The sequence below is a fragment of the Mesorhizobium sp. M1396 genome (genome assembly GCF_040317725.1).
Classification (GTDB): Bacteria; Pseudomonadota; Alphaproteobacteria; order Rhizobiales; family Rhizobiaceae; genus Mesorhizobium.
The window spans coordinates 1-56,467 of sequence record NZ_JAMYLA010000035.1; the positions used below are offsets into that span (position 1 = coordinate 1).

Annotated in this window: 56 protein-coding genes (1 of these 56 cut by a window edge); 34 read left to right on the plus strand and 22 right to left on the minus strand. The window is 63.5% G+C overall.

Annotation, left to right across the window (positions count from 1 at the left end; translation table 11 throughout):
* Nucleotides 1-15: 15 nt before the first annotated feature.
* Both NKH02_RS21930 and NKH02_RS21935 read right to left on the minus strand, forming a co-directional pair.
* Nucleotides 16-768, minus strand: coding sequence for a siderophore-interacting protein (locus tag NKH02_RS21930; RefSeq protein ID WP_352881389.1), 753 nt, complete (start codon nt 766-768; stop codon nt 16-18).
* A 1-nt stretch (nt 769) separates the two neighbouring features.
* Nucleotides 770-1,864, minus strand: coding sequence for a TonB-dependent receptor domain-containing protein (locus NKH02_RS21935; RefSeq protein ID WP_352881392.1), 1,095 nt, complete (start codon nt 1,862-1,864; stop codon nt 770-772).
* Between NKH02_RS21935 and NKH02_RS21940 the strand changes: the two genes are divergently transcribed.
* The gene (locus tag NKH02_RS21940) at nt 1,830-2,297 is read left to right on the plus strand and encodes an ABC transporter substrate-binding protein (RefSeq protein WP_352881483.1); all 468 of its coding nucleotides are present in this window, start codon (nt 1,830-1,832) and stop codon (nt 2,295-2,297) included. The two genes, NKH02_RS21935 and NKH02_RS21940, sit on opposite strands and share 35 nt — an antisense overlap.
* A gap of 20 nt (nt 2,298-2,317) precedes the next feature.
* Here NKH02_RS21940 and NKH02_RS21945 read toward each other — a convergent pair whose 3' ends face one another.
* The gene (locus tag NKH02_RS21945) at nt 2,318-3,346 is read right to left on the minus strand and encodes a LacI family DNA-binding transcriptional regulator (RefSeq protein ID WP_352873302.1); all 1,029 of its coding nucleotides are present in this window, start codon (nt 3,344-3,346) and stop codon (nt 2,318-2,320) included.
* 335 nt (nt 3,347-3,681) lie between these two features.
* On the opposite strand from NKH02_RS21945, the gene NKH02_RS21950 reads away from it, so the two are divergent.
* The 11 genes from NKH02_RS21950 to NKH02_RS22000 all read left to right on the plus strand — a co-directional run bounded on the left by NKH02_RS21950 (nt 3,682) and on the right by NKH02_RS22000 (nt 15,176).
* Nucleotides 3,682-5,295, plus strand: a complete 1,614-nt coding sequence (locus NKH02_RS21950) for an extracellular solute-binding protein (protein WP_352881394.1) — start codon at nt 3,682-3,684, stop codon at nt 5,293-5,295.
* A gap of 81 nt (nt 5,296-5,376) precedes the next feature.
* Nucleotides 5,377-6,237: a carbohydrate ABC transporter permease gene (locus NKH02_RS21955; RefSeq protein WP_183450686.1), complete on the plus strand. Its 861-nt coding sequence runs from the start codon at nt 5,377-5,379 to the stop codon at nt 6,235-6,237.
* Nucleotides 6,234-7,193, plus strand: a complete 960-nt coding sequence (locus tag NKH02_RS21960; RefSeq protein WP_352881397.1) for a carbohydrate ABC transporter permease — start codon at nt 6,234-6,236, stop codon at nt 7,191-7,193. Before NKH02_RS21955 ends, NKH02_RS21960 begins: the two co-directional genes overlap by 4 nt.
* Nucleotides 7,190-8,284, plus strand: coding sequence for an ABC transporter ATP-binding protein (locus NKH02_RS21965; RefSeq protein ID WP_352881399.1), 1,095 nt, complete (start codon nt 7,190-7,192; stop codon nt 8,282-8,284). Before NKH02_RS21960 ends, NKH02_RS21965 begins: the two co-directional genes overlap by 4 nt.
* 202 nt (nt 8,285-8,486) lie before the next feature.
* Nucleotides 8,487-9,563, plus strand: a complete 1,077-nt coding sequence (locus NKH02_RS21970) for an ABC transporter ATP-binding protein (protein WP_352881402.1) — start codon at nt 8,487-8,489, stop codon at nt 9,561-9,563.
* Nucleotides 9,564-9,598: 35 nt separating this feature from the next.
* A complete protein-coding gene (locus NKH02_RS21975; RefSeq protein WP_352881405.1) occupies nt 9,599-10,687 on the plus strand; it encodes a Gfo/Idh/MocA family protein in 1,089 nt (362 codons plus the stop codon).
* A 34-nt stretch (nt 10,688-10,721) separates the two neighbouring features.
* Nucleotides 10,722-11,636, plus strand: coding sequence for a sugar phosphate isomerase/epimerase family protein (locus NKH02_RS21980; protein WP_352881408.1), 915 nt, complete (start codon nt 10,722-10,724; stop codon nt 11,634-11,636).
* 57 nt (nt 11,637-11,693) lie between these two features.
* Nucleotides 11,694-12,875 (plus strand): aldose 1-epimerase family protein, encoded by a 1,182-nt coding sequence (locus NKH02_RS21985; protein ID WP_352881410.1) that lies wholly within the window; start codon nt 11,694-11,696, stop codon nt 12,873-12,875.
* A 49-nt stretch (nt 12,876-12,924) separates the two neighbouring features.
* Complete coding sequence (locus NKH02_RS21990; RefSeq protein WP_352881411.1) at nt 12,925-14,007, plus strand: fatty acid desaturase family protein; 1,083 nt, start codon at nt 12,925-12,927, stop codon at nt 14,005-14,007.
* Nucleotides 14,008-14,024: 17 nt separating this feature from the next.
* A complete protein-coding gene (locus NKH02_RS21995) occupies nt 14,025-14,339 on the plus strand; it encodes a MocE family 2Fe-2S type ferredoxin (protein WP_352873288.1) in 315 nt (104 codons plus the stop codon).
* A gap of 36 nt (nt 14,340-14,375) precedes the next feature.
* The gene (locus NKH02_RS22000; protein WP_352659027.1) at nt 14,376-15,176 is read left to right on the plus strand and encodes a 3-methyl-2-oxobutanoate hydroxymethyltransferase; all 801 of its coding nucleotides are present in this window, start codon (nt 14,376-14,378) and stop codon (nt 15,174-15,176) included.
* On the opposite strand, the gene NKH02_RS22005 is transcribed toward NKH02_RS22000, so the two are convergent.
* The gene (locus tag NKH02_RS22005; protein WP_352881414.1) at nt 15,141-16,658 is read right to left on the minus strand and encodes an HAL/PAL/TAL family ammonia-lyase; all 1,518 of its coding nucleotides are present in this window, start codon (nt 16,656-16,658) and stop codon (nt 15,141-15,143) included. The two genes, NKH02_RS22000 and NKH02_RS22005, sit on opposite strands and share 36 nt — an antisense overlap.
* Entirely contained in the window at nt 16,655-17,656 is a 1,002-nt protein-coding gene (locus NKH02_RS22010) for an ornithine cyclodeaminase family protein (RefSeq protein WP_352881417.1), read from the minus strand. Before NKH02_RS22010 ends, NKH02_RS22005 begins: the two co-directional genes overlap by 4 nt.
* A gap of 122 nt (nt 17,657-17,778) precedes the next feature.
* Between NKH02_RS22010 and NKH02_RS22015 the strand changes: the two genes are divergently transcribed.
* From NKH02_RS22015 to NKH02_RS22055, 9 genes are all read left to right on the plus strand, one after another.
* Nucleotides 17,779-19,212 carry a DHA2 family efflux MFS transporter permease subunit gene (locus NKH02_RS22015; RefSeq protein WP_352881419.1) on the plus strand — a complete coding sequence of 478 codons (1,434 nt, stop codon included), beginning with the start codon at nt 17,779-17,781 and terminating at the stop codon, nt 19,210-19,212.
* A gap of 270 nt (nt 19,213-19,482) precedes the next feature.
* The gene (locus tag NKH02_RS22020) at nt 19,483-20,469 is read left to right on the plus strand and encodes an ABC transporter permease (RefSeq protein ID WP_352881422.1); all 987 of its coding nucleotides are present in this window, start codon (nt 19,483-19,485) and stop codon (nt 20,467-20,469) included.
* A 63-nt stretch (nt 20,470-20,532) separates the two neighbouring features.
* Nucleotides 20,533-21,558 carry a sugar ABC transporter substrate-binding protein gene (locus NKH02_RS22025; protein WP_352881425.1) on the plus strand — a complete coding sequence of 342 codons (1,026 nt, stop codon included), beginning with the start codon at nt 20,533-20,535 and terminating at the stop codon, nt 21,556-21,558.
* 300 nt (nt 21,559-21,858) lie between these two features.
* The gene (locus NKH02_RS22030; RefSeq protein ID WP_352873281.1) at nt 21,859-23,982 is read left to right on the plus strand and encodes an ABC transporter permease; all 2,124 of its coding nucleotides are present in this window, start codon (nt 21,859-21,861) and stop codon (nt 23,980-23,982) included.
* The gene (locus NKH02_RS22035) at nt 23,979-25,034 is read left to right on the plus strand and encodes an SMP-30/gluconolactonase/LRE family protein (protein WP_352873280.1); all 1,056 of its coding nucleotides are present in this window, start codon (nt 23,979-23,981) and stop codon (nt 25,032-25,034) included. The genes NKH02_RS22030 and NKH02_RS22035 overlap by 4 nt, the downstream gene beginning before the upstream one ends.
* Nucleotides 25,034-26,530 carry a sugar ABC transporter ATP-binding protein gene (locus tag NKH02_RS22040; protein WP_352881427.1) on the plus strand — a complete coding sequence of 499 codons (1,497 nt, stop codon included), beginning with the start codon at nt 25,034-25,036 and terminating at the stop codon, nt 26,528-26,530. The genes NKH02_RS22035 and NKH02_RS22040 overlap by 1 nt, the downstream gene beginning before the upstream one ends.
* A 350-nt stretch (nt 26,531-26,880) precedes the next feature.
* Nucleotides 26,881-27,288 carry a carboxymuconolactone decarboxylase family protein gene (locus tag NKH02_RS22045; protein WP_352881430.1) on the plus strand — a complete coding sequence of 136 codons (408 nt, stop codon included), beginning with the start codon at nt 26,881-26,883 and terminating at the stop codon, nt 27,286-27,288.
* 31 nt (nt 27,289-27,319) lie between these two features.
* Complete coding sequence (locus NKH02_RS22050; protein WP_352865597.1) at nt 27,320-27,535, plus strand: hypothetical protein; 216 nt, start codon at nt 27,320-27,322, stop codon at nt 27,533-27,535.
* A complete protein-coding gene (locus NKH02_RS22055) occupies nt 27,532-27,849 on the plus strand; it encodes a GNAT family N-acetyltransferase (protein WP_352865595.1) in 318 nt (105 codons plus the stop codon). The genes NKH02_RS22050 and NKH02_RS22055 overlap by 4 nt, the downstream gene beginning before the upstream one ends.
* A gap of 4 nt (nt 27,850-27,853) precedes the next feature.
* Here NKH02_RS22055 and NKH02_RS22060 read toward each other — a convergent pair whose 3' ends face one another.
* The 12 genes from NKH02_RS22060 to NKH02_RS22115 all read right to left on the minus strand — a co-directional run bounded on the left by NKH02_RS22060 (nt 27,854) and on the right by NKH02_RS22115 (nt 38,932).
* Nucleotides 27,854-28,741, minus strand: coding sequence for an amidohydrolase family protein (locus tag NKH02_RS22060; protein WP_352881433.1), 888 nt, complete (start codon nt 28,739-28,741; stop codon nt 27,854-27,856).
* Nucleotides 28,741-29,922 (minus strand): vWA domain-containing protein, encoded by a 1,182-nt coding sequence (locus NKH02_RS22065; RefSeq protein ID WP_352881434.1) that lies wholly within the window; start codon nt 29,920-29,922, stop codon nt 28,741-28,743. Before NKH02_RS22065 ends, NKH02_RS22060 begins: the two co-directional genes overlap by 1 nt.
* A gap of 83 nt (nt 29,923-30,005) precedes the next feature.
* Nucleotides 30,006-30,887: an AAA family ATPase gene (locus NKH02_RS22070; RefSeq protein WP_352881437.1), complete on the minus strand. Its 882-nt coding sequence runs from the start codon at nt 30,885-30,887 to the stop codon at nt 30,006-30,008.
* Between the two features lie 8 nt (nt 30,888-30,895).
* Nucleotides 30,896-31,900: a xanthine dehydrogenase family protein molybdopterin-binding subunit gene (locus NKH02_RS22075; protein ID WP_352881439.1), complete on the minus strand. Its 1,005-nt coding sequence runs from the start codon at nt 31,898-31,900 to the stop codon at nt 30,896-30,898.
* Nucleotide 31,901: 1 nt separating this feature from the next.
* On the minus strand, nt 31,902-33,269 hold the full coding sequence (locus NKH02_RS22080) for a xanthine dehydrogenase family protein molybdopterin-binding subunit (RefSeq protein WP_352881442.1): 1,368 nt from the start codon (nt 33,267-33,269) through the stop codon (nt 31,902-31,904).
* A gap of 126 nt (nt 33,270-33,395) precedes the next feature.
* On the minus strand, nt 33,396-33,878 hold the full coding sequence (locus NKH02_RS22085) for a (2Fe-2S)-binding protein (RefSeq protein ID WP_352881444.1): 483 nt from the start codon (nt 33,876-33,878) through the stop codon (nt 33,396-33,398).
* A gap of 61 nt (nt 33,879-33,939) precedes the next feature.
* A complete protein-coding gene (locus tag NKH02_RS22090) occupies nt 33,940-34,734 on the minus strand; it encodes an FAD binding domain-containing protein (protein WP_352881447.1) in 795 nt (264 codons plus the stop codon).
* A gap of 13 nt (nt 34,735-34,747) precedes the next feature.
* On the minus strand, nt 34,748-35,191 hold the full coding sequence (locus NKH02_RS22095) for an SRPBCC family protein (protein ID WP_352881449.1): 444 nt from the start codon (nt 35,189-35,191) through the stop codon (nt 34,748-34,750).
* 118 nt (nt 35,192-35,309) lie between these two features.
* Nucleotides 35,310-36,137 (minus strand): helix-turn-helix domain-containing protein, encoded by an 828-nt coding sequence (locus NKH02_RS22100; protein WP_352881451.1) that lies wholly within the window; start codon nt 36,135-36,137, stop codon nt 35,310-35,312.
* A 181-nt stretch (nt 36,138-36,318) separates the two neighbouring features.
* Complete coding sequence (locus NKH02_RS22105; RefSeq protein WP_352881452.1) at nt 36,319-37,086, minus strand: SDR family oxidoreductase; 768 nt, start codon at nt 37,084-37,086, stop codon at nt 36,319-36,321.
* A 66-nt stretch (nt 37,087-37,152) separates the two neighbouring features.
* The gene (locus tag NKH02_RS22110; RefSeq protein WP_352865604.1) at nt 37,153-38,151 is read right to left on the minus strand and encodes an ABC transporter permease; all 999 of its coding nucleotides are present in this window, start codon (nt 38,149-38,151) and stop codon (nt 37,153-37,155) included.
* A gap of 40 nt (nt 38,152-38,191) precedes the next feature.
* The gene (locus tag NKH02_RS22115) at nt 38,192-38,932 is read right to left on the minus strand and encodes an ATP-binding cassette domain-containing protein (protein ID WP_352881455.1); all 741 of its coding nucleotides are present in this window, start codon (nt 38,930-38,932) and stop codon (nt 38,192-38,194) included.
* Between the two features lie 493 nt (nt 38,933-39,425).
* Here NKH02_RS22115 and NKH02_RS22120 point away from each other — a divergent pair, with 493 nt between their 5' ends.
* Nucleotides 39,426-40,415 (plus strand): sugar-binding protein, encoded by a 990-nt coding sequence (locus NKH02_RS22120; protein ID WP_352865576.1) that lies wholly within the window; start codon nt 39,426-39,428, stop codon nt 40,413-40,415.
* A 181-nt stretch (nt 40,416-40,596) separates the two neighbouring features.
* Nucleotides 40,597-41,376 (plus strand): FadR/GntR family transcriptional regulator, encoded by a 780-nt coding sequence (locus NKH02_RS22125; protein WP_352865575.1) that lies wholly within the window; start codon nt 40,597-40,599, stop codon nt 41,374-41,376.
* Here NKH02_RS22125 and NKH02_RS22130 read toward each other — a convergent pair.
* Nucleotides 41,365-42,333 carry an NAD(P)-dependent oxidoreductase gene (locus NKH02_RS22130; protein WP_352881458.1) on the minus strand — a complete coding sequence of 323 codons (969 nt, stop codon included), beginning with the start codon at nt 42,331-42,333 and terminating at the stop codon, nt 41,365-41,367. The two genes, NKH02_RS22125 and NKH02_RS22130, sit on opposite strands and share 12 nt — an antisense overlap.
* Before the next feature lie 118 nt (nt 42,334-42,451).
* Here NKH02_RS22130 and NKH02_RS22135 point away from each other — a divergent pair, with 118 nt between their 5' ends.
* Nucleotides 42,452-43,348 (plus strand): NAD-dependent epimerase/dehydratase family protein, encoded by an 897-nt coding sequence (locus NKH02_RS22135; protein WP_352865570.1) that lies wholly within the window; start codon nt 42,452-42,454, stop codon nt 43,346-43,348.
* A gap of 102 nt (nt 43,349-43,450) precedes the next feature.
* The gene (locus NKH02_RS22140; RefSeq protein ID WP_352865568.1) at nt 43,451-44,227 is read left to right on the plus strand and encodes a FadR/GntR family transcriptional regulator; all 777 of its coding nucleotides are present in this window, start codon (nt 43,451-43,453) and stop codon (nt 44,225-44,227) included.
* Nucleotides 44,228-44,242: 15 nt separating this feature from the next.
* On the opposite strand, the gene NKH02_RS22145 is transcribed toward NKH02_RS22140, so the two are convergent.
* A complete protein-coding gene (locus NKH02_RS22145) occupies nt 44,243-44,533 on the minus strand; it encodes a DUF3175 domain-containing protein (protein WP_352865567.1) in 291 nt (96 codons plus the stop codon).
* A 176-nt stretch (nt 44,534-44,709) separates the two neighbouring features.
* On the opposite strand from NKH02_RS22145, the gene NKH02_RS22150 reads away from it, so the two are divergent.
* From NKH02_RS22150 to NKH02_RS22180, 7 genes are all read left to right on the plus strand, one after another.
* Complete coding sequence (locus NKH02_RS22150) at nt 44,710-45,939, plus strand: MFS transporter (protein ID WP_352865564.1); 1,230 nt, start codon at nt 44,710-44,712, stop codon at nt 45,937-45,939.
* Nucleotides 45,940-46,097: 158 nt separating this feature from the next.
* A complete protein-coding gene (gene gntR, locus NKH02_RS22155; protein ID WP_352865563.1) occupies nt 46,098-47,126 on the plus strand; it encodes an HTH-type transcriptional regulator GntR in 1,029 nt (342 codons plus the stop codon).
* Between the two features lie 304 nt (nt 47,127-47,430).
* The gene (locus tag NKH02_RS22160; protein WP_352865561.1) at nt 47,431-48,558 is read left to right on the plus strand and encodes a sugar ABC transporter substrate-binding protein; all 1,128 of its coding nucleotides are present in this window, start codon (nt 47,431-47,433) and stop codon (nt 48,556-48,558) included.
* An 80-nt stretch (nt 48,559-48,638) separates the two neighbouring features.
* Entirely contained in the window at nt 48,639-50,186 is a 1,548-nt protein-coding gene (locus NKH02_RS22165) for a sugar ABC transporter ATP-binding protein (RefSeq protein WP_352865560.1), read from the plus strand.
* Nucleotides 50,183-51,163 (plus strand): ABC transporter permease, encoded by a 981-nt coding sequence (locus tag NKH02_RS22170; RefSeq protein ID WP_352881461.1) that lies wholly within the window; start codon nt 50,183-50,185, stop codon nt 51,161-51,163. The genes NKH02_RS22165 and NKH02_RS22170 overlap by 4 nt, the downstream gene beginning before the upstream one ends.
* Nucleotides 51,160-52,146 (plus strand): ABC transporter permease, encoded by a 987-nt coding sequence (locus NKH02_RS22175; RefSeq protein WP_352865556.1) that lies wholly within the window; start codon nt 51,160-51,162, stop codon nt 52,144-52,146. The genes NKH02_RS22170 and NKH02_RS22175 overlap by 4 nt, the downstream gene beginning before the upstream one ends.
* A 2-nt stretch (nt 52,147-52,148) precedes the next feature.
* On the plus strand, nt 52,149-52,697 hold the full coding sequence (locus NKH02_RS22180; protein ID WP_352865555.1) for a gluconokinase: 549 nt from the start codon (nt 52,149-52,151) through the stop codon (nt 52,695-52,697).
* On the opposite strand, the gene NKH02_RS22185 is transcribed toward NKH02_RS22180, so the two are convergent.
* The 3 genes from NKH02_RS22185 to NKH02_RS22195 form a co-directional block, all read right to left on the minus strand.
* Nucleotides 52,692-53,846, minus strand: coding sequence for a hypothetical protein (locus tag NKH02_RS22185; RefSeq protein WP_352865552.1), 1,155 nt, complete (start codon nt 53,844-53,846; stop codon nt 52,692-52,694). The genes NKH02_RS22180 and NKH02_RS22185 overlap by 6 nt on opposite strands.
* Before the next feature lie 82 nt (nt 53,847-53,928).
* Nucleotides 53,929-54,378: an RrF2 family transcriptional regulator gene (locus NKH02_RS22190; RefSeq protein ID WP_136622569.1), complete on the minus strand. Its 450-nt coding sequence runs from the start codon at nt 54,376-54,378 to the stop codon at nt 53,929-53,931.
* A 256-nt stretch (nt 54,379-54,634) separates the two neighbouring features.
* Nucleotides 54,635-55,621, minus strand: a complete 987-nt coding sequence (locus NKH02_RS22195) for a sulfate ABC transporter substrate-binding protein (protein WP_352865550.1) — start codon at nt 55,619-55,621, stop codon at nt 54,635-54,637.
* Nucleotides 55,622-55,853: 232 nt separating this feature from the next.
* Here NKH02_RS22195 and NKH02_RS22200 point away from each other — a divergent pair, with 232 nt between their 5' ends.
* Together NKH02_RS22200 and NKH02_RS22205 are read left to right on the plus strand one after the other, a co-directional pair.
* Complete coding sequence (locus NKH02_RS22200) at nt 55,854-56,126, plus strand: antitoxin (RefSeq protein ID WP_352865548.1); 273 nt, start codon at nt 55,854-55,856, stop codon at nt 56,124-56,126.
* Nucleotides 56,127-56,467: the 5' portion of a type II toxin-antitoxin system VapC family toxin gene (locus NKH02_RS22205; RefSeq protein ID WP_352865545.1), read on the plus strand. The gene runs 58 nt beyond the window's last position; the window shows 341 of its 399 coding nt (coding positions 1-341); it begins with the start codon at nt 56,127-56,129; its stop codon lies off the right edge, out of view.

Genomic DNA, 56,467 nt, shown 5'->3' on the forward strand with positions numbered 1-56,467 from the left:
CCGCGCCGCGCCGCGCTATGCCCCCTCGCGGTGCGGGGCGCGACGCCGAGTGGGTCCCCCCCCCCAGGGGCGGGGGGGCGCGGGGCGCCCCCCCGGGCGCGGCCCCCCCCCCCCCCCGCCCCCGGCCGCCCCCCCCCGGGCGCCCCCGACACTCTCACCGGGATGGACGAGGAAGTCGACATCGATGGTGCCCTTGGTCACGTCGAGCGCGCGGATGGTGTAGACGCGTGCCACCGGTCGCCGGTCGTCGGCTGGCCAGGCCGGCAGGCCATTGCCGCCGAGCACCGGCCACAGCGGATCGGGCACCTCCCTGGTCGGGAACAGTATGCGGATATGCATGCCGCCGAATTTGGCGAAGCGGGAAAGGTCCTCGCCGGCGAGGCGAATGCGGCGCATATGAGCGGTAAGGTCGCGAACATCCGTCACCGTCATCTCGCGGAACTGAGCGAGGCTGGTTTCGCCCGAGAGATCGCCGGTCCAGACGATCTCGGGGTTTTCCTCCCTGGCATAGACCTGGACCGCCGTCGCGAGCAGGTCCTGGATGCGGGCCAGCCCGTCGCTGTCGGCGGCATTGGCCCGCATCACCCGCCGCTCCACGTCGATGGAGGCACGGCCAAAGGCGAAACGGAAATCGATGCGCCGCCCATGATGCGAAGCATCGGCCTCGAAACTCTGCAGCCTGTCGCTGATGCGTTCCATGTAGTCGGGGAGGTGCCGCAGGTCGAGCCGCGCTTCGCAGACCAGTTCGCGCACCGATGCTTCGCTCATTCTAGCCTCCGATCCTGCCGGTGAAGGCCACCTTCAAAGTGCGGCCCTTGCCCTGTTCCGTTGCCGCCGAGGTCGACCATGCGCTTTGCGGGTCGGTGTAGGCGGTGTTGAAGACGTTATCGACGCCGAAATCGAGCTTCAGGTTGTCGTTGACGCGCCAGTTGGCGAAGACGTTGACCAGTTCGAAACCATCGTCGACGACCGGCATGGCGTTGGGATTGGTACGGCTGGTGCGGGTGATCTTGCCGACGCTGAGATATTGCGCACCGACGGTGAGCTGGTCCTCCAGCATGCGGAAGCCGATGGTGGCCGAGAAACGGTCGAGCGGCGTGTTGCTCAGCGCCTGGCCGGAATAGACGCCGCTGACGACCTTGGCGTCGATCAACGCCCCGGCAAGATTCACAAAACCCCAATTGTAGTCATAGACCATCTCGACCTCGACGCCCTTCAGGCGCGCGTCGCCGATGTTGATCGCCGTGCGCGGCAGGACCGTCAGGTCGACGTCGATGTAATCCTCGACGTCGGTGTGGAAGACGTTGACCTTGGCACGCAGCCGGTCGCCCGCGGTCAGCACGTCGTCATATTTCACGTTGATGCCGGCCTCCCAGTTCTTCGCCGTCTCGGGCTGCAGCAGAAGATTGGGTCGATAGCTATCGCCGCCGCCATGCGCGCCGCCGCCGCGGAAGACATCCTGCAGGCCCGGCGCCCGGTAGCCTTCGGAATAGGTGCCATAGAGCTGGAAGCCTTCGAACGGTGTAACGCCGACGGTGAGACGCGGCGACCAGCGGTCGCCTGAGATCGAGGCTTCCTGCGGAGGCACGGTGCGGGTCTCGCCATCCAGCTGGTAGCCGTCGTAGCGCATGGCGGCGATCACCTGCAGCCAGTTCTCGTAGTCGCCCTGCCACTGCAGGAAACCGCCGTAGCCCTGCTGCTCGCCGGCACCGAAATGAGCGGCCTCGGATGACGCTTCGAGATAGTAATAGTCGAGCCCGTAGGTCAGCGAGTGGGCGATCATCCCGCAGGACAACAGCCCACAAGGCATCGAGCGCAAGATCACGCTGATCGCCGCCGCCCTTGGGCTCGAGGACAAGGGCAAGGTGGTTTCCGCCGAGGTGCTCACTGCCTTTCAGGCGGCGGCCGATCTGGCGTCGAAGATTCCGCCGGGGCGGCGTAAGAAGGTGATGTTCTTCCATGGTCTCGTGAAGTTGAGTGCCGCCGGCGCCGGCACCTCGGCCGACGCCATCATCCGCTATGCCGGCGGCCTCAACCCGATGGACGTCGTGCAGGGCTACAAGGCGGCGTCGGAGGAAAAACTGATCGAGATGGCGCCGGATGTGATCGTGATGATGAGTGACGGCAAGGGCGGACCCACGCCCGAGCAGGTGTTCGCCAACCGGGCGCTGGCGGCAACGCCGGCGTCGGTCAACAAGGCGCTGATCGTGCTCGACGGCGCCTATATGATCGGCTTCGGCCCGCGGACATCAGATGCTATCCGCGACCTGGCGAAGGCGCTTTATCCAGAAGGATAAGCGTTGACCAAGCTTGCTGCTCAGATCTCCGGGATGTTCTCCTTGAAGATCACCTGCAGCCTTGGCTGGTGCAGTTCATAGGGCAGCCCCCGGACCGCATGGGTCAGGGTGTTGAGCGCTTCTCGGGCCTCGACACGCGGGTTCTGGTCGATGACCGCGTCGAGCGTGCCGTCGAGCAGGAGGTCCTTGGTGCCGTCCGTCACCTCGTGGCCGAGGAAGACCATGGACTGGGCGCGGCCGCGCTCCTTGAGCGCCCGGGCGATGCCGGTGTTGCCGGCGCCGACATTGTAGATCGCGGCAAGGTCGGGGTGCCGCTCCAGCAGGGCGGACGCTTCTGAATAGGCCTTCTCGCGGTCGTCGAGCATTTCGCGCATCTCGACGATCTGCAGATTGGGCGATTCCTCCGTCAGGATATGGCGGAAGCCCATCTCGCGTTCCTCATGGCCGCGATAGGACAGCGAGCCGGCGAACAGCGCCACCTTGCCCGGACGACCGGATCCCATGAAGCGGTTGAGCAGATAGCCGGCCAGCCGCCCGGCGGCGCGGTTGTCGATGCCGATATAGGCGACCCTGGGCACATGCAGGATGTCGGAGGCGATGGTCACCACCTTGATGTCGTTGGCCGACAGCGAGCGGATCGCCTCGCGCACCGTCGGATGGTCGAGCGCGATGACGCCGACGCCTTGCGTCCGGCCGCGCAGATCCTGCAGCAGGCGGGCGAGACGATCCGGATTGAACCCTTCGATGGTGGCAATGTGAACGTCGAGGTCTGGCCGTGACCGCGCCTGCGCCTCGATCTGGCGGTGCAGCATCTTGATGAAGGAATTGGTACCGGCGGGCAGCGCGAAATCAAGCCGGATGATGTCGCCGGGCAAAGGCCGCGGCGGCGCCCCATTCGGGCTTTCGGCGATATAGCCGAGGCGCTGCGCCATTTCGAGCACGATTTCTCGCGTGCGCGCCCGTACGCCGGGGCGGTTGTTGAGCACTCGGTCGACCGTGGCGGCCGAGACACCGGCTTCCCGGGCTATGTCAGTCAGGGTGGACCGCAACGTCTTTCATCTCCTGCATGCGTCAGGTCGGCTGGCGACGGCTTTCGTGCCGTCCGCGATTCTGATGGGAAATGATGTATCCGCCCTTGGCCGATGTGCAAGCCGCCGGGCTAAATCAAATCGCCCGGCAGGGCTTCGCAGACCCGGGAAGAGGCGTTTTCCCTCAGATCGAGGCATCAGGAGTGAGGTATGGATCCCGGGTTTGCGCATTTCCTCGCCCTTTTGCAATGTTGTGATGTCTTTTGACTATTTATGATGTTGACAGCCTTCCCATGCTGCCGTCAATATCCCTCATAGGGTCGTGGAGGAAACGTGGCCCTAAGGGAGGAGTTTCAATGTCCAATTTGATCCGCATCTCGCGGCGTCGCTTGCTTGCGTCCGGAGGAAAGGCCGCCGTGATCATGGCCGCCACTGGCATTGCGCCGCAATTCATTCGTCCCGGCCGCGCCTACGCGGCCGACGCGCTGGCGCCAGGCATGATCGGCGGCCCGACGGGCTTCGATGGGGCCGAGCGCTATCAGTACGGCGCCGACACGCCGGAAGGACGCGCCATCGAGGCGGCCAAGGCGCTAAAGGGTGCCGGCAAGGCGCCGGCCAAGATCGTACTCGGCCTGTCCGACGGCTCGATCGGCCAGCTCACGCAGCCGTTCCCGGCCGGCGCGCCATCGATCAAGGATCTGTGGGAGAAGGAGACCGGCATTCCGATCGAAATCGTCGGCCTGCCGAACGGCCAGGAATTCACCAAGACGATGCAGGACATCTCCACCAAGGGTGGGGCCTACGACATCTATTCGACCGAATGGAACCGCCTCGGCGACCTCGCCGAGACCGGCGGCATCGCCAAGCTCGACGACTTCGTCGCGCAGTACAAGCCCGAGTGGGACGATCCCACGAACGGGTATGTCAACGGCGCCAAGGGCGTGTCGCTGCTCAACAAATATCGCGGCTCGAACTATGGCGTGTCGCTGGACGGCGACTTCCAGACCTGGGTCTACCGCAGCGACCTGTTCGGCGACGAAGCCGAGAAGAAGGCGTTCAAGGACAAATACGGCTACGATCTGACGCCGCCGAAGACTTGGAAGCAGCATGGCGACATCGCCGCCTTCTTCCAGCGTCCGGACAAGGGTCTGTTCGGCTCGACCGACCTGCGCAACCAGGGCTGGGGCTATACCAACTGGTATCAGCGCTATGTCTCGATGGCCTCGCCCAACCAGTTCCTGTTTGGCGATGACGGCAAGCCAATGATCAATTCCGAGCAAGGCGTTGCCGCTACCAACGAATATGTCGCTTCGCTCGCGCATCATTCGCCGGATGCGATCTCCTGGGGTTGGCCGGAGCAATACGGTAATTTCGCCAAGGGCGGTGCGGCGATGACCTGTGCCTTCTCCAATCTGCCGAAATTCCTCGACAATGCCGGCAACAAGGACTCGGCTGTCACGGGCAAGATCGGCTCAATGCTGCCGCCCGGCCGCGAGATCGACGGCAAGCTGATCAGCCGTTCCGTGCTGTGGTTCTCGCTGACCGGCATGGTCTCGTCGCAGTCGAAGAACCAGGAGGTTGCCTATCTCCTGCTGCAATGGCTGGGTTCCGCCCGCATCTACGCGTGGATGAGCGCCAACCCCGGTGGTTACCTGGACCCGTTCCGGCTTTCGGATTTCTCCGATCCGCTGGTGCGCCAGACATACCATGCCTACCACATGGACGTGGTGCGCGAGACGGTAGCCCGCACCGTGCCGACCATCAACTATCCCGGCGCGACAGCCTTCCACAATGCGCTGGACGAGAACCTCATGGCGGCGCTGACCAAGGCCAAGACATCAGAGCAGGCGATGGCCGACACCGAGGCCGAATGGAAGAAGATCGCCCGCCGCACCGGCGAGGACAAATTGCTCGAAGCCATCAAGACCAACAAGGAGGCCTGGCCGACAGTTCTCGATCCGATCGTCTGATCCGTCTCCCTGGATCACATCGAAGGAGGGGAGGAGCTTGCTTCTCCCCTCCGCCCACAACGCCACCAGCAAAGCCGCCAGATGAAGCGTTCCATTCCCTTCGAGATATTCCGCTACGCCGCGATCCTCGCGGCCATGGCGGTGACGCTGGTGCCGATCCTGTGGATGGTGTCGATGGCGTTCAAGCCGATCGCCGAATGGTCGGCGACCGGTGCCGACCTGACATGGTGGCCGAAGAACCCGACGCTCAGCAATTTCCGTTTCGTCTTCGGCGAGTCGACCAACAATCTGATCGTCGCGCTCGACCGCACCGCGCTGAAACCTATCCTCTCGTCTCTGCTGTCGGCGGTTTTCGGCACGGTGATCGCCATGTCGGCGGGCACTGCCGCGGCTTACGGACTGTCGCGTTTCGGCTCCGGCCAGAACCTGCCGCTGGCACTGATCCAGCTCAGGCTGTTTCCGCCGATGGCGGTGATGATCCCGGTGATGATCATGTGGGCCTTCCTGAACTTCACCGACAGCTGGTGGGGCCTGGCGCTGATCTACGGCATCGTCACCTTGCCCTTCGCCTTCTGGCTGATGAAGACGTTCTTCGACGACATGCCGCGCGAGATCGAGGAGGCGGCCCTGGTCGAAGGCTGTTCGCGGCTGCGCGTCTTTACCCGCATCACGCTGCCGATGATGCGCGCGCCGCTGGCCAGTGCGGCACTCTTCGTCTTCATCCTCAACTGGTCGGACTATCTGATCGCGCTGCTTCTGACGACGCGCGAATGGGTGACGATCCCGGTCTACATGGCCTCGCTGTCGTCCTCGATGACCGGGCAGCTCTATGGCGCCAAGGCAGCGCTCGGCCTGATCGCCGCCGTGCCGCCGGTGATCATGGGCATCGCCATCCAGCGCCATCTGGTGCGCGGGCTGACATTCGGGGCGCTCAAGCAATGAGCGCGGTGACTGCCATGATTTCAAAGGACGAGATGAAAACCGTCGCAGCAAGGCCGGTTTCGCGCGACGAGGGCGTAAGGCTGGGTTTCCGGCTGACGCTGCCGGCGCAGATCCTGGTGCTGTTCATCTCGGCCTTCCCGTTGCTGATGCAACTTTACATCAGCGTCACCGACTGGTCGCCGCTGTCGGGCCTCGGCTGGTGGAACGCCTGGTCGATGTGGAACAGTTTTGCCAACTACACCGATCTTGCCGCCGATCCACGCTTCTGGAGCGCGCTGAAGCGCACGGCCATCGTCATGATCGTCTGCGTGCCGGCGGAGTTCCTGCTCGGGCTGGCGCTGGCGACGCTGTTTGCCGACGATTTTCCGGGCAAGCGGGTGTTCTATTCGATCCTGCTGATGCCGATGATGGTGGTGCCGGCGGTGGCCGGCTACATGTTCTTCATGCTGTTCCAGTCGGGCGGCCCGGTGAACGACATATTGTCAGCGCTCACCGGCTCGACTGTCACCATCGCCTGGCTGTCGGATCCGACGCTGGCGCTGATTGCCGTCATGGTCGCCGACATCTGGCAGTGGACGCCGCTGATGTTCCTCATCCTGCTCGCCGGCCTGGTCGGCGTGCCGGAGGACCAGATCAAGGCGGCGACGCTGCTCGGCGCCAATCCGTGGCAGCGTTTCGTCACCATCGTGCTGCCGAAGATGAAGACGATCATCATCATCGCGCTGGCGATCAGGGTGATCGAGAACTTCAAGATCTTCGATACGCTCTACATCATGACCGGCGGCGGTCCCGGCGTCGCCACCGAGACCATCTCCGTCTATATCTACAAGCTCACCACGCAGGATTTGATCTGGGGCTATGTGGCGGCGATCGCGCTGGCCATATTGGTCGTGCTCTCGATCGTCGCGGTGTTCGCCATGAAGCGCATGGCGCGGGCACGCGAGGTACTGGCATGAGCGCGATCCACCTGCAGAACCTGGTCAAGAAATTCGGCGACTTCACCGCGCTGAAGACCATGGACCTGGCAATATCAGACGGCGAGTTCATGGCGCTGCTCGGGCCGTCGGGCTGCGGCAAGTCGACGACGATGAACATGATCGCCGGCATGGAGGAACCGACCGGCGGCAAGATCCTGTTCGGTGAGCGCGACATGGCCGGCGTGCCGATGGGGCGGCGCGGCGTTGGCTTCGTGTTCCAGAACTACGCCATCTTCACCCATATGACGGTGCGCCAGAACCTTGGCTACGGTCCAAAAATGGGAGGGGCTGCCAAAGCCGAGATCGACCGCCGTGTCGGCGCCATCGCCGAAATGCTGCAGCTGACGCCGCTGCTCGACCGTAAGGCCGACCGGCTGTCGGTCAACATATTGCAGCGGGTGGCGATCGGCCGCTCGGCGATCATGGAGCCGGCGATCTTCCTGCTCGACGAGCCGCTGTCCAATGTCGACGCCGCTTTCCGGGCTGTCATGCGCACCGAACTGAAGCAGCTGCAGCGCCAGTTTCGCCAGACCATGGTCTATGTCACCCACGACCAGCTAGAGGCGATGACCATGGCCGACCGCATCGCGGTCATGGATCATGGCGTGCTGCAGCAGGTCGGCACGCCGCTTGAGGTCTACAACGATCCGGCCAATGTCTTCGTCGCCCGCTTCATCGGCGCGCCGGGCATGAACCTGCTCAAGGGCAGGCCGGCGGAGAGCGACCGTGGGCTGGTCGTCGATCTCGGACCGGTGGGCATCACCCCGCCGCTGCCGAGTGATCTGGCGGCGGCCGTTCGTGGTGCGCGCGGCGAGGTGCTTTACGGATTCCGGCCGGAACAGGCGACGCTGGTGCAGAATGGTCAGGGCCTCGCCATGCCGGTGACCTTCGTCGAGCGGATCGGTGCGCGCACGATCGTTCATCTCGGGCAGGGCGAGGCTGCCGTGAAAACGGTGTTCGACAATGATGTCGGACTGGCGATCGGCGACACCGCCATCGTCGCACCCACCGTGTCGTCGGTGCGTGTCTTCGACGCTGGCACTGGCCGCGCGATCAAGGCGGGGGGCTGAGATGTTCGCCCAGTCATATTTCGCAGGCCGGCGCTGCCCCTCACCCTTACCCTCTCCCCGTGAAGAACGGGGAGAGGGGGTCGCCGGCGTTGCGGCCATCTCCCTTCTCCCCGTCATTATACGGGGAGAAGGTGCCGGCAGGCGGATGAGGGGCAGCGCCAAGGCCGACAGTCTGTTCTCAACCAGCGGAGCGGACTGAACCATGGCCGATATCGTCTTCCGCAATGTGACCAAGCGCTACGGCGGCACACTCGCCGTCGACGACGCCTCGTTCACCGTCAACGACAATGAGTTTTTCTGCTTCTTTGGGCCGCCACTGTCGGGAAAGTCGACCATCCTGCGCCTGGTGCTTGGGCTTGAGACCCCTGATACCGGAGAGATCCTGATCGGCGGCAGACCGGTCAACGAGGTGTCGCCGGCCGAGCGCAACGTGGCGATGGTGTTTCAGAACCTGGCGCTGTTTCCGCATATGAGCGCGCTCGACAATGTCCGCTTCCCCCTGGTCGAACGCCGGGTCGCCGAGGTCGACATCAAAAGGCGGGTCGCCGACGTCGCGGCGAAGCTGCATATCGGCCACATCCTGCACAAGCCGCCGGGCCAGCTTTCGGGAGGCGAGCGGCAGCGCGTGGCGATCGCGCGTGCCCTGGTGCGCGATCCCAACGCCTATCTGATGGACGATCCGATCTCGGCGCTCGACGCCAGGCTACGCGAAGAAACGCGCGTCGAGTTGAAGCGCATCCAGCGCGAGCTCGGCAAGACGCTAATCTATGTCACGCACGACCAGGAAGAGGCGATGTCGGTCGCCGATCGCATCGCTATGCTGGAGGACGGCAGGATCAGGCAGATCGGTGCACCAGCCGAACTCTATGACCGTCCGGCCAGCACCTATGTGGCGCGGCTGCTCGGCTCGCCGATGATGAACATCCTTCGATCGGTGCGCGGCGAGGGCGGTGTCGAGGCGGCCGAAGGCACGATCCGCATTGCCGACAAGGCGGCGCCCGCGGACGCCGTCGAGATCGGACTGCGGCCGGAAGACATCAAGGTCGGACCGTGGCCCGTTGATGGAAAAGGGGATGGGGGCCCGGGCCGCCCAGCGCGGGTGTTCGAGGTCGAGCCGCTTGGCGGCTACACCGTGCTGACGCTCGCTGCCGGGCAGGCGCGGCTAAAGGCATTGCTGCGCGGCCAGCCTGACATCCGGCCCGACGCCATGGTGGCGATATCCTGTGAGGCGGCCAGGGTGCATTATTTCGGACAGAGCGGGGGAGCGCTGGCACGATGACGGCGGCCGCAAGGAAAGAGCTTCGGGAGGATCAGATGGCAAACAAGGGCTTCGAGCCGGACGTGAAGGTCCGCACGGAGGAATTCAAGATCGGCTGCGTCGGCGCTGGCATGATCATGGCCGAGTGTCATCTCGCTGCCTACAAGGAAGCTGGCTTCCCGGTGGTGGCGATCGCCTCGCGCACCCGGGCCAGCGCCGAGAAGGTGGCGGCGCGCTGGGCCATCCCGACCGTGCACGACACGCCGGAGCAGCTGATCGAGGATACGAATGTCGAGATCATCGACCTTGCCTTTCCGCCCGACCAGCAGCCGGCGCTGATCCGTCACGCACTGAAGCAGAAGCACATCAAGGCGATCCTGGCGCAGAAGCCATTGGCGCTGTCGGTCGAGGAAGCGGTCAAGCTGCGCGACGAGGCGGCCAAGGCCGGCAAGATCCTCTCGGTCAACCAAAACATGCGCTACGACCAGTCGATGCGGGTCTTGAAGCAGATCATCGACAGCGGCGCGCTGGGCGACATCGTCTTCGCGCAGATCGACATGCACGCCATCCCGCACTGGCAGAGCTTCCTGGAAGAATATGACCGGCTGACGCTCGCCAATATGAGCGTGCACCATCTCGACGTGTTGCGCTTCCTGTTCGGCGACCCGGATGAAATCACCACGCTGACGCGCAAGGATCCGCGCACGAAATTCGACCATTCCGACGGCATCACCGTGTCGACGCTGCGCTTCCCGTCCGGCGTGCTCGCCGTGTCGCTGGAGGATGTCTGGTCCGGCCCGCGCCAGGATGGCTACAAGGACGACCAGCACATCAACTGGCGCGTCGACGGCACCAAGGGGGTCGCCAAGGGCACCATCGGCTGGCCGACAGGTGCGGCCTCGACGCTGACCTATGCTTCCACCGAGACGACCGGCGGCGAGTGGGTCAGCCCGAGCTGGGACACGATGTGGTTCCCGCATGCCTTTATCGGCGTGATGGAACAGCTCCAGCACGCGGTGAAGACCGGCACGCCGCCGGCGCTGTCGGTCGCCGACAACGTCAAGACCATGGCGCTGGTCGAGGCGGGCTACCGCTCGATCGACGAGGGCCGCACGGTCAAGCTGTCCGAAATCTCGACAAACTGAATCACTGAGTCGCTTAAAGGGAGGAATTCACACCATGATGCAGGCAGGTATTTTCACGGGCTATTTCCCGTACGGCCTCGAAGAGACGGCGAAGAAGATCCGCGGGCTCGGTTTCAACACGGTGCAGCTCGACCTGCATTTCAAGGATGTCGACCTGTCGGCCGGGCAGATCACCAAGGACAAGGCCAAGACCGTGCGCGACGTTTTCCGCGACCACAATCTGCCGGTCTGCTGCGTGTCGGGCTACACCAACATCATCCATCCGGACAAGGCCGAGCGCGACAGGCGCGTCGGCTACCTCAAGGAGATCATCCGCAACGCCCGCCATTTCGGCAGCCCGTACGTGATCTCGGAGACCGGCACCTACAACACCGAATCCGACTGGGTGCATCACCCCAAGAACAAGACCGAGGAAGGGTTCGAGGAATGCCGCAAGGTGGTCGCTGATCTTGCCCAGACGGCCTATGACCACGGCGCGGTGTTCCTGCTCGAGACCTATGTCAACAACGTCGTCGGCTCGGTCGAGGAGACGGTGAAGATGTTCGCGCAGGTCGATCATCCCGGCCTTGGACTCTTGATGGATCCGACGAATTATTTCGAGACGCACAACATCGACCGCATGGACCAGATCCTGAACCAGGTGTTCGACACGCTGACCGACAAGATCAGAATAGCGCACGCCAAGGACGTCAAGCGCTCGGGCGGCGACAAGTCCGAGAAGCACGCCGATATCGGCGACGAGGACGCACTGGAGAGCCATACGTTCCGCGGCGTCGGCGAGATCGAGCTGCCGGCACCCGGCCTCGGCTCGCTGAACTACGATCTCTACCTTCAGCGGCTGGCGCAGAAGCATCCGAACATCCCGGTGATCATCGAGCATCTCTCGGAAGACGACGTGCCGCGCGCCAAGAAGTTCCTCGACGGGAAGTTCCGCGCCAACGGTCTTTGATGGTCATTAGCGCAGCCGATTGATGGGACGACAGTGCAGTGAAGAAGCGGCCGTGACATGGTAGAACTCTACGGCAAGACGCTTTCGCGCCGTCAGGTATCGGAACGTTCGGGCATGCTGTCGCAGTTCGCCGGCGTGCGGCTGATGACGCTTGGCGACGGGGTGGAACGCGGCATCCGCATGCTGGAGTTCCGCACCGGTTCGGGCCTGCGCTTCACGGCGCTGGTCGACCGGGCGCTCGATATCGCCGATTGCGACTTCAAGGGCCAGGCGATCGGCTGGCATTCGCCGAGCGGCTTTCGCAACCCCGGCCTGCACGATTACGAGGGGGAAGGCGGACTGGCCTGGGCGCGCTCCTTTTCCGGCCTGCTCGTCACCTGCGGCCTCGACCATATATTGGGCCGGGAAGAAGTGCCGGTCGATACCTACAACTATCCGGGCAGGAAGACCGTGGTGCATTCGCTGCACGGCCGCGTCGGCACCATTCCGGCGCGGCTGACCGGGTATGGCGAGGCCTGGGATGGCGACCGCTGCGTGCTGTGGGCCGAAGGGATCGTCCAGCAATCGGCGGTGTTCGGCGAGGATCTGCATTTATTGCGGCGCATCGAGGCCGATGTCGGCGGCAACGAGATCCGGCTGTCGGACCGCGTCGTCAATCACGGCTTCAACCGTACGCCGCATATGTATTTCTACCATGTCAATGTCAGCCACCCCTTGCTCGACGAGGGCGCGCGCTATCTGGCGCCGATCCGGGACGTCGTCTGGGCAGGCCATGATGGCGAGCTCTACGAGGCGCAGAAGGTCGGCTACCGCACGGTGCCGGCGCCGCGACTGGGTTTCAGCGAGCAGGTCTGGCAGCACGAGATGGCGGCGGACGCCAATGGCGAGGTGCCAGTGGCTGTTGTCAACGACCGTCTCGGACTTGGCTTCGAGGTGGTGACCCGCAAGGACCAGCTGCCTTGCGCCTATCAATGGCAGAATTTCCAGGCAGGGCAGTATGCGCTCGGCATAGAGCCCTCGACACACCATGTGCTCGGCAATCTCGCGGCGCGCGAGCGCGGCGAGATGATCTGGCTGGAGCATGGCGAAAGTCGTTCCTATGACGCGGTGTTCCGGGTGCTCGACGGCGCCGGCGCGATTGCCGCGGCTGAAGCGAAGATCGCGTCGATCGCCAGGCAGCCGCAACAGGATTATCCTGTGCCGTCGGGCAATTTTCCGAGACTGGCGGGCAGGGCATGATGCGAAACGAATGCTCCGGCTGGCGGGCCGGAAATCGGAGGTCGATGTGATGGGAAGAAAGCGCGACTACAGCCTGGTCGGCGAAAGCACACGCATCGCGATCGAGACCGGGCTGGCCTCGGCCGAATGGTATCACACCGATGTGCCGCGCAAGGCGATGAAGGAGCTGATGCAACGCTCGGACGGACCGGCGATCCGCGACACGATCATCTGGATCACTGCCATACTGGGCTCCGCCGCCGGGATCATCTGGTTCTGGAGCACGTGGTGGGTGGTGCCGTTCCTGCTCGTCTATGGCGTGCTTTACGGCTCCTCCAGCGACTCGCGCTGGCACGAATGCGGCCACGGCACCGCCTTCCGCACCCGCTGGATGAACGATGTCGTCTACCAGATCGCCAGCTTCATGCTGATGCGCAATCCGGTGACCTGGCGCTGGAGCCATGCCCGCCACCACACCGACACCATCATCGTCGGCCGCGACGCCGAGATCGCGGTGATGCGTCCGCCGGACCTGCTGCGCGCCGCACTTGCCTTCACCGGCGTTCTCGATTTCCGTTATTCGCTGCCGACACTGGTGCGCAATGCGTTCGGCAGCATCTCGCCCGACGAAAAGAGTTTTATCCCCGAGATGGAGCTGCGCAAGGTGGTCACCGCCGCGCGCTGGCATGTCGCCATCTATGTCGCGACGATCGCGCTGGCGTTCTATTTGTGGTCGTTCCTGCCGCTGGTGCTGATCGGCCTGCCGCGCCTCTACGGCAGCTGGCACATGGTGCTGACCGGCCTGCTGCAGCATATCGGCCTGGCCGACAATGTCACCGACCACCGGCTGAACACGCGCACCGTCTACATGAACCCGATCAGCCGCTTCATCTACTGGAACATGAATTATCACGTCGAACATCATATGTTCCCGATGGTGCCCTATCATGCGCTGCCGAAACTGCACGAACTGATCAAGCACGATCTGCCCGAGCCCAATCCATCGATGTGGCATGCCTATCGCGAGGTCTGGCCGGTGCTTATCAGGCAGCTCCGGTACGAGGACTATTTCCTCAAGCGTGAATTGCCGCCGACGGCGCGACCGTACCGGGAGGAGTTCCACGCGCTGACCGTTCCGGCGGCAGCGGAATAGAGTCGCAGGAGACAGAGATGGCCGACTGGGTGGAAGCGTGTGGGGTCAATGATGTCGAGGAAGAGGACGTCATCCGCTTCGATCATGGCGGCCGCACCTTCGCCATCTATCGCAGTCCCGATGACGAGTACTTCGCCACCGACGGCTACTGCACGCATGAGAAGGCACATCTGGCCGACGGGCTGGTGATGGACGACATCATCGAATGCCCAAAGCACAATGGCCGCTTCAACTACAAGACAGGTGTCGCCAAGGGCGCGCCGGTGTGCGTCAATCTCAAGACCTATCCAGTGCGGATCGAAGCTGGCAAGGTCATGATCGAGATCGGCTGACCTGCCGCAGCATACAACAAGAGGGGAACCCTTTCGATGAGCCGAAAAAGACCGACCGTCGCGGACCTGCGCGCCATGAAGGGCAAGCGCCAGCTGACCATGCTGCGCGTGCTGACGATGGACGAGGCCGAGGCGGCCGAGCGGGCAGGGGTCGACATCGTTTCGGTGCCGCCCGAACTGGTGCTCAACCCGCAATACCGCGACGCGGCGCCCAGTCTGTTCACCATGCCGGGAGACAATTTCTACGAGATCGGCACGTCAGACGATTTCCTGCGCTGGGCCTTCCGGCTCTACAAGGCCGGGGCCGACGCGGTCTATTGCAGCGCCGGCTACGCCACCATCAAGCGGATGGCCGACGATGCGATCCCGGTCATCGGCCATGTCGGCCTGATCCCGTCGCGCGCCACCTGGACCGGCGGCTTCAAAGCCGTCGGCAAGACGGCCGACACCGCCATGGAGATCTTCGCGGCGGTCAAGCAGTTGGAGGCCGCCGGCGCCATCGGCGCGGAAATCGAGGTGGTGCCGGTCGAGGTGGCGAAAGCGATCTCGGAGCGCACGTCGCTGATCATGCTGTCGATGGGGGCGGGCACAGGCTGCGACGCGCAATATCTGTTCGCCGATGACATTCTTGGCCAGAACCGTGGCCACATGCCGCGCCATTCCAAGGTCTATCGCAATTTCGCCGCCGAATACGATCGGTTGCAAGCAGAGCGCATCGCCGCGTTCTCGGAATATGTCGCCGACGTCAACAGCCTTGCCTATCCCGAGGACAGGCATGTCGTGCATATGGATCCGGGCGAACTACGCCTGTTCCTGGACAAGGTCGGTCGGGCTTAAGGCCGCTTGCCAATTTCCACCCGCGAGCATCGCGTAGAGCCCTTCGGCGTCGATGCCGAGCGGCCGGTCCTCCTTCAAGCCAGGGACCAGCGCGCGTATTGCCTTGTGAATTGCAGCGGTGCGTGGCGCCAGGGTCAGCCCTTCACGCAGGTCGACGGCCTGCGCGGCGGCCATCAATTCAAAGGCGATCAGCCGCCGCCACAGGTCGATCATCCCAGCGCATTTCGCGATCGCCAGCGGCGTCTGCGTGGCATGATCCTCGACGCCTTCCGACACGGGCAGGAAGTCGAGCATCACCGGATTGGCCTTGTGGCGGATGGCGGCAAGGATCGATGCCACTACCTTCTGCAGCGGCACGAAGCCGGCCGAGGCGCCGCCGACCGGCGACAGATATTTCGGCAGGCCGTTGCGGCCCGAACCGGTGAGCTGGATGAAGCGGGCGGCACTCGCGGCGGCACATTGAGCGATTGCCAGGCTGAGGGTCTCGAAGGCCAGCGAAAGTGCGGCGGTGTGGAAATTGCCGGTCGACAGCACCAGCCCGTCGTCACCCAGCACCAGAGGATTGTCGGCGGCGGCGTTGAGCTCGATCTCGACGGCATGTCTCGCCTGACCGATCGCATCGATCAGCGCTCCGTGGATCGACGGCATGCAGCGTATCGACAGCGGGTCCTGCAAAGTGGCCGGCGCCTGCGGCTCGTCACGGGCGAGCAGATCGTGCAGCACTTTGGCTGCTTCCTGCTGGCCGGCCGCCGGGCGCGCCAAATGCACGCGCGGATCGAGGATGGTTCGGTTGGCACCAAAACCCTCCATGGTCAGCGCGCCGGCCTGCTGCTGCTGGGCAAGGGCGGACAGTGCATCCGTCACCGCAAGTGCGCCGCTGCCGGCTGAGACCGCCGAAGCATTGATCAGCGACAGGCCGTCCTTCGGCGCCAGGCTGACGGGGGCGAGACGGGCCATCATCAGCGCCTTGACCGCCGGCATGCGGCGACCCTGATAGTCTGCCTCGCCTTCGCCGGTGAGCATGCGGGCGAGTGCCGTCATCAGCACCAGATCGCCGGCGCCGATCGAGCCGAGCGACGGCATGACAGGATGGACGCCGGCATTGAGCGCGTCGACCAAGGCGACGAAGACGTAAGGCGAAAGGCCAGAGCCTCCGACTGACAACATGGCTGCGCGGGCGGCCATGGTTGCGCGAACGGCTTCGACCGGCAGCGCTTCGCCGACCGCGCCGCTGCGCCCCTCCAGCAATTGCCGCTGGAAGGCGTTGGCGTCGCCCTCGACCGCGGTGCCGAGATTGGCGCCGAGGCCGGTGTTCAGGCCATAGATCTGCTGGCCGGACGCGGCGGCCTGGTCGAGCACTTTTCGCGCCTTCTCCAGCCTGCCGATGACATCAGGTCCGATTTCCACCTTGCGCCCATCGCGGGCGACCGCGGCGACATCGCCAACGCCGACGCCGGCTCCGGTAAGGTGAAGCGCGCTCATGCGAAGCGCAGCCTCTGGCCGATGCCCTGCGCCCGCGCCTTGGCCAGCATCGCCTTGCCCAGTGCAATGTCTGACAGCGACAGGCCGCGATGCCAGAACAGGATCGTTTCTTCGTCATTCTCACGCCCGACCTTGAGACCGGCGGCGATCTGGCCGAGCTCGGCATGCAGCGTCTTCTCGCTCAGCCGCCCGGTCTCGACATGGGCGCGTAGCGAGCCGAACTTGCCGCCCTTGCACTGGCCCCAGTCGTCGACGACCATCTTCCGCATGATGTCCGTCAGCGACAGCTCGACAGCACTCATCGTGCCATAGGGCACGACCAGCGCGCCGGGCTTGATCCATTCGGTCTTCAACAATGGTTGTGGCTCCGGTAGCCGCGAGGCTTCGACGACGATGTCGGCGCCCTCGATGCAGCTCTTCCAGTCGGCCACCGCCGTCACCGTCTTGCCGAGGTCGGCGGACAGTTTGGCGGCAAAACCGTCGCGGCTTTCCGGGCGGCGCGAATGGACGCGGATCTCGTCGAAGTCGAAGAGGTGGTCGAGCAGGCGCACATTCCAGTAGGCGGTGCCGCGCGCGCCGATATGGGCCAGCACCTTGGAATTCTTGCGCGCCAGATGCTTGGCCCCGATTGCGGTGACGGCGCCGGTGCGCATGTCGGTGATGACGGTGGCGTCGAGGATGGCGCGCGGCGTGCCGGTGCGCGGATCGAACAGATTGAGGATGCCGAATTCGGAAGGCAGCCCGTGCAGGTAATTGTCGACATAGTCGCCGACGATTTTCACGCCCGCCGTGTCGAGCGGCGCGACGTAGCCGCGCAAGACGTTGAAATGGCCGTGGAAGGACGGGTCCGGCTCGAGATGAACGCGCGGCTCGATCACCGTCTGGCCCTTGCCTTGCGCCACCAGGCCAGCCTCGACGGCGGCAATGATTTCACCATCGGTCATGGCAAGGGCATCGATGTCGAGGGCATTGAGGTAGTCGATGTAGATGGGCTTCATTTTACGCGCACACTTTCCTCGGCCACCCCGCTCATCCCCATAGCAGGCGGCGGCGCGACACGAAAGTTTGTTGCGCCGTCTCTGGACGCGGCCAGTCAAATGCTGTTCAAACCGGTTCCGTCATGACTGCCATTCCCGAGACTGAAGCCTTACCCGAAACGGCCACCAATGCGCGGCGCGTGGCGCTGATCGTCGCCATCGCCTTCTTCATGCAGTTGCTGGATTCGACGATCATCTCGACCTCGCTGCCGCAGATGGGCGAGTCGTTCGGCGTGCCGGCGGTGGCGATGAGCATCGGCATCACCGTATACATGCTGACCATGGCGGTGTTCGTGCCGCTGTCGGGCTGGCTCGCCGACCGGTTCGGCGCCCGCAACATCTTCCTGCTGGCGATCGTCCTGTTCACACTGGCCTCGCTTGCCTGCGGCTTCTCTGAAAATCTGACCCAATTCGTCGCCGCACGTATCGTGCAAGGGCTTGGCAGCGCGCTGATGACGCCGGTCGGACGCATTCTCGTGCTGCGCAACGCGTCGAAGTCGGAGCTGCTCAACGCCACGGCACTGATCACCTGGCCGGCGCTGTTTGCGCCAGTGGTCGGGCCGGTGCTCGGCGGCTTCATCACCACCTACCTGTCCTGGCACTGGAATTTCTTCATCAACATCCCGCTCGGCGTGGTCGGGCTGGCGCTGGTCGCGCGTTTCATTCCGGGCGACCGCGAGGCCGACCCCAAACCGCTGGACTGGCCTGGCTTCGTGCTCACGTCGGCCGGGCTCGCTTTGCTGCTCTACGGCCTCGAGCGCATCGCGCATCCGGAGGATGGCGTCCTGCCGACGGTGCTGCTGATCGTAGCCGGCATCGTCATAGGTTGGCTGGCGGTGCGGCATCTCAGGCGTGCGCCGCATCCGCTGCTCGATCTCTCGTCGTTCAGGGTGCTGACCTTCGCCATCTCGACGCTGGCCGCGGGCACCATTTTCCGGGTGGCGATCAACGCCACGCCGTTCCTGTTGCCGCTGCTGTTCCAGGTCGGCTTTGGCCTCAGCCCCGTCGATGCCGGCATGATGATCCTTGCCTATTTCCTCGGCAATCTCGGCATGAAGACTGTGACGACGCCGACGCTGCGCCGCTTCGGCTTTCGTTCGGTGCTGGTCGTCAACGGCCTGATCGCCTCGGCGGCGATCATGGCTTGCGCGGCGGTCTCGCTTCAGACGCCGCAAGCGCTTGTGGTGGCGCTGATGCTGATCGCCGGCCTGTCTCGCTCGATGCAGTTCACCGCGCTCAACACACTGGCCTTCGCCGATATCGATGCGGCGCAGCGCAGTTCGGCAGCAACGCTGTCCTCGATGCTGCAGCAAGTGGCGATGCTATTCGGCGTCGCGGTGGCGGCGGCGATCCTCAATCTGTCGCAGATCGTCCGGGATCGGCCCGCTCTCGACCTCGTGGATTTTCGAATCGCCTTCCTGGCGATCGGCGCCATCGGACTGGTGGCGGCGTTGCGTTTTCTCGCGCTGCCGCCGGGTGCGGGCGCCGAGGTTTCCGGCCACGCGCCGGGAAATTAAGATCGATTTTTCCGCCTGATGCGGAGATAAATTCCGTCTTGTCCTTTCGCCTTGGTGCAGCGCTTTCGCGAGCGACCGCAATGGCGCAACCAATTGCCAAAAGTGCAGGCTTTTCCGGGCATTGCGCCAGCTTCGGCAATCGATGCGTCCACTCGGTGAATATCGCTGCCGGCCAGGGTTCTGAACGCGGATTCATTTGACGAACCGGCGCTGAGCCGATTAGCTTTCTTCCCAGGAATGGCGGCACCTGCCATCGGGGCAAACGCAGACATGAACACGATCGGCTGGCCGAATGTCAGGAGCCTGAATCAGGAAGGTATTGTCTTTGCCATCGCGGTGGTGCTGTTCGTCGCCGCGGCAATAGGCCTGCCAGGCTTCATCGACCCCAACAACCTCGTCGCCATCGTCCGCTCCGTGTCGGTGCTCGGCATATTGGCGCTCGGCATGGCCGTCGTCATCATCGGCCGCGGCATCGACCTCTCGGCGGTGGCGATCATGGCGATGTCGGTCGCCTGGTATCTGCAACTGCTGAATTCGGGGACGCCGGACGGGCTGGCCTTCGCCTATGTGATGGCCGGCGTGCTGGCCATCGGTCTGCTCAACGGCTTTCTCGTTGCCTATGCCGATGTGCCGGCGATTTTCGTGACGCTGGCGACGGGCTCCTTCGTCTTCGGCTATGTGCGCTCGCAGCTGATCACACAGGACGCCGTGCCGGTGCCGCAGGGCCACTGGGTCGAGTTGCTGGGCGGCCTGCGCTTCCTCGATATTCCGATCGAGGTGTTCGTCTTCGCGGGCCTGGCGTTCCTGTTCTTCCTGTTCCTGCGCTACACCAAATGGGGCCGCTACATCTATTTCGCCGGCGACAATCCGGTGGCCGCCCGCAACATCGGCATTCCGGTGCGGCCGATGCTGGTGCTGCGCTATGTGCTTTCCGCCTTCGTCGCGCTGATCGCCGGCCTGCTGACGGCGGCCAGCCTGCATTCGATCAACACCCGCGTCGTCAATTCGACGCTGCTCTATGACATCGTGCTGGTGGCGGTGATCGGCGGCATCGGCCTGTCCGGCGGGCGCGGCGGGGTGCGCAATGTGCTGGTCGGTGCGGCGCTGATCGGCATCCTGCTCAACGCCATGACCATCATCGACATTCCGCTGCTCTACCAGAACCTGATCAAGGCGGCGATCCTGCTGGGGGCAATCATCGTCGACGGCATCATCAATCCACGTGACGAGCAGACCGCCCAGCAGGGTGACATCTAGGGGTACCCGGTCCGATCCATCCCGATCGGCCGGCAATGAAAATCGAAAACGAGAGGATCTGACATGAAATTCATCAGGACATTGATGGCCGCCGCCACGGCACTCGCCGTCACCGCCTTCGTGGCGCCAACCTTCGCCGCCGACGATCCCGGCCCGGCCGCCTATGCGCAGGTACTCAAGGGCAAGCGTGTCATGCTGGTGCCGCTGGCGATGGGCTTCGATCTTGCGCAGGGTTGGGCGCACTATCTGAAGACCGAAGTCGAGGCCTGGGGCGGCGTGTTGGAGACGCGCGACCCGAACTGGGTCGTCGATGCCGGCGCGCAGGCGATCACCGACGCCATCTCGTCGGACACCAGGCCTGATGTGCTGATCATCCATGCACCGGACCTAAACTCCTACTCCAAGCTGATGAAGAAGGCGCAGGCCGCCGGCACCTACGTCATCCTGGTCGACAATCCCGCCAACTTCCCGGCCGACGCCTTTATCGGCAGCGACTGGGACCGGCTTGGCCAGCTCGAGGCCGAAGCGGCGATCAAGGGCTGCGGCGAAACCTCGTCGAAGAAGATCGGCCTCGTGCAGGGCGACCAGGCGAATTCGTCGAGCCTCTATCAGTATGCCGGCATCATGAAGGTGCTGGACAAGCATCCCGACTTCAAGGTCGTGGCGAAGCCCGACTCCAACTGGGACGCAACGACCTCGCGCAACGTGACGACGACGATGCTGCAGCAGAACCCGGACATTTGCTCGATCATCGATTTCTGGGACGGTGACGCCACCGGCGCTTCCGCCGCGATCCGCGACGCCAAGCTCGACGGCAAGGTGTTCCTGGTCACCACCGGCGGTGGCGAGAAGACGGCCGATTGCGACAAGCTGCAGGACGGCACGTATGGCGCCGTGGTGATGACCGATCTTGCCCGCCAGTCGGGCGACATGAACGCCATCATCAAGTTCCTGCTGCAGAGCGGGCAGCCGGCCGGTACCTCGCACACCTACATCTACACGCTGGAGAAGGCGACGACCAAGGCCGACCTCAAGCCCGACAGCTGCTGGGATCTGAAGGCGCTGCAGGCCGAGGCGGCGGCGAAGTAGGATCTGCGCGATTGATATCAACGAGGTGGCCGGGATGTCTCCACGAGGTAATTCTCGACGTTGGCGCCGCCCCTCATCCGCCTGCCGGCACCTTCTCCCCGTATAGTGACGGGGAGAAGGGAGCTACCCACGTATTGAAGCGCCTGTCGCGACGGTCGGGAAGTAAGCTCCAACGCTGGCGACCCCTCTCCTCGTTCTTCACGGGGAGAGGGTAAGGGTGAGGGGCAGCGCCGACGTGAAGTGATTGCCTTTGGATCGGCCGGCCACCCCTTCTTCTTTCTCATGGAATAGCAGCAGCCGATGTCCTTTCGCGAACGCCTCCAGTCCTGGCGCTACAATCTCGTGCCCGACCATGTCGTCGGCGAGATCCTGACCAAACGCTGGACCGACAACGCCATTCCGTTCCTGGCGCTGGTGGCGACGCTGGCAACCTTCGGCTCGATCATTCCCGGCTTCTTCAAGCTGACCGCGCTGCAGGAATCGACCCGGCAGCTCGGCGAGTTCTCGATGGTGGTCACCGGCATGACGGTGGTGATGCTGGGCGGCGGCATCGACCTGTCGGTCGGCTCGATCTTCGCGCTATCCTGCTTTTCCGCTGTCTATGTCTTCTTCATCCTCGAACAGTCGATCTGGCTGGCGCTGGCCGCTTCGCTCGCCACCGGCCTCATCTTCGGCGCCATCAACGGCTATCTCGTCGGCTACCTCAGGCTGCGCGCCTTTCTCACCACGCTGGTCACCTTCATCTTCGGACGGGCGCTGTTCGACATCCTGGTCACCACCTATGCCGCCGATGTGCAGCTCTCGACCGCCACATCGGATGTGCTCGACTTCATCGGCGACAGCACGTTCTGGGGGCTGTCGATCTCGGTGTGGCTGGCGATCATCCTGGCCATCGTCACCCATATCGCGCTGACGCGTTCGCGGCCGGGCTGGCACGTGCTGGCGGTCGGCGGCTCCAGGCGTTCGGCGCACAATGCCGGCATCCGCGTGCGCCGCACCGTGTTCATGACTTATGTCTTCTCGGGCTTCTGCGCTTCCATCGGCGGCTTCCTCATCGCTTGCCGCCTAAGCGGGGCAGGGCCGGGCACCGGCCTCAACCTCGAGATCATGGCACTGACGGCGGCGGTGGTCGGCGGCGTCAGCCTCGGTGGCGGCCGCGGCTCGGTGATCAAGGGGCTGATGGGCGCCATCATCGTGCTGACCATGACCAACGGGCTGATCCGGCTGGGCTACGGCACCGGCACCAACCAGATGGTGCTGGGCATCATGCTGGCGGTGGCGGTGACGATCGACATCCGCTGGCTGAAGAACCGCCACAAGGTGCTGAACGAGGTCTATGTCGCGCCGGTCTATCTCAAGATGGGCGAGACACAGTCGGCCGCACCCGGCTCCGGCACGCCCTACGAGCTCGACAACAGGCTGTCTGCCGCCGACCATATCGGGCTTGGCGAGTTGGAGGGGCCGGAAGATGTCATCCTCGACCGCGACGACAACCTCTATTGCGGCACGCGCCACGGCGAGATCGTCCGCTTCTTCGCGCCGGATTATGTCAGGTCGGAAGTGTTTGCCCACATCGGCGGCTTTCCGCTGGGCCTCGCCTTCGACAAATCGGGCAATCTGATCAGCTGCGTCGGCGCCATGGGGCTCTATTCGGTCTCGCCGGATCGGGAGGTCAAACGCCTGTCAGCGGAAACATCGCGCTCCTGGACTTCGATCGTCGACGATGCGCGGTTGCGCGACCCCAATGACTGCGACATCGCGCCGGACGGGCGGATCTATTTCACCGACTCGACCAAGCGCTACGATGCCCACGATTGGACGCTGGACTCGATCGAGAACCGCGCCACCGGCCGGCTGCTGGTCTACGACCCGAAGGACGGTTCGACCAGGACGCTGCTCGACGGCTACCGCTACACCAATGGTGTTTGCATGGCGCATGACGGCAAGTCGCTGTTCTTCGCCGAAAGCTGGGCCTGCCGCGTGCATCGCTACTGGCTGGAAGGGCCGAAGGCCGGCACCGCCGAATGCGTCATCCGCGACATGCCGGGCTATCCCGACAACATCAACCGCGCCTCCGACGGCAATTACTGGATGGCCTGGCTGGGCATGCGCACGCCGAGCTTCGACCTGTCGCTGCGCCACCCTGACATGCGCAAGCGCATGACGCGCCGGCTGCCGCAGGATGAATGGCTGTTCCCCAACATCAACACCGGCGGCGTGGTGAAATTCAACGAGACCGGCGGCATCGTCGAGGCGATGGGCGACCTCACCGGCGACGCGCATCCGATGGTCACCTCGATGCGCGAGCATAAGGGTTTTCTGTTCGTCGGCGGTATCCTCAACAACCGCATCGGCCGCTACAAGATCGCTGGCGCCGATCCGAATTGGACCAGCCCCGCTTCCTATTGGGGGGCGAAATCATGATCCTCGATCCGGTGCTCGACCTGTTTCGCGGCAAGGCGGTGACCATCCCGCCGCTCGACGGCGCCTTCCGCCCCAACACGCGGCTGGACGATGCGCCGGCTTTTGCTGAACTGACCGAGCCGGACAATCTGCTGGTTACCGGTGACAGGCTGCTGGCCTCCAGCGGTAACGCCATCCATGCGATTGCCGCAGGCGCGGAGACTGTCGTGGTCGAGACCTTTCCGTCTCCCGTCACCGCGCTGGCGCTATCACCAACGGGCGACCTGACAGTCGGGTTGGAGAACGGCAAGCTGCTGATTGGCGGCAGGGACATTTCGCTGCCGGCCGAGATCCGCTGCATCACCGCACTTGCCTATGCAGACGATGGCACGCTGTGGCTGGCCAATGGCTCGGCCGAGCACGCGCCCTCGCAATGGGCCGCCGACCTGATGAAGAAGGGAGCGTCCGGTTCGCTTTGGAAGCGGGATGCGGTAGGTGGCGGCTTCCGCAAATTGGCCGGCGACATCGCCTTCCCCTATGGGCTCTATCCCGTCGGCAGGGATGTTCTGGTCAGCGAAAGCTGGCGCCATCAGCTTGTCCGCTTCGATGGCGCGACGGGCAACCGTTCGACGGTGTTGACGCATCTGCCAGGCTATCCCGCGCGCCTATCGCCTGCCGTTGATGGTGGAGCTTGGCTGACCTTGTTTGCGCCGCGCAACCGGCTGATCGAATTTGTTTTGCAGGAAACGCACTATCGGCAGGACATGCTCGACCAGGTGCCGCCGGCTTATTGGATCGCGCCGGCGCTTGCCTCCAGCCGCAGTTTCCTCGAACCGCTGCAATGCGGCGGCATCCGCGCCATGGGCATCCACAAGCCGTGGTCGCCGAGCCGCTCCTATGGGCTGGTGGTCAAGCTCGACCAAAACATGCAGCCGCAATTCAGCCTGCACAGCCGCGCCAACGGCACGCGCCACGGCATCTGCAGCGTGGCGGAAAAGGACGGCAGCCTGTTCATCGCCTCCAGGGGCGGTGACTGCGTGCTGGTGATCGACCTCGCATCGGGAGGTTTTTGATGGAACCGATCGTCCGGCTGGAGAACGTTACCAAGAACTATCGCGGCGTACCGGCGGTGAAGAACGTCAGCTTTGAGCTGCGCAAGGGAGAAATCCACGCGCTGCTCGGCGAGAACGGCGCGGGAAAATCGACGCTGACCAAGATTATTGCCGGCGTGGTCGACGCCTCCTCCGGCAAGATGTTCCACAAGGGGCAAGAGATCGCCTACGCTTCGCCGCATGCCGCCCTTGAAGCCGGCATCGCGATGGTGTTCCAGGAAACCAGCCTGGTGCCGTCGATGACAGTGGCGCAGAACCTTTATCTCGGCACTGAAAAGTTCCTCAACCGGCTGCGCGGCACCTACATTTCGGCTCAGCAGTTCCTGCAATCGCTGAATTTTCCAGTCGACCCGAACGCCATGGTGGCAACGCTGGGTGCGGCCAAGCGGCAGATGGTCGAGATCGCACGGGCGGTGCACCATAATGCCGAGATCATCATCTTCGACGAGCCGACGGCGACGCTGACGCCGGAGGAGAAACGCCATTTCTTCGCGCTGATCCGCAGGCTGAAAGCGAGCGGCGTGTCGATCGTCTTCATCAGCCACGCTCTGGAAGAGGCGCTGCTGATTGCCGACCGCATCACCATCCTGCGCGATGGCGAACTGGTGATCACCGACGACACATCCGCCTTCGACCGTGACAGGATCGTCGCCGCCATGGTCGGGCGCACGCTGTCGGGGCAGATCTACCGGCAGCGCGATGAAGCCAAGCTGCGCAAGGCAGGCCGGAAGGTGCTGTCGGTGCAGGACATCTCGATGAGCAATGTCGTGCGCAACACGTCCTTCTCGATTTTCGAGGGCCAGATCACCGGCGTGTTCGGGCTGATCGGCTCCGGCCGCACCGAGACGTTCAAGATCGTCTCCGGCATCTACAAGCGCGATTTCCTGCGCGGCGGCGCCATCGAGCTGGACGACAGACCGGTGCGCTACCTCATGCCGAGCGAAGCGGTGGCCGACGGCATCGTCTACGTCACCGAGGATCGCAAGAGCGAAGGCATTTTCGAGACGATGGGCATTGCCGAGAACCTGTTCGGCGGGCTCTTGGCGGCGGGCCGCGAAAAGGCCTGGGTGATCAATGCGCAGGAGATGCGCGCGCTGTCGGCCGAATGGACGAAAACGTTGAACATCAAGGCGATCAACGACAATGCGCGCGTGGTCGAGCTCTCCGGCGGCAACCAGCAGAAGGTGGTGATCGGCAAGGGGCTGGTGCAGCGGCCGCGCATCGTCATCTTCGACGAACCGACGCGCGGCGTCGATGTCGGCGCGATCGCCGAGATCCACCAGATCATCAACCGGCTGGCTGACGAGGGCCTGGCCGTCGTCGTCATCTCGTCCTATCTGCCTGAAATCATGAACCTGTCCGACCGTATTCTTGTCTGCCGCCAGGGCCGCATCGTCGAGGAGTTTTCACCGGCGGAGGCCACGGAGGAGAAGATCATGTACGCGGCCGTGCATTAGGGTTTTGGGCGGTGCGTACGTCGATAATTGGCCGGCACGTCCATCCCTTCGTCATCCACGGGCGAAGCAAGGAGCGTAGCGACGCGGCGCAGACCCGAGGTCCATGCCGGGACTCCGTAGCGCTGCTGCGGTGCAGAATTCCGCTCCGCTGCACTCTTCGGCCAAGGTCACGGAATGGATCCCAGGGTCTCCGCGACGGCGCTTCGCGCCTGCTTCGCCCTAGGATGACGAAGTTCAGGTGGCTCGGCTAATCTTCAACGCTATTGCGCGCCAAAAACTGAGTCAGAGAAGCTGGTACCGCCTCTGATTCCAACGAGCCAGTTCATCGATCGAAACGAAAGGATCACGCCATGGCCACCACAAGACTTCTCAGCGATGCCGAGGTGGAGAAAATCCCGGCGGTGAAGGCCGTGTTCGACGATATCCGCGCGACGCGCAAATCCGATTTCGTCAACAATTTCTGGCGCGGGTTGGCCAACGATCCCCCGGCGTTGAAGCGGATCTGGGAACAGCTGAAGGCGGTGATGGTCGCAGACAGCGCCATCGATCCGCTGACCAAGGAGATGATCTACATCGCCGTGTCGACCGCCAATGGCTGCTCCTACTGCGTTCATTCGCATACGGCGGCAGCCCGGGCCAAGGGCATGACCGACGCGCAGCATGGCGAACTGGTGTCGATCATCGGGCTCGCCGGCCAGACCAACCATCTGGTGACCGCGATGCAGATCCCGGTCGATCCGCAGTTCGAGGTGAAGTGAGGCGGCGAGGCTTTCCAGAGCCAGGATTTTCATGGACAAAACCACCAGATTTCCAACTTCGCTCTCCGGGTATGAGATCGAAGGGCTGATTGGAATTGATGCCCCGCGACTGGTGCCGCTGTATCAGGCTTGCTCGGACTATGTCGTGGTCGAACGAGGCGAACCGCCCAACGCCGCCAGCGCAAAAGAGGAATTTGAAAACTTTCCGCCGAACAGACGCAGGCCGACAAGTACGTGTTCGGGTTGAAGGCAGTCGATGGCGAATTTGTCGGCTTGCTGGCCTGCGATCGCGATTATCCGCAAGCGGGATGCTGGTGGATCGCATTGCTCATGATCGACAAAGCACTTCGCGGAAAAGGAGTGGGGCGAGCTCTTTGCGATGACTTTTTTGCGTGGCTGAAATCGCAACGGGCCGAACGCGTGGAACTCGGCGTGTTTATGGAAAATGAGCAAGGGCTTCGGTTCTGGCAAGCGCAAGATTTCGAGTTGATGCGGACAGCAGGACCGGTCAGGCTCGGTGCCAAACGGCATATGGTCCAGGTTTTGGGCCGGCGGTTGTGAGCAGCTACACCGGCCGGTAAACCTTCTCCGCCGTGTTCCAGAAAATATCAGCCGCCGCCGCCGCGCCATGATTGGCGATCGCATTGCGGTGCGCCTTGATCAGTTCGGCGTGGCTGGTCCATAGCTTCTCAATCGGGAAATTCGAACCGAACATCAGATGGTCTGATCCCAGGATGTCGATCGTATTGTCGACGATGTAGGCGATCAGCGCCGGGTCGTTGCGATGGACGAAGGTGCCGAGGCCGGAGAGCTTGGCGTAGAGATTGGGCGCTGCCGACAGCGTGCGCAGGCCGGTCTTCCAGGCTTCGGTGGTTTCCGGCTCCATGCCGGTCAGCATGCCGGCATGGGTGAGGATGAAATTCGTTTCGGGGTTTTCGCCGACCAGGGTCAGGCCGTCCTTCATCTGGGCGGGGAAGAGCTGCAGGTCGAAGGACAAGCCATAATCCTTCAGCCGGGCGACATTCGCCCGCACCTTGCGGTCGATGACCTGGTCCGCCGAAGCTGCAAAGCGGAAGGCCGGCGTTTCGTGCCAGTGCAATTGCATGCGCACGCCGCGCAGCAGCGGATACTTTTTCAAGCGATCGATCTGGGGCCTGATGTCGTCGGCGGTCATGTCGGCGTAGCCAACGATGGCATGCGGCCAGCCGGTTTCGTCAGCGGTCTTCTGCAGGAAGGCGACTTCCTTCTCGAAATCCTCCCTAGCCCAGTTGGTCTGGACATAGACGGCCTTTTCGACGCCGGATCCCTTCTGATCGGCCAGAAACTCCTCGATCGGATAGTCGCGGCGGATCGGCTCGTAGGGACCGAAGATGCGCGGCACCATCGGTCCGACCAGCCAGGGCTGGTCCTTTTGGCGCCAGATGTGGAAATGCGCGTCGATTGCTTTCTGCATCACGAGACCCTCTTCCAGATTGTCGTCGCCGCCGGGGCAGGGCGGGCGAGCGACAGGATGAAATCGGTTAGACCCTTGAGCGACGAGCCGTCGACGAGATCGTCGATCACCGGCAGGATGGCGCGAAGTGCTGCCGTTGCCGGCCGGAAGCGCGGGTCGCCGGCCAACGGCGTTGCCAGCGACAGTCGGAACGCGCGGGCGCTCAGCCGGCGCATTGCCATTTCCAACTCGGCATGGTCGCCGCGTTCCAGCGCGTCGGATAGGATGACGACCGCGGCACCGCGCGCGAAGGCGGAGAAGCGCGGCACCGACAGGAAAGCGAGCAGCGTCGGTCCCATGCGGGTGCCGCCGTCCCAGTCGTCGACCTGCGTGGCCGCGCGGGCCAACGCCTGGTCGCGGTCGCGAATGCGCAACGCCCCGGTGATGCGGGTCAGCCGCGTGCCGAAGGTAAAGATCTCGGCGCGGTCCGCGCCTTGCACGGCGGTATGCGCCAGCTTGAGATAATCCGATGTGTGCAGCTTCATCGAGCCGGACACATCGATGAGGATCAGCAGCTTGCGCGGCACCGTCTGGCGGCGTCGCAGCAATGGTGAGGGGACATCGCCATCGGCGCTGACGATCTCCCGCAGCGACCGGCGCAGATCGAGCTTGCCGCGCGAGTGGGTGCGCACGGTGCGGAAGGAGCGGCGGGCGGGCAGGGCGGAAGCGAGCTTGCGGCGGAAAGCGGCAAGGTCGTCATCGTCGCGCTGGAAGTCGCGGCGGCTCAATTGTTCGGCGCCGGAGGACAATTCGCCACCTTCCTGATGACTGATCGCCTCGATCTCTTCCTGGCTTGCCCCGCCATCGTCCTTGATGCGGGTTTCCTCGTCGGCGTCGCCTTCGACCATCGCCGATGTGTTGCCATAGAAATGGCTTTGGAAATGCGCCTCGAATTCGTCGCGACGGTCGGGCGGTGGCGCCAGCGTGGCGAGCGCTGCCTCGCGGATGTCGGCCATCGAGCGCGGCCCGAGCAGCGTCACCGCCTGCATGAAGCAGGAGACCTGCTCGGGTGCTATGGCAAAGCCGTAGCGGCGCAGCAGCCGGCCGAAGCCAAGTAAGGGTGCGGCCGCGCGGGGTAAGCTCTCCTCTCCCCGTTCACGGGGAGAGGATGCCGGCAGGCAGGTGAGGGGCAGCGCTGACATCCGAGCGTCGCGCCGTCCCTCATCCGCCCCTTCGGGGCACCTTCTCCCCGTGAACGGGGAGAAGGGATTGTTGACGTCTCGGCTCACGCCAGCGCCTCCTCGACGATGCGGCCAAGCTCCGGCGCGATGTAGGAGAGGTCCTCTTCGTCCTTGATCAGCACGCCGATGGCGCGGCGGAAGGCTTCCGGCCAAGGGCTGCCGCCTTTTTCCAGGATGGTGGCGGCATTAGCCCATTCGACCGCCTCGGCAATGCCCGGTGGCTTGGCGAGTGGGCGGGTGCGGATGGTCTGTACCGCCGCCGCCACCGCGCGCGCCGTTGCCTCAGCTACATTGCCGGCGCGCAGCATGATGATGGCGGCCTCGCGCTCGGCGTCGGGATAGCCGATCCAGTGATAGACGCAGCGCCGGCGCAGCGCTTCGGCGAGCTCGCGGGTGCGGTTCGAGGTCAGGATCACGATCGGCTGCGCCGTGGCGCGGATGGTGCCGCGCTCGGGAATGCTGATCTGGAAATCGGAGAGGAATTCCAGCAGCAGCGCTTCGAATTCATGGTCCGAGCGGTCAATTTCATCGACCAGCAGCACGCGCTGCTCCGGCGCCTTCAGCACCTGCAGCAGCGGCCGCGCGATCAGGAAACGGTCGTCATAGATGTCGATCTCGTGCTCGCCGGCATGGCGGATGGCGAGCAGCTGGCGCTGATAATTCCATTCGTAGAGCGCGTGCGCGGCGTCGATGCCTTCATAGCATTGCAGCCGTACCAGATCGCGGCCGAGCAGCGCGGCGATCGCCTTCGCCGCCTCTGTCTTGCCGACGCCGGGCGCGCCTTCGAGCAGCAGCGGCTTGCCCAGCCGGATCGCCAGGAAGATGGCGGTCGCCAGACTGTCATCGGCCAGATAGCGCGAGGCGGCCAGATGCTGCGCCACCGCCTCCGGCGAGGTCGCGACAGTCTCGGCGCTTGTTCCGGTCATTTCGGTCCTCAGTTCGCCGCTTGCGCCTTCAGCGCGCGCAGGATGCGCTCCGGCGTGATCGGCAGTGTGTCGATGCGCACGCCGACGGCGTCGAAGACGGCGTTGGCGACGGCCGGGATCTGCGGATTGGCGCACATTTCGCCCGGTCCCTTGGCGCCATAAGGTCCGTCGGCGGAAGGACGCTCCAGCACGATGATCTCTGTCTTGGCGAGGTCGCCGGGGCCGGGCATCAGATATTGGTTGAAATCGGTGCCGCCATGGTCGCGGTTGGGATAGTAGGGCTCGGTGGTCTCGTACAGCGCGTGGCTGATGCCCATCCAGGAGCCGCCGACCAATTGCTGCTCGACCATTTTCGGGTTCAGCGCGCGGCCGATCTCGAAGACGTTCTTGACCGTCAGCACCGTCACCTCGCCCGTCTCGTCGTCGACCTCGACCTCGGCCACGGTGCAGGCATGCGCGTAGCAAGTCGATGGTTTCATCGCGCCGGTCTCTTTCTCCGGATAGGAGCGCGGAATGAGGAACATGCCGCGACCCGAGATCGAGCGGCCGCGCTTGAAATGCGCCGACAGCGCGACATCGAAGATCGAGATCGACTTTTGCGGCGCGCCATTGACCAGGATGTTGCCCTGGCCGTCGGTCTCGAGGTCGGAGGCATTCACCTCCAGCTCTTCCGCCGCCACTTCCAGCATCACCTGGCGGGCTTCTTTCGCTGCCTGGATCACGGCGTTGCCGGCGCGATGCGTGCCGCGTGAGGCGAAGGTGCCCATGCAGTGCGGGCCGGTGTCGGTGTCGGCGGTGTCGACGACCACACGGTCGGTCGGCACGCCGATCGTCTCGGCGCAGATCTGCGCCATGATCTGCTTCATGCCCTGGCCGAGATCGACGGAGGACAGCGTCACCATGAAATTGCCGGTCGGTGTCGAATGCACCAGCGCCTGCGTCGGGTCACCGCCGAGGTTCATGCCGGTCGGATAGTTGATGGCGGCGACGCCGCGTCCACGCCTGATCGCCATCTCAAGCTCCCTTCACATAGGAGGACATCGCCATGAATTTTTCCGCCACCGGCCAGTTGGCGGCGCGCGAGGCTTCCTGCATGCACTCGATCAGGGCTGCCCCTTCGGTCGGCTGGCGATGGGCCTTCATGTCGCCGTCGCGATAGGCGTTGATGAAGCGGAATTCGAGCGGGTCCATGCCGATCAGCCGCGCCAGCTTATCCATCTGCACCTCCAGCGCGAAGTCGCCGATGGTGACGCCGAAGCCGCGCATGGCGGAGGAGGGCGTGCGGTTGGTGTAGACGCAGTAGGTGTCGATCCAGACATTGGGGATGGTGTAGGGGCCGGGATAATGCCCCGCGCCCTTCTGCGCGCCATAGGGCGAGTGGCGCGAATAGGCGCCGGCGTCGGTATAGCCGGTGACCTTGCGCGCCACGATGCGGCCATCCTTCATGACGCCGTCCTTGATGTCGATTTTTTCGGCCGCGCGAGGTGACGATATCTGCATCTCCTCTTCGCGGCTGTAAATAAAACAGACTGGTCGTCCTGTTAGCTTGGCGCCGAGGATGGCGATCGGCTCGACGATGACGTCGACCTTGCCGCCAAAGCCACCGCCGACGGTGCCGCCGACGAAATGCAATTTGCTGCCCGGCATCTGCAGGATGATCGATGTGTTGTCGAGGGTGAAGAACATCGCCTGCGTGTTGGTGTAGCAGGTGAAGCGGTCATTGCCCTCGGGTACCACAAGGCAGCCCGTCGTTTCGGTAGGCGCGTGCTCGATCGGCGAGGACTGGTAGCTCTGCTCCAGCACGTGATCGGCACCGGCGAAGCCCGTCTCGACGTCGCCGAAGCGCACCTTGCGGCACTCGCCGCTGTCATAGAGGTAGTAGTTCTGGCCGTGATATTCGTTGACCAGCGGCGCGCCGGGCTTCAGCGCTTCCTCCATGTCGAAGACAGCCGGCAGCACCTCATAGTCGACCTTGACCTTGGCGGCGGCCTCTTGCGCCGCGCGCTCGGTCTCGGCCAGCACCGCCACCACGGCCTCGCCCTTCCAGCGCACCTTGCCATCGGCCAGCACGGTTTCGTCCTCCGGCCCGATCTGGATCAGGATGAGGATGGTGTAGACATTGTGCGGCACATCCTTGGCGGTCAGCACTCTGACGACGCCCGGATGCTTCTCGGCTTCCGACGTGTCGATAGAGCGGATGCGGGCATGGTGATGCGGGCTGCGCACCATTTTCAGATGCAGCATGCCGGGGAAATTGCGGTCGGCGAAAAAGGCGGTCTTGCCGGTGACATGGCCGGGCGAATCCGAGCGTGGCCTCGGCTGGCCGATCTCGTGCAGATCGTCCTTGCGGACGTCGGCGAAGTAGCTCTTGCGCAGTTCCATTGATTTGTTCCCTCAGAGCATGATGCCGAAAAGTGTGAAGCGGTTTTCGGACGACATCATGCTCTATCTCTTTGATTTAGAGGCGGATTCAGATTTCAGGTCGAATCGACCTGAAATCATCCGGCTCTAGGCCGCGTTCTGAGAGTTGGACCGCGCGGCGGCCAGCACCGCCTGGATGATCGGCTCGTAGCCGGTGCAGCGGCAGATGTTGCCCGACAGCGCCTCGACCACCTCGTCGCGGCTGGGATTGGGCGTGTGGTCGAGCAGCACCTTGGCGGCCATGATCATGCCCGGCGTGCAGAAGCCGCATTGCGTGGCGAAGGCGTCGAGGAAGGCGCGCTGCAGCGGGTGCAGCACGCCAGCTTCCGAAAGCCCCGCCGTCGTGGCGATGGCGGCGCCATTGCAGGTCTCGGCCAAGGTCAGGCAGGAGAGCCGGAGCTCGCCGTCGATGATGACCGAGCAGGCACCACAGGTGCCTTGATGGCAACCGCCTTTCGGGGAGGTGTCGCCGATCTTGTCGCGCAAGGCGTGCAGCAGCGTCGTGCCGCTGTCGACGAATTCGGCCGTTTCCGCGCCGTTGAGCGTGAATTGAACCGGAACCTTTGCCATGTTTTCCTCCCAGCGCGTCTGCCCGAACCCAGCGGACAGACGCGCGCCCCCGAACGAAATATTATGCGAGCAGCAGCCGGCCGAGATGGACCGGCAGCACTTCGTTGCGATACCAGGCGCTGGCAATCGGATCGGTGATCGGCGAGGTGCCATCACCGGCCGCGGCCAAAGCCGGCGCTATGCCGTCAGCGGTCAGCGTCCTGCCGATCAGCGCTTTTTCCGCCGCGCTGGCACGCATTGGCCGGTCGGCCATGCAGCCCAGTGCAATCCGCACCATAGACACGGTGCCATCCGGCGCCAGTGCGAGAACGCTGGCGATGCTGAGCACCGAGACGCCCTTGGGCTTGACCCGCGACACTTTCAGGAAGCGGAAACTGTCGGCCTTCGGAAGCGCGAAGCTCACGGACGTGACGATGGCGCGGCTGCCTTCCCGATTGGCCAGAAATATCTCGATCGGCGTTTCGCCGTCATCGGTGCCGACAATGGCGTCGAGCGCCAGCAGGGCAACAGCGAAATCGCCATAGGGAGCCGGCGCGAACAGATTGCCGCCGACGGTCGCCATGTTGCGGACCGCCGGGCCGCCGACGGCGCGGGCGGCCTTGGCAAGGGCGCCGAGGTCCGGATGGCGGGCGATCGCCGACATGGTCACCGAAGCGCCGATGCGGACCTTGCCATCGGCAATAACGATGGTGGACAAAGACGGCTCGGTCGACCTCACGAGGCCGGAGACCGAAACATCGCCTTCATTGGCCGCGCGGACCACGAGCGTGCCGCCGCCGAGATAGCGCGTGCCGACGGCTTTCAGTGCCGCGTTGGCGTCCTTGACCGTTGCAAAGGTCTGCAGTGCTAGCGCCATTGTTTGGCTCCTGTCAGCTCTGGCCGGCGAAATGGCTCTTCAGGGCGTTGAAGCCGCCCTGGAAAACATTGGCGCCCATGCCCTCGGCAAGCTTGTCGGCTTCTTCTGGCGCGGCGTCGAAGCTTGCGGTCCATTCGGCGTAGGTGCGGTCGCCATCGGTAACGCGCCGCAATTGCAGCGTCGCCTTGTGATTGGTGAGCGGCTGCGGCGTCTCGAGGATCGAATAGCTGACGAGGAAATCCCGGTCGGAGAAGTCGAGCAGCTTTTCGCGCAGGCGCGCGCCACTGATGAGCTGAAAATTGCGAACGCAGCCTATCGTCGAAGCGTCCTTGCCGTCCTCGATATGGCTTTCGACCATGCGCGGGTGCCAGCTTGGCAGTCCGTTGAAATCGCGTATGCGCGCCCAAACCTTTTCGACCGGCGCGTCGATGACGCTGGAGATGGTGACTTTGGCCATTCAAATGTTCCCTTGCAAAGCGATCCGGTGCAAGGGTAGGGCGGCCATCCCGGGGGCGCTTATCAATGCGTCTTGAACGCCTATCAAGGAGTCTGAAAAAGGGTGGCGGGCCGCTGGTTCAGGCGATCGCCCGCGCGGCTTCGCGGTAGACCGTCGGCGGCACGCCGACATGGTCGCGGAAGAAGCGCGAGAAATTGCCCTGCGTGGTGAAGCCGAGATTGCAGGCGACCGAGATCAGCGGCTCCTGCGACCATTGCAGCTGCCGCACCGCTTCCTCCATGCGCAGCGTGTTCCAGTAGACATTGGGCGTCAGATTGGTCTGTTCCTTGAACAAAGCGAAGAAATGCGGCCGCGACAGGCCGACGCTGCGCGCCACTTCGTCGAAGCAGATGCGTTCGCAGACATTGGCTTTCATCAGCTGGATCGCCTTGCGGACACGGAAGTCCTGCATGGTGTTGATGCGGACGCGCGCCTCCTGCGGCGCCGAGGCGTCGGCGGCGTCGAGCACCGAATCAATGAAACGCTCGATCTCGTAGTTGGCGATATCGTCGATGCTCTCATTATCGATGAGATGGTCGAGCAGATTGGCGGCGGCTTGGTGCAGCCAAGGCTCCAGCGTGATCGCGGCTTGTGAAAAGAGCGGCGCGGACGAGGGCAGGTCGCGGCGGCGGCGCGCCCAGTCCGGATCGATGTAGAAGGCGAGGAACAGGCCCGGCGTGCCGTTCCGCGACAGGATATGGCTGTGCGGCTGGAAGGAGTTGATGCCGGCGGCGGTGCAGGGGCCGAGCCGAACTGTCTCACGGCCGATGGTCATCTCGCCGGCCGTACCTTCCAGCCAGATGATGAGATGGGCCTCGACATGGGCATGGGTGACGAAGTCGCTTGCGACATTCAGGACAGAAACATGTCCGAACCGGCCCCAGTAGAGCCTGATCGCTTCCGTCATGGGTATTCCTCCCGCAGGCGACTGGCCTCCCTTCGCCTGCAACGCGAATATTGCGGCTGAGTTTGGGCCTGCGTCAAGGCGGGAGTCCGTGACGAGCGCGGAGGACAGCCGACGCGGGCGGATTTTCAGACTGAGCGATAGGCACCGGAACGAATAGCGGTTTGGGGAAGAACGCCAGCCCTCAAACCGAAGCCGTCATGCCGCCGTCGACATACAGCGTTTGGCCGTTGACGAAGGAGGATGCGTCGGAGGCGAGGAACACCGCGGCGCCGATCAACTCGTCGACATTGCCCCAGCGCCCGGCCGGTGTGCGCTTTTCCAGCCAGGCGGAGAATTCCGGATTGTCGACCAGCGCCTGGTTCATCTCGGTGCGGAAATAGCCGGGCGCGATCGCATTGATCTGCAGGCCGTATCTCGCCCAGTCGGCGCACATGCCCCTTGTCAGGTTGCGGATCGCGCCCTTGGTTGCGGTGTAAGGCGCGATGTTCGGCCGAGCCAGTTCGCTCTGCACGGAGCCGATATTGATGATCTTGCCCTTGCCGCGTGGGATCATGTGGCGGGCGACCGCCTTGCCGGCATGGAAGGCGCCGGACACATTGGTCTTGAACAGCCGCTCCCATTGCTCCTCGGGAAAATCCTCGAGCGGGGCGCGGAATTGCACGCCGGCGTTGTTGACGAGGATATCGATGGCACCGATCTCTGCCTCGATGCGGGCAATGTCCGTGTTGACTGCCTGAAAATCGGTGACATCGAAGATCGAGGCGTGCGCCTTGAAGCCGCCGGCACGCAGCTTTTCGACGGCGCTGTCGATCCTGGAGGCATCGCGGCCATTCAGCACCACGCTTGCCCCGTGTTCAGCCAGGCCCCGAGCCAAGGCGAAACCTATGCCTTGGCCAGACCCGGTAATCAGCGCAAGCCGCCCATCGAGGCTGAACAGGGAGTTTGTCACGGACTGTTTTGTCGTTTGACCATGATCTTATCCGAAAACCGGTTTCCACTTTTCGGGATCATGGTCTTAATCGCTGCGGCGGAAATTGCGGATGCGGTCGAACAGCACCGCCAGCAGGATGGCGCCGCCGATGAACACGCCTTGCCAGAAGGCATTGATACCGAGCAGGCCAAGACTGTTGCGGATCACTTCGATCAGGGCCGCGCCGACGATGGCGCCGAAGGCGGTGCCGACGCCACCAGCCAGATTGGCGCCGCCGATGACGGTGGCGGCGATCACTTGCAACTCCATACCCGTGCCGAGATTGGTGGTGACGGCGCCCAGCCAGCCGGTCTGGATGATGCCGGCAATGCCTGCCGACAGAGCCGAGATCATGTAGACGGCAACCTTGATCCGACGCACCGGCACGCCGGTCAGCGTCGCCGCATGCTCATTACCGCCAATGGCGAAGATGTGCCGGCCGAATTTGGTCCAGCGCAGGATGAAACCGGTGATCAGCGCCAGAAGGATCATGTAAAGAACCGGATTGGCGATCCCGAACACCCAGGCGCCGCCGCCCAATGCCAGCAGTTTGGTGTGGTCCGGCCCGAACTGGAAGACGACGGTGTTGTTGGAGGCGACCATCGCCAGGCTGCGGGCGATCGACAGCACACCGAGCGTTACCACGAACGGCGGAAAGCCAAGATAGGCGATCAGGACGCCGTTGAAGGCGCCGATGGCGAGCGCGGTTGCGATAGAGGCCAGAATGCCGACCTCGATCGAGTAGCCGGCATGCATGGTGACGGCCAGCACCATCGATGACAGGCACAGCACCGAGCCGACCGAGAGGTCGATGCCGCCGGTGATGATGACGAAGGTCATGCCGAGCGCGATGATTGCGACGAAGGTGATGTTGCGGGTGATGTTGTAGAGGTTTTTCGACGTGGCGAAGGCGTCGGTGGCAAACGATAGGAACACGCACGCAAGGATGACGGAGATCACCACCCAGAAAGTCTGGCTGGCCAACAACCTTGCCAGCAAGGATTGCTGCTTGTGCTCGATCGGCTGGTCAATTGTCAGTGCCATCATCGACCTTCATTTGCTGTCATGGTGAAAACGCTTGAAATCAAACCTGTTCGATGGCGCCGGTGATCAGCCCGGTGACTTCCTCGGGCGAACTCGACGCAATCGCCTTGTCGGCGACCTTGCGGCCGCGCCGCATGACGATGACGCGGTCGGCGACGGTGAAGACATCGGGCATGCGGTGACTGATCAGCACCACGGCGATGCCCTGGTCGCGCAAATGACGGATCAGGTTCAGCACCTCGGCGACCTGGCGCACCGAGATCGCCGCCGTCGGTTCGTCCATCAGCACGATCTTGGCCTGGGACAGCATGGTGCGGGCAATCGCCACTGCCTGGCGCTGGCCACCCGACATCTGCTTGACGAGGTCGCGCGGCCGGGTCTCGGACTTCAATTCGGCGAAGAGCTGGCCTGCGCGTTTATACATCGTCGCATAATCGAGGATGCGGAGCGGCCCCAGGCCGCGGCGCAATTCGCGGCCGAGATAGACATTCGCCGCCGCGGTCAGATTGTTGCAGAGCGCCAGATCCTGGTGGACGATCTCGATGCCGTGCTGGCGGGCTTCCGCCGGCTTGTGGAGGATCAACTCCTTGCCGTCCATTCGCATGGTGCCATGGCTCGGGCGGAAATTGCCGGCGATCATCTTGACCAGCGTCGACTTGCCGGCGCCGTTGTCGCCCATCAGGCCGACCACCTGTCCGGGCTCGATCGACAGCGAAACGTCGTTGACCGCCTGGATGGCGCCGAAATGCCTTGAGATGTTGGTGAGTTCGAGAACCGCCACCAGCCTTTACCTCCCCGTGCCTTGCCTGCTTTTCCGGTGGACCGGGCGCAGCTTTCGCCACGCTTTTCCAGCTCCTCCCGGAAACAGCGCTGACCTGCATCTACGCGAATGCCCGCGCAGGCGTCAATTGTCAGACGAATAAGAATTGCCAATAGTCGGGGAAATGCGGCCGGGGGCTGTTGCGGGACGGGGTTGAATCTTTCGAAAAATCAGTTTTGTAGGACAAATGGCATTGACGTTGGCCGCGAGCCGAGATTAGCTGAGCATCGGAGGACTAAATCAATATGTCGATCCCATGCCGGCCTGCCGCGCGGGATCATCAGAGAATTGTCGGTCGTTGCCAGTCAGTTTTCGATCTGGCTGACCGAAATGAAAATACTTATCGGCCTGGCGTATGACATGAGCGCTCGCACAACGACCCTCTGTCATCACGCATCCGGTCGATCTGTGTGGCGGACACGCCGTGTCCGTCTGTTTCCAAGGGAGGACTGACATGAGGAAAACACTTTTGCTCGCCGCCGTCGCCGCCATGGCGCTTGGCGCCGGGCCGGCTTTGGCCAAGAAACAGCTCGTCATTGTCGTGAAAGGTCTCGACAATCCGTTCTTCGAAGCCATTCACCAGGGCTGCGAGAAATGGAACAAGGAAAACGCCAGCTCGGAATATGAGTGCTTCTACACCGGTCCGGCGTCGACTTCCGATGAAGCCGGCGAGGCGCAGATCGTCCAGGACATGCTGAGCAAGGCCGACACGGTGGCGATGGCGATTTCGCCGTCCAACGCGCCACTGATCGCGCAGACGATCAAGACCGCCAATCCGACGATCCCGATCATGACCGTCGATGCGGACCTCAGCAAGGAAGATGCAGGGCTTCGCAAGACCTATCTCGGCACCGACAACTATCTGATGGGCAAGAAGATCGGCGAGTACATCAAGAAGGGCAAGCCGAATGGCGGCACGATCTGCACCATTGAAGGCAACCCGGCCGCCGACAACATCCTGCGCCGTGCCCAGGGCATGCGTGACGCGCTTTCGGGCAAGGACGGCCTCGCCGCACTTGCCGGTGAAGGTGGCTGGACCGAAGTTGCAGGCTGCCCGGTGTTCACCAATGACGACGGCGCCAAGGGCGTACAGGCGATGACCGACATCCTCGCCGCCAACCCCAAGCTCGACGCCTTCGGTATCATGGGCGGCTGGCCGCTGTTCGGCGCGCCGCAGCCCTATCGCGACCTGTTCGGACCGCTCAAGGACCGGATTGCCAGCAACGACTTCGTCATCGGTGCCGCCGACACGATCGGCGACGAGGTGGCGATCGCCCGTGACGGCCTCGTGACCGCGCTGGTCGGTCAGCGGCCGTTCGAAATGGGCTACAAGGCGCCGTCGGTGATGATCGACCTCATCGAAGGCAAGCCCGTCGCCGATCCGGTGTTCACCGGCCTCGACGAATGCACCAAGGATACTGTCGACACCTGCATCCAAAAGTAGGTTGTCGATTTCGGGACGCCCGGCAACGGGCGTCCCGTCACTCCTGAACGGGACGCAATGCTCGGGGCGACAGGCTCCGGCTTTGGCGCGTCCATGGTCTGGATTTTTCGGCAACGAGATCGGCGCACCGTGCAGGTTCGGGCCAACCCGGACGACAGACGGCCGACGCATTGGAACGTGAATGCCGGACGAGAAGTCAAAAGAGCGAGCCGATCGGACCAAGGCACAAGCCAGCCGCCGTCCGGCCGTCATGCGTACTGGTGCGGCGCACTTCGCGGGAGCGAGCGTGCATGTCTCGCTGGCCGGTGAGATTGGCTTGCGGATCGTGCGCGGCGACTATCCGCCCGGCACTATCCTGCCCAATGAGGCCAAATGGGCCGAGATGTTCAACGTCAGCCGTTCGGCGGTGCGCGAAGCCATCAAGATGCTGATGGCGAAAAGCCTGTTGGCATCGCGCCCCAAGATCGGCAGCTGGGTCGAGCCGAAGGAGCGCTGGAACCTGCTCGACCGCGACGTGCTGGCCTGGTACGCGACCGCGCCTGACCGCGAGGCTTTTCTGCGCACCGTACAGGAGTTCCGCCACATCATCGAGCCCGAGGCGTCGGCCTTTGCCGCCCTGCGGCGCAGCGACCAGCAGATGGAGGAGATCAGCCAGGCCTGCCGCGATATGAACGAGGCCCTGAACCTGCAGGACCGTATCCGCGCCGACACGCGCTTTCATCTCGCTATCCTGCGCGCCTCCGGCAACGATCTTTTGGTGCCGCTCGGCGTTCTGATCGAGTCGGCGCTCGACCATCTCTTCGCGTTCACGACGCAGCAGGTCGGCGATCAGCGGCAGGCACAGAAACTGCATGAGGCGATCGAGAAGAACATCCGCCTGCGGCGTCCGGTAGCCGCGCGCAGTGCCGTGCACAAACTGCTTGAAAACACCGACGATGGGATCGGGCGGTCAAGGCGGTGATCGGCGCCTCCGTCTGGCTCGGATCGTCTGCTTCTTGCCGTCCCTGGTCGGCATCAGGTCGACGCCGTTGACCTTGCCGATATGTGTCGCCAGCATCGGCACGAATTGCTCGGCCGGGCCGATGGCATGGGCGCCGGCGAAGGAGTTCTTGGTGGCGTTGCCGAGCGGGTTGGCGATGCCGGCCGCACCCGCCATCGATTCCAGATAGGTCAGGTCCTTGAAGGCATTGGCGATCGAGAATTTGTGGGCGTCGCGGTCGCCCTCCAGCGTCCAGCGCATGAAGGTCTGGTAGAAGCCGCAATCCATGCGGCCGTTGCGGATGACGCTGTCGAAGCGCGGCGGCGAGATGCCGACCTTCTGTGCAAGCGCCAATGCCTCGGAATAGATAGCGGCGTAGCCGAGCGAGATGAAATTGTTGAGCAGCTTCATGCGGTGGCCGTCGCCGGTGTCGCCAATATGGACGATGCGGCCGGCCCAGGTTTCGATCACCGGTTTCACCCTGGCAAAGAGGGCGTCCGGCGCGCCGACCATGGCGTCGAGCGTGCCTTCCCAGGCTTCCTTCGGCGTGCGGCTCAGTGGCGCGTCGACAAAATCGATGCCGAGCGCCTTCAGTTCCGCTGCCAGCGCCACCGTCGAGACCGGATCGGAGGTCGAGCAATCGATCACGACCGAGCCTTTCTTCAAACCCTCCTTGAGGCCGCCGGGGCCGCGAATGATGGCTTCAACCTCGCGTGAGCCGGTGACGCAGATGAAGACGATTGTCGATGCCGCCGCCACATCGCGCGGGGTCGATGCTTCCTTCGCACCTCGACCGAGCAGGTCTTCCGCCGGCTTGCGGTTCTTGCGGCCAAGAAAGGTCAGGGCGTAGCCCTTGTCGACGATGTTCTTGGCGATCCCGTGTCCCATAAGGCCAAGGCCGATAAAGCCGATCTTTTCGCTCGCGGCGGTCGTATTCATGTCTTCAAGTCCTGTTGCAATGATTGATGATCGGCGCTGCCGTTTTGCAGGCGAAATGGTTGCGGATCGCGATATTGTCTGACAATACACATAAATCCCAGAGGATGTGGAGAGCAAAATGGCGAAGCGGATCATGTTCACCGGCGGCAGCGGCAAGGCCGGACGCCATGTCGTGCAGTATCTGGTGGAGCAAGGCTGTCAGGTGCTCAACATCGACACCAAGCCGCTCGACAACCCCAAAGTGCGCACGCTGATCACCGACATCACCGACAGCGGACAGGTGTTCAACGCGCTATCGAGCTACATGGGCCTGCATGAATTCGACCCATCGCTGCGCCCCCAGCCGGTCGATGCCGTGGTCCATTTCGCCGCCATTCCGCGCATCATGATCACCACCGACAACGAGGTATTCCGCATCAATGCGCTCGGCACCTACAATGTCATCGAGGCGGCGGTGAAGCTCGGCATCCGCAAAGTTATCATCGCCTCCAGCGAGACGACCTATGGGCTGGTGTTCGCCAACGAGCCGCGCGATCCCCAATATTTCCCGCTCGACGAGGAGTACGATGTCGATCCGATGGACAGCTATGCCCTGTCCAAGGTCGTCAACGAGAAGACAGCTCGCGCCTTTGCGCAGCGCAACGGCACCGACATCTATGCCCTGCGCATCGGCAACGTCATCGAGCCGCATGAATATTCGCTGTTTCCGAAATGGTTCGCCGATCCTGGTTTCCGCAAGCGCATCGCCTGGAGCTATGTCGATGCGCGCGACCTCGGCCAGATCACGTTGCGCGCCATCGAGAAGGATGGCCTCGGCTATCAGGTGTTCAATGCCGCCAATGACGACACATCGTCCGACCTGCCGACCGCCGAACTCTTGAAGCGGTTCTATCCCGGCGTGCCGGTCAAGGCCGAACTCGGCGAATACGAGACGCTGCTCTCCAATCGCAAGGCGCGTGACGTGCTCGGTTTCCGCCCGGAGCACAGCTGGCGCAAATACGTCAAGCAGGCCTGAGCCGCGGGAGCATCCGGGCTGATCTGTGCACAGCGGCCGGCTTTGCGGCCCAAGCCGCTTGCCGCGCTTGACAGCACCCTCAATCCGGACTTTCTGGAGCCTATGCGGGACGCGAAGCCGAACAAGGAAAAATCGCCGTCGAAAGCGGCCTCCACCGAGCGTCCCGCCGGCGCTCGCCGACCTGATGCGGCGCGCATTCCAGGGTCGAGCGTCCATGCCTCTCTGGCCAGCGAGATCGGCCTCAGGATCGTGCGCGGCGATTATCCGCCCGGCACCATCCTGCCCAACGAAGCGAAATGGTCGGAGACCTTCAGCGTGAGCCGCTCGGCGGTGCGCGAAGCCATCAAGATGCTGATGGCCAAGAGCCTCTTGGCCTCACGTCCCAAGATCGGCAGCTGGGTCGAGCCGAAGGAGCGATGGAACCTGCTCGACCGCGACGTGCTGGCCTGGTACGCGACGTCGCCGGATCGCGAAGTGTTTTTGAAGACCGTGCAGGAGTTCCGCCACATCATCGAGCCGGAAGCGACCGCCTTTGCCGCCATGCGGCGCACCGACGAACAGATGGCCGAGATCAGCCAGGCGTGCCGGGAGATGGGCGCGGCAACCAGCCTGCAGGAGCGTACCCGCGCCGACACCCGTTTTCACCTCGCTATCCTGCGCGCCTCGGGCAACGACCTTCTGGTGCCGCTCGGCGTGCTCATCGAATCCGCCTTCGATCATCTCTTTGCCTATACGACGCGGGAAATCGATGATCTCAATCATGCGCAGAAGCTGCACGAGGCGATCGAGAAGAACATTCGGCTGCAACGCCCGGATGCGGCGCGCAACGCGGTGCGAAAACTGCTCGCCAATACAGACGGCGTCATCCGCGCCCGGTAGACTTATCGATCGCAGCTAATCGTCTTTCTCACGCCCGAAGGCGGTGCGCAGCTCGTCCTTGGCGTCCTCGAGCACTTGCCTGCGCGCTGCAGGTAGGTTCTTGCCGGCGCGGTTGATGTAGAAGTTGAGCATCGACATGGCTGACTGGAACGGCTCGGCCTTGCGCCGGTGGCTGTGTTCGGCAGATCGCTTGAGCGAGGCAGCGATCTTCTTGGCGTCGTCGGATTCGAAGACGTGGTCCTCGAGATCCAACGCGTCGCTGTGCTCGGTCACGTTGGCCGACCATTTTTCCTTGGTGGCGGTCATGGTGGACTCCTTCGCCGGTTTGCTTGTTGGGAAACTCCGCATATTGGCATCGGTTCCTGCATTCGCCTTTAGGTCTGGAGCCACGGATTTGCCCGCTGTGGCGCTGCTGCGGCCCGAGAATGCGCCGATAGTGGCGAGAACGGCAGCCCATTTCGAGACCGCCGACAGGAAACCCCTTGACCCGAACCGAATTGAGCCGGCCGAGCCCCGGCATCGACAGCTCCTATGCCTGGATGCGGCTTGCCATCTCGATGCTGCTGGCGACGATCGGCGCCGTCGGCATGTGGGCGGTTGTCGTGGTGCTGCCCGCCGTGCAGGCCGAGTTCGGTGTCGACCGCGCCGCCGCGTCCATGCCCTACACCGCGACCATGGTCGGCTTTGCCGCCGGCAACGTGCTGATCGGGCGCGCTATCGACCGAATGGGCTACTGGATCCCGGCGTTGCTCTCTTCGATTGGGCTCTCCGCCGGCCTTCTGCTCGCGGCGCTGTCGACCTCGATCCTGCAATTCACCCTTGCCCAAGGGTTGCTGATCGGTGTCGGCACATCGGTGATCTTCGGGCCGCTGATCGCCGACATCTCGCACTGGTTCAACCGCCGGCGCGGTGTCGCGGTGACCGCGGCCGCGGCCGGCAATTACCTTGCCGGAGCGATCTGGCCGACCATCATGCCGACGCTGATGAAGGCAGAAGGCTGGCGCTTCACCTATGCGGCCATCGGCATCTTCTGCCTGGTGACCATGGTGCCGCTGGTGCTGATGCTGCGGCGCGATGCCCCGGCGGCGGCCGCCGCCGGCTCGCCGGGAAGCCGGCCGGTGCAGCCGATCTCGCTGTCGCCGGCGGCCTTGCAGGTGCTGCTGGTCGTCGCCGGCCTCGGCTGCTGCGTGGCGATGTCGATGCCGCAGGTGCACATCGTCGCCTATTGCATGGACCTCGGCTACGGCGTGGCGCATGGCGCCGACATGCTGTCGATCATGATGGCGGGCGGCGTCGTCAGCCGGTTGGCGTCGGGCTTTGTTGCCGATCGCATCGGCGGCATGAAAACGCTCCTGATCGGTTCGGTGCTGCAGTCTCTTTCGCTGCTGTTCTACATCCCGTTCGACGGACTTGCCTCGCTCTATGTGGTGTCGCTGGTGTTCGGCCTGTCGCAAGGCGGCATCGTGCCTTGCTACGCCATCATCGTGCGCGATTACATGCCCGCCAAAGAGGCTGGCCAGCGTATCGGCATCGTCATGATGGCGACCATCTTCGGCATGGCGATCGGTGGCTGGATGTCGGGCTGGATCTACGACCTGACCGGTTCCTATGCCGCGGCGTTTCTGAATGGCATCGCCTGGAATTTGCTGAACATACTGGCGATCGGACTGTTATTCTGGAAGGCACGGCGCAGCACCGCCGTGATGGCTTGAAGGCGGGCAGGATTGTTGCCGTTGCTTGACAAGGACAACAGGCCGCGCGACGCCAGAAGGCGAGTGGGTGCGGCAACGCGGGCCGGCAAGATGGCGACAGCAAAAACGATCGTATCGCGACTGTGCCCTGCCAGGTGCATTCCCGAGCGAGCGCGTCCGTGATCAAGCCACGCTCACGCCGTGGCGGCGGCCGCCCGACCATATCAGATGTCGCGCGCAAGGCCGGTGTCGGCGCCATCACAGTGTCGCGCGCCTTGCGCGAGCCGGAGCGTGTCTCGGAAGAGCTGCGTCGCCAGATCCAGGCCGCCGTCGACGAACTCGGCTATATGCCGGACCCGAATGCGCGGGCGCTGGCTTCGGCGCGCGCCGAGGTGTTCGGTGTTCTGGTGCCGTCGCTCACCAACAACGTCTTCGCGGAGGTGGTGCGCGGCATCTATGACAGCTTGTCGGACAGCCCGTTCCGCATCCAACTCGGCAACACCCATTATTCCGGCCTCGAGGAAGAGCGGCTGCTGCAGGTGTTCGGCTCGCAGCGGCCGGCAGCGCTGATCGTCGCCGGCATCGACCAGACACCGGTCTCGCGAAAGCTGCTGGAAAGCGCCGGCTGCCCTGTGGTGCAGGTCATGGAGACCGGTCCAGATCCAGTCGACATGATGGTCGGCTTCTCGCATCTCGACGGCGGCAGGACGGCAACCGAACATCTGATCGAAGCGGGCTACCGCCGCATCGGCTTCATCGGCGCGCGCATGGACCCGCGCTCGCAGCGGCGCCTGGCAGGCTACCGCGCGGCGATGGAGGCCGCCGGCCTGTTCGACCCGCGCCTTGTCACCACCACGCCGGTGCCATCCAGCGTGTCGCTCGGTCGCGAAATGTTCCGCGACGCACTGGCCAAGGTGCCGACACTCGACGGTGTCTTCTGCAACAATGACGACATCGCGCTCGGCGTGTTGTTCGAGTGTCATCGCGCCTCGATCGCGGTGCCGAAGACGATCGGCATCGTCGGTTTCAACGACCTCGACATGATGCAGGTGGCGTTCCCGTCGATCACCAGCATCCGCACCCACCGCTATGAGATCGGCCGACGCGCGGTCGCCATGGCGCTGGCGGCGATCGCCGGCAACAGGCCGGAGCAACGGATCGTCGATCTCGGTTTCGAGCTCAAGCGCCGCGAGAGCACCGCCCGTTGAATACACAGAGGCGACTGTGCGAATGCCGGTTTACACGCCAATTTGGTAGCGCTACCATTCCTTCTGAACAGGTGGACGAGCAGCGGGGTCGCGCCTGTTTATTATACATAAGCGACAACTAAAACTTGTTTATTATGGATAATATGATAGTTTTCGCCCGGCTGGCGGTGACGAGGGGAGGAACCAGGTCGGCCGTCACGGGCGACTAAACGCGTATGCCATGGCAAGGAGGTGCCGGGCCCATCGCGTCAAAAACTTCGCAAAGCGAAACCATAATCAAGAACTGCAACTGGGAGGAATATCGATGATCAAGTCACTTGTTGGTGGCATCGTTGCCGCCACTGCATTCGTCATGTTGAGCTCGTCGGCAATTGCCGCGGGCCCTGAAGTCGTCAAAGGCCCGGCAGCGGAGCCGGATTGCTTCGTACCCTGGGCCGCGGATACGCAGTTCTTCAAGTTCCCCAAAAAGGCGGGCCCATACCGCATTGCGCTCGCCAACGGCTATATTGCCAATACGTGGCGCATCCAGATGGTGCAGACCGCGAAAGCCTATGCGGCACAGAAGGACGTCGCCGCGAAGCTGAAGGAATTCAAGGTCGTCTCGACCGGCGAAGACGTGCCGGCGCAGATTTCGGCGATCAACAACTTCATAGATTCCGGCTATGACGCGATCGTCGTCAACGCGCAGAACCCGACTGCCTTCGGGCCGGTGATCAAGCGTGCCAAGGAAGCCGGCGTCGTGCTGGTTGCTTTTGACAACATCCTCGACACCAAGGACGCGATCAACGTCAACGTCGACCAGAAAGGTCTTGGCGAGCTGTGGGGCAAATGGCTGGTCTCGCATGTGCCGAATGGCGGCAAGATCCTCGAAGTGCGCGGCGTTGCCGGAACATCCGTCGACACCGACCGCCACAATGGCATCCATGAGGCTCTCGACGCCTCCGGCAAGAAATGGGCCGTCACGGAGGTTGTCGGCAAGTGGGATGACGGCGTTGCGCAAAAGGCTTCGGCCGACGCAATCGCCACCAACGGCCCCTTTGACGGCGTCACTGGACAGGGCGGCGACACCGGCATCGTGCAGGCGATGATCGATGCCAAGCATCCGTTCGTGCCGTTCGGTGGCGAGACCGAAAACGGCTTCCGCAAGTTCTGCGCGGCCCATGCAGCCGACGGGTTGAAATGTTCGTCGGCCGGTACCGGGCCGGCGCAGGTGGCTGTTGCCATCAAGACGGCGATCGCAGCGCTTGAAGGCAATGTCGTCCCCCAGTCAATCAAGCTGCCGCTTGCCGTCGTCGAGGATCCGAACTTCAAGGCTGGTCAGGATTTCTTCCCCGACCAATCCGACAATTTCTTCGTCGGCAATTCTTTCCCGACCTGCGGCATCAATTTCACCGCACAGGAAATCATGGGGCAGACCAAGGAAAACCAGTAGGCCGCACACCCGGCGCCGTGAGATTGCTCATTGCGCCGGGAGTTCGATATCTTGGTGATCAAAGCGCCCCGGGAGGGCCGATGGACATTGCTGTTCCGCTCTTTCGTATGGAAGGCATATCCAAGCGCTATGGTGGCGTGCGAGCTCTGGAAAACGCCGAGCTTTCGGTCACATCCGGCAGCATTCACGCCATCCTTGGCGAAAACGGTGCCGGCAAATCAACGCTGATCAAGGTCATGGCCGGCGTCGTCGCGGCCGACGAGGGCCGAATGACGCTGGATGGCCGCGAGGTGACCTTCGCCTCGCCTGCTGCTGCCAACCAGGCAGGCATCGTCTGCATCTTCCAGGAGCTGTCGCTGGTTCCCGAACTCAGCGTCGCCGACAACATCGTCATTTCCGATCCGCCCAAACGCTTCGGCATGATCGACCGCAAGGCGCAGCGCCGCATCGCGGAAGAGGCGCTGGCGCGTGCTGGTGCCGCCGATATTCATCCGCTGGCACTGGTCAAGGACCTGCCCTTGTCGCGGCGGCAGATGGTGGAAATCGCCAAGGCGCTCGCCAGAAAGCCGCGCATCCTGATCCTCGACGAGGCGACGTCGGCGCTGACGGCGGCGGACGTCTCGAAGATCTTCTCGGTGCTGAAGCGGCTGCGCTCGGAAGGGTTGTCGCTGCTCTACATCTCGCACCGCATGAACGAGATCGCGGAGCTGGCCGACCAGTGCACGGTGTTCCGCAATGGCCGTAACGTCGCCAGCTATCCGGCCGGCTCGAAGAGCGACAATGAAGTGGTCGAGCTGATGATCGGCCGTGAGTACAGCCACATCTTTCCGCCGAAGCCCGCGGCCGTGCCTGCCACCGCCGCCCCCAGGCTCGAAGCCCGCAAGCTCTCGTGGACTAACCGGCTGCACGACATCTCGCTGACCGTCAGGGCAGGCGAGGTGGTCGGCCTCGGCGGCCTTGACGGCCAAGGCCAGCGCGAATTGCTGCTCGCCTTCTTCGGCGTGCTGCGGGGCCTCAGCGGCCAGATCCTGATCGACGGCAAGCCGGTGACGATCGCCAGTCCTTCTGCTGCCCGAAAGGACGGCATCGGCATGGCGCTCATACCGGAGGACCGCAAGACCGAAGGCCTGATGCTGCCGATGACTGTGCGCGAGAACCTGTCCTTCGCCGCGCTGGACCGGCTGTCCAAGGGCGGCATCATCGACCGCGCCGCCGAGCAGCGGCTGATTGACGATATGGTCGGCCTTCTGGCGATCAAGACGGCCGGTCTCGACATTCCGGTCGCGGCACTTTCGGGCGGCAATCAGCAGAAGGTGGTCATCGCCAAATGGATGATGCGCCAGCCGCGCATCATCCTGCTCAACGATCCGACACGTGGCATCGATGTCGGCACCAAGCAGGAGCTCTACCAGCTGATGCGCAAGCTGGCGGATGCCGGGGCGGCGATCCTGTTCTATTCGACCGACTATGACGAGTTGATCGGCTGCTGCGACCGAGTGCTGGTGCTCTATGACGGGGCAGTCAAGCGCGAGCTGGTCGGCGCCGAGATCACCGAGCGGGCGCTGATATCGAGCGCGCTCAACATCCATGGCGAGGACAGCCCCGTGAGCCTGGGAGCGGACGCATGAAGGATTGGCGCTACTGGCTTGCCGAGCAGCGCGGAACGCTGCTGGCGCTCGGCATCTTCGTTGTCATGTTCGTCATCTACACGTCTAACCATCCGGCGGGCTTCACCGCAAATGTCGTGCAGACGGCCTCGAACAAGGGCGTTCTGCTCGCCTTCGTCGCGATGGCGCAGACGCTGGTGGTGATCACCGCCGGCATTGATCTCTCCGTCGGCATGATCTTCCTGCTCACCAACTGTCTGGCCTCCTGGCTGGTTGTGGGCACACCGATGCAGACAACGCTCGGCGTCATCGCGGTGCTGGCGGTTGGTCTGCTCTGCGGCGCCATCAACGGCGCCATCGTCATCTATGGACGGCTGCAGCCGATCGTCGCCACCATTGCCACGGGGGCGGTCTATTACGGCATCGGCCTGTTGCTGCGGCCATTCCCGGGCGGTTCGGTCAATGAGGATCTGGCCGATGCGTTGACGGGCCGCGTGTTCGGCATGGTGCCGGCAAGCCTCGTCGCGCTGTTGGCAATCGTGCTGGTGATCTGGGTGCCGTTCAGCCGCTCGGTGCTAGGCCGCGCCGCTTATGCGGCAGGGTCGTCGGAGACGGCGGCCTACATGTCCGGCGTGCCGATCCGGCGCGGCAAGTTTGCCGCCTACACGCTGGCCGGGCTGCTGGCCGCGATAGGCGGCCTGTTCCTGACCTTCTTCACCTATACGGGCGACGCGGCCTATGCCAGCGGCAATGCCTACACGCTGTTTTCGATCGCCGCCGTTGTGCTCGGTGGCGTCTCGCTGTTCGGCGGCAAGGGCAGTGCCATCGGCGCGATCTTCGGCGCGCTCGCCTTCCGCACCATCGGCGACCTGTTGTTTGTGTTCGATTTCGATCCGCTCTGGCAGCCGCTGTTCCAGGGCGTTATCCTGCTGGTCGCCGTCAGCCTCGGCGCCTTCGCCCTGTTTCGGGTCCGCAACCGGCTGGAGTGGTTCCTGTGAGCGAAACGACGCTTGGCGGCATTGCCGGCCGCATGCCCAGCTTCATCCGCCGCGCCGATCCAGCGGTGCTGACCGCCTTTGCCTGCATTGCGCTGTTGCTGTGTCTTGGCAGCCTTTATTCGCGCAGCTTTCTGTCGCCGGAGTACCTGCTGCAGCAGCTCAAGGTCGCCTCGTTCCTCGGCGTCATCGCCACCGGCATGATGCTGGTCATCCTGCTTGGCCAGATCGACCTGTCGGTGCCCTGGTGCGTGGCGGCGGGCGCGATGATGGCCTGCGCGGCGGCCGCCTATGGTCCGGCCGGGGTGGTGCTGGCGATCCCGTTTGGCATTCTCTGCGGTGTGCTGATCGGTATCGTCAACGGAATCGGCGTCGCCTATCTGCGCATCCCCTCGATGATCATCACGCTGGCCACCAACGCCGTCGCGCAGGGGCTGATGGTCGTCTATACCGGCGGCTTCTCGCCACAGGATTCGGCGACGGGCGCGATGCGCTACCTGGCGACCGGCTTTGGCATTCCGGGCGTCCCCAACGCCGTCATCATCTGGGCGCTGATCGGCGCTGCAATGGTGTTCGTGCTGACCCGCACCAGCTTCGGCCGCACCGTCTACGGCATCGGCAACCGCGAGCGCGCCGCCTATCTTTCCGGCATCGACACACGACGCGTGGTTATGATCGCCTTCGCGGCGTCGGGCGGTCTCTCCGCTTTCGGGGGCGTGCTGCTCGCCGGCTATGCCTCCAAGGCGGCGCAGTCGATGGGTGATGCCTATCTGTTGCCGTCGATCGCGGCTGTCGTGCTTGGCGGCACCTCGATCCTGGGCGGCCGCGGCTCGTATCTCGGCACCGTCGCCGGTGTCATCCTGATCACCCTGCTGCAATCCATCCTGTCGGTCATGCAGATGCCGGAAGCGGGGCGGCAGATCATCTACGGCGTCGTCATCGTCGCCATGCTGCTGCTCTACGGCCGCGCGCCGGCAAGCCGCTGACAATGGACGAAAAGGCAGCACAGGCGCCAACGGGCGCTCCCGGCTCGATGCCTCCGGCCATCGTGGTGATGGGCGTCGCCGGCTGCGGCAAGTCGGCCGTCGGTATTGCACTGGCGGCCGCGCTGGGCGTTACCTTTATCGAGGGCGACAGGCTGCACCCGCCGGAAAACGTCGCACGCATGGCTAGCGGCGAGCCGCTCACCGATCAACTGCGTGAAGGTTGGCTTGACGCGATCGGCGAGCGCATCGCGGGATCGGTGGGGCAGGGCGAAGGCGTGGTTGCCGCCTGCTCGGCGCTGAAGCGCGGCTATCGCGCGCGCTTGAGCGGCTTCTGCCCGGAGATCGTCTTCCTCTATCTGGAGATCGACCCTGCCACGGCCAGGCGGCGTGTCGGCAGCCGCAAGGGCCATTTCATGCCGGCAAGCCTCGTCGACAGCCAGTTCGCCATCCTCGAGCCGCCGACAGCGGATGAGAAGGCCTTGACGCTCGATGCGACCCGCTCGGTCAGCGAACTCGTCGCTGCCGGCGTCCACCGGCTACGCCGGTCATGAACCTTCATCATCAGTGCCGATACCGGTGCTGTCCTGAGCCTCGGTCAGCCGCTGCCGACGGGACCATTTCAGCATCTGCTCGGGGTAGAGCTTCAGCGCCTCCAGCAAGCGGTCGCGCTTGAGCAGGATGTAGTGTGCCTGCACGGCCATGTTCTTGGCTCCAGCCCTGATCGTATCCGTTGCCGGGGTGACGGACGCCTCCGGCGCCAGCGCAGGGCTGAGCACGGCCCGGTATTGCCTGAAGGGAACCACTTCGAAGGTCGACATGGCAAACAGGGCGGTCCTGCCCCTGGCCGCGAAATTCGCCGGCGCCGAGGCGAGGTGGGTCCAGCCGGTCTCGCCCATGGCGGCCTCCGTGAAGGTGGAGCCGGCATGGACGGTGTTGGTCATCGTCACCACGCCATTCTGCTTCAGGATCTTCTGGATGCGGATGGTGACTTGATAGGCATCGTCGCGATCAAAGGCGACCCGGCTTTTCAGGAACCGGTTCTCGACATTGACCAGCGGCGGGTTGAGGAAACGCAGGCCGAAGGCGCTTTCGGAAATACCGTGGGTGTTGACGCTCACCTGATGCGCCTCGATACCGGCCTCGTACAAAGCACGCTTGCCGATGATGGTCTGGGCGATGAATTGATCGCACCAGAGGATGGCGCCGTGGCCGCGCTGCAAAGCCGACCGCAGCCCGTCCAACCCCTCCAGCCGGATCGTCGGCGACCAGCGGCCAGCCACTAGATGCGCGGCGAGCTGCAGGCGGCGGCGATGGCGGGCCGCCAGCAACCCCTCGAATAGCTGGCGCGCATCGATGCCTTCGCCAAGCACAGCGCGCGTGGCGGCAGCGTAAGCGGGAAATTCCTTGCGCATATGGCGCTTCAGGCGAAACCTCGACACGCGGCCGCAGATCGGTGCCCACCAGCGCACCGGCAGTGCCGCTGCCACCATGAGATAGAAGACGGACAGCAGGCTTTCGCGAAGGTCCCTGTTCGAAAAGCGGCGAAGCCTGCCGGGGTGAACTGGCTTGCGGCTGAAGAAGCGCACATCCTCGGCTCGTTCCGGAACGAAGATGTCGGCGATGATTTCAGTGCGAAAGCTTGCGGCCGATGGCAGCTTATGGGCGGCCTTGCGGGATTTCGCGAACCACCACAGCCTCATCGGTCCAGCCCGTTCTTCGACCCCGCTTTACTGCGTCGGCATGGGCCGCGCAAGCTTACGATAGCGAGCGGCAGCCGGTGGTTTAGATCTGCGACGTCAGTTCGACCGGGAAATCGTCATTGTCGGCATCGCGCATGGCGGCGAGGCTGCGATTGTCCAGCACTTCGGCGATCGCCTGCCGCACCTCGAGCATCATGTGCCGGACCTGGCAGGTCGCCTCGTCGCAGTCGTCACAGCGCTGATACTGCGTGCGGCTGGCGCAGGGGATCGGCGCCAGCGGCCCGTCAAGCACGCGCACGACATGGCCGATCTTGATTTCGGAGGCCGGCCGGGCGAGGCGATAGCCGCCTTCCTTACCCTTGCGGCTCTGGACGAAGCCGGCATTGCGCAACTCGCCCAGGATGGCATCGAGGAATTTCTTCGGGATGTTGTTGGCCACCGCGATGTCGTTGACGAAGGCCAACTGGCCGACCGGCAGGCCGGACAGATGCACGAGGGCCTTGAGGCCGTATTTGCCTTTTTTTGTCAGCATGCCCAGATCAACCCATTGAAGCCCCAACCATTCGCATCTGGCGACTGTTTGTGTGCAAATAATGACGTTTTCGCCGCGCGATGATATTTCGCGAAAACAGGCCGCCGAATGGCACGTTAGGCACAAACGCGTTGATTCTTTGTAACGTTTTGCACGGATGCTGCCGATATTCCGCTGAAAACCGGGTTGCCGGCGCACAAAACGAAAAAGCCGGCAAAAGCGCCGGCTTTTTCGTCTGCTCTGGATGTTGCTGCCGTCAGCGGCTGCCGTAGGTCTGGTCGAGCAGGCCGCCGGCGGCGAAATGCTCCTTCTGCACCTTGTCCCAGCCGCCAAAGACATCTTCGACCGTCAGCAGGCGGACATCGGGAAACTGGGCTTTGTATTTGGCTTCCACTGCCGCATCGCGAACCCGCGTGCCGTTCTGGGCGAGGATGTCCTGGCCCTCCGGCGTGTAGAGGAAGTCGAGATAGGTCTTGGCCAGATCGCGCGTGCCATGCTCGTCGGCGACCTTGTCGACGATCGCGACCGGGAATTCGGCCAGCAGGCTGACCGAGGGCGTGACCTGCTCGAACTTGTCGTCGCCATACTCCTTGCGGATGCCGCGCGTCTCCGATTCGAAGGTGATCAGCACGTCACCGATCTCGCGCTGCACGAAGGTGGTGGTAGCGGCACGGCCGCCGGTGTCGAAGATCGGCACGTTGTTGAACAGCTTGGTGATGAACTCCTTCACCTTGGCGTCGTCGCCCTTGAAGGCTTCCTTGGCGTAGGCGGTGGCCGCCAGATAGGTGTAGCGCGCATTGCCTGATGTTTTAGGGTTGGGGAAGATCACCTGCACGTCGTCGCGCACGAGATCGTTCCAGTCCTTGATGTGCTTGGGGTTGCCGGCGCGCACCAGGAAGGACGGCAGCGAATAGAAGGGGGAGGCGTTGTCGGGAAAATCCTTCTGCCAGTCGCCCGAGACGAGGCCCTTCTTGACCAGGAAGTCGATGTCGGTGACCTGGTTGAAGGTGACGACATCGGCGCCAAGGCCTTCGGCGATGGCGCGCGCCTGCGCCGAAGTGCCGGCATGCGACTGGTCGACCGTGACGCCCGGATGCCGCGCGATGAAGGCCTTGTTGACCTGCACGAATAGTTCGCGACCGACATCATAGGACGCGTTGAGCAATTTGTCGGCCGACCAAGCTTGGGAGGATGCCAGGAGCAGGCCGGCGACGGTAGCGACGCCCAGGAAAAAACGCTTCATGAAAACAGCTCCGGATGCAATGAGTTTATGGTCGAACCATAGCTGCGGCGCAGGGCGCGCGACGAGGCACGTCTTGTAGCCGCGTGACCTTTCGGTGAGAAAATGTATCATCGAAATGGACGATTCTTGGAATCTCGTTCCACGTCGAGTCCCCTTATGCCTTGGTTTTTCCGATGCTTGCGTCGTAGCATTTTTTGACATATACAAATGGCATATACAATGAGTTGCGATCATGCCCCGGAACCGCCATTCAACGACACCGCCGAAAGAAGCAAAGCTGTTTCGCAACAACCGCAGCCAGGCGGTGCGCATTCCTGTCGAGTTCGAGCTTCCCGGCGAAAAGGTCTTGATCAGCCGTGAAGGCGATCGCTTGGTCATCGAGCCGGTCCGCAAAGCCGGCCTCACCGCGCTGCTCGCCCAGTGGGCGAAAGAGCCGCCGCTCGCTCCTGAGGACGACTTCCCCGAGATCGACGACACGCCGGTCAAATCGGAGGACATTTTCTAGATGCGGTTCATGCTGGATACGAACATTATCAGCGACATGATCCGAAACCCGGCTGGCAAGGCCGCGAGTGCAATGGTGCGCGAGGGAGACGCCGCCGTGTGCACCAGCATCGTGGTCGCCTCGGAATTGCGATATGGCTGCGCCAAAAAGGGATCGGCCAAGTTGCTCAAGAAGGTCGAGCAATTGCTGGCCGAGATTCCTATCCTGCCGCTCGATGTGCCGGTGGATGTCGAATACGGCGCTCTTCGTGCCGAGCTTGAAGCCGCGGGCCAGACCATTGGCCACAACGATCTTTTTATTGCCGCTCATGCCTGTGCATTGGGCACCACGCTAGTGACCGC

Bases quoted from the DNA above. Each gene is read 5' to 3' on its own strand.
- NKH02_RS21930 (WP_352881389.1), bottom strand. From the start codon at position 768: ATGAGCGAAGCATCGGTGCGCGAACTGGTCTGCGAAGCGCGGCTCGAC.
- NKH02_RS21950 (WP_352881394.1), top strand. From the start codon at position 3,682: ATGTCCAATTTGATCCGCATCTCGCGGCGTCGCTTGCTTGCGTCCGGA.
- NKH02_RS21955 (WP_183450686.1), top strand. From the start codon at position 5,377: ATGAAGCGTTCCATTCCCTTCGAGATATTCCGCTACGCCGCGATCCTC.
- NKH02_RS21960 (WP_352881397.1), top strand. From the start codon at position 6,234: ATGAGCGCGGTGACTGCCATGATTTCAAAGGACGAGATGAAAACCGTC.
- NKH02_RS21965 (WP_352881399.1), top strand. From the start codon at position 7,190: ATGAGCGCGATCCACCTGCAGAACCTGGTCAAGAAATTCGGCGACTTC.
- NKH02_RS21970 (WP_352881402.1), top strand. From the start codon at position 8,487: ATGGCCGATATCGTCTTCCGCAATGTGACCAAGCGCTACGGCGGCACA.
- NKH02_RS21975 (WP_352881405.1), top strand. From the start codon at position 9,599: ATGGCAAACAAGGGCTTCGAGCCGGACGTGAAGGTCCGCACGGAGGAA.
- NKH02_RS21980 (WP_352881408.1), top strand. From the start codon at position 10,722: ATGATGCAGGCAGGTATTTTCACGGGCTATTTCCCGTACGGCCTCGAA.
- NKH02_RS21985 (WP_352881410.1), top strand. From the start codon at position 11,694: ATGGTAGAACTCTACGGCAAGACGCTTTCGCGCCGTCAGGTATCGGAA.
- NKH02_RS21990 (WP_352881411.1), top strand. From the start codon at position 12,925: ATGGGAAGAAAGCGCGACTACAGCCTGGTCGGCGAAAGCACACGCATC.
- NKH02_RS21995 (WP_352873288.1), top strand. From the start codon at position 14,025: ATGGCCGACTGGGTGGAAGCGTGTGGGGTCAATGATGTCGAGGAAGAG.
- NKH02_RS22000 (WP_352659027.1), top strand. From the start codon at position 14,376: ATGAGCCGAAAAAGACCGACCGTCGCGGACCTGCGCGCCATGAAGGGC.
- NKH02_RS22005 (WP_352881414.1), bottom strand. From the start codon at position 16,658: ATGAGCGCGCTTCACCTTACCGGAGCCGGCGTCGGCGTTGGCGATGTC.
- NKH02_RS22010 (WP_352881417.1), bottom strand. From the start codon at position 17,656: ATGAAGCCCATCTACATCGACTACCTCAATGCCCTCGACATCGATGCC.
- NKH02_RS22015 (WP_352881419.1), top strand. From the start codon at position 17,779: ATGACTGCCATTCCCGAGACTGAAGCCTTACCCGAAACGGCCACCAAT.
- NKH02_RS22020 (WP_352881422.1), top strand. From the start codon at position 19,483: ATGAACACGATCGGCTGGCCGAATGTCAGGAGCCTGAATCAGGAAGGT.
- NKH02_RS22025 (WP_352881425.1), top strand. From the start codon at position 20,533: ATGAAATTCATCAGGACATTGATGGCCGCCGCCACGGCACTCGCCGTC.
- NKH02_RS22030 (WP_352873281.1), top strand. From the start codon at position 21,859: ATGTCCTTTCGCGAACGCCTCCAGTCCTGGCGCTACAATCTCGTGCCC.
- NKH02_RS22035 (WP_352873280.1), top strand. From the start codon at position 23,979: ATGATCCTCGATCCGGTGCTCGACCTGTTTCGCGGCAAGGCGGTGACC.
- NKH02_RS22040 (WP_352881427.1), top strand. From the start codon at position 25,034: ATGGAACCGATCGTCCGGCTGGAGAACGTTACCAAGAACTATCGCGGC.
- NKH02_RS22045 (WP_352881430.1), top strand. From the start codon at position 26,881: ATGGCCACCACAAGACTTCTCAGCGATGCCGAGGTGGAGAAAATCCCG.
- NKH02_RS22050 (WP_352865597.1), top strand. From the start codon at position 27,320: ATGGACAAAACCACCAGATTTCCAACTTCGCTCTCCGGGTATGAGATC.
- NKH02_RS22060 (WP_352881433.1), bottom strand. From the start codon at position 28,741: ATGCAGAAAGCAATCGACGCGCATTTCCACATCTGGCGCCAAAAGGAC.
- NKH02_RS22065 (WP_352881434.1), bottom strand. From the start codon at position 29,922: ATGTCAGCGCTGCCCCTCACCTGCCTGCCGGCATCCTCTCCCCGTGAA.
- NKH02_RS22070 (WP_352881437.1), bottom strand. From the start codon at position 30,887: ATGACCGGAACAAGCGCCGAGACTGTCGCGACCTCGCCGGAGGCGGTG.
- NKH02_RS22075 (WP_352881439.1), bottom strand. From the start codon at position 31,900: ATGGCGATCAGGCGTGGACGCGGCGTCGCCGCCATCAACTATCCGACC.
- NKH02_RS22080 (WP_352881442.1), bottom strand. From the start codon at position 33,269: ATGGAACTGCGCAAGAGCTACTTCGCCGACGTCCGCAAGGACGATCTG.
- NKH02_RS22085 (WP_352881444.1), bottom strand. From the start codon at position 33,878: ATGGCAAAGGTTCCGGTTCAATTCACGCTCAACGGCGCGGAAACGGCC.
- NKH02_RS22090 (WP_352881447.1), bottom strand. From the start codon at position 34,734: ATGGCGCTAGCACTGCAGACCTTTGCAACGGTCAAGGACGCCAACGCG.
- NKH02_RS22095 (WP_352881449.1), bottom strand. From the start codon at position 35,191: ATGGCCAAAGTCACCATCTCCAGCGTCATCGACGCGCCGGTCGAAAAG.
- NKH02_RS22100 (WP_352881451.1), bottom strand. From the start codon at position 36,137: ATGACGGAAGCGATCAGGCTCTACTGGGGCCGGTTCGGACATGTTTCT.
- NKH02_RS22110 (WP_352865604.1), bottom strand. From the start codon at position 38,151: ATGGCACTGACAATTGACCAGCCGATCGAGCACAAGCAGCAATCCTTG.
- NKH02_RS22120 (WP_352865576.1), top strand. From the start codon at position 39,426: ATGAGGAAAACACTTTTGCTCGCCGCCGTCGCCGCCATGGCGCTTGGC.
- NKH02_RS22125 (WP_352865575.1), top strand. From the start codon at position 40,597: ATGCCGGACGAGAAGTCAAAAGAGCGAGCCGATCGGACCAAGGCACAA.
- NKH02_RS22130 (WP_352881458.1), bottom strand. From the start codon at position 42,333: ATGAATACGACCGCCGCGAGCGAAAAGATCGGCTTTATCGGCCTTGGC.
- NKH02_RS22135 (WP_352865570.1), top strand. From the start codon at position 42,452: ATGGCGAAGCGGATCATGTTCACCGGCGGCAGCGGCAAGGCCGGACGC.
- NKH02_RS22140 (WP_352865568.1), top strand. From the start codon at position 43,451: ATGCGGGACGCGAAGCCGAACAAGGAAAAATCGCCGTCGAAAGCGGCC.
- NKH02_RS22145 (WP_352865567.1), bottom strand. From the start codon at position 44,533: ATGACCGCCACCAAGGAAAAATGGTCGGCCAACGTGACCGAGCACAGC.
- NKH02_RS22160 (WP_352865561.1), top strand. From the start codon at position 47,431: ATGATCAAGTCACTTGTTGGTGGCATCGTTGCCGCCACTGCATTCGTC.
- NKH02_RS22165 (WP_352865560.1), top strand. From the start codon at position 48,639: ATGGACATTGCTGTTCCGCTCTTTCGTATGGAAGGCATATCCAAGCGC.
- NKH02_RS22170 (WP_352881461.1), top strand. From the start codon at position 50,183: ATGAAGGATTGGCGCTACTGGCTTGCCGAGCAGCGCGGAACGCTGCTG.
- NKH02_RS22180 (WP_352865555.1), top strand. From the start codon at position 52,149: ATGGACGAAAAGGCAGCACAGGCGCCAACGGGCGCTCCCGGCTCGATG.
- NKH02_RS22185 (WP_352865552.1), bottom strand. From the start codon at position 53,846: ATGAGGCTGTGGTGGTTCGCGAAATCCCGCAAGGCCGCCCATAAGCTG.
- NKH02_RS22190 (WP_136622569.1), bottom strand. From the start codon at position 54,378: ATGCTGACAAAAAAAGGCAAATACGGCCTCAAGGCCCTCGTGCATCTG.
- NKH02_RS22195 (WP_352865550.1), bottom strand. From the start codon at position 55,621: ATGAAGCGTTTTTTCCTGGGCGTCGCTACCGTCGCCGGCCTGCTCCTG.
- NKH02_RS22200 (WP_352865548.1), top strand. From the start codon at position 55,854: ATGCCCCGGAACCGCCATTCAACGACACCGCCGAAAGAAGCAAAGCTG.